Annotated in this window: 57 protein-coding genes (1 of these 57 running past the window's edge); 29 read left to right on the top strand and 28 right to left on the bottom strand. The window is 39.6% G+C overall.

All coding sequences use genetic code 11. The features are described 5' to 3' along the window. Positions 1–976 carry the 3' portion of an NAD(P)/FAD-dependent oxidoreductase gene (locus SKC36_RS00285; RefSeq protein ID WP_459463888.1) on the top strand. The gene continues 218 nt to the left of window position 1, outside the view, so only the last 976 of its 1,194 coding nucleotides appear in the window; the start codon falls outside the window, past its left edge; its stop codon occupies positions 974–976. 50 nt (positions 977–1,026) lie between these two features. On the opposite strand, the gene SKC36_RS00280 is transcribed toward SKC36_RS00285, so the two are convergent. After that, positions 1,027–1,437 (bottom strand): DsrE family protein, encoded by a 411-nt coding sequence (locus SKC36_RS00280; RefSeq protein WP_459454825.1) that lies wholly within the window; start codon positions 1,435–1,437, stop codon positions 1,027–1,029. A 34-nt stretch (positions 1,438–1,471) separates the two neighbouring features. Between SKC36_RS00280 and SKC36_RS00275 the strand changes: the two genes are divergently transcribed. The 4 genes from SKC36_RS00275 (at position 1,472) to SKC36_RS00260 (ending at position 3,661) form a co-directional block, all read left to right on the top strand. Continuing rightward, positions 1,472–2,074 carry a class I SAM-dependent methyltransferase gene (locus SKC36_RS00275; protein ID WP_459463886.1) on the top strand — a complete coding sequence of 201 codons (603 nt, stop codon included), beginning with the start codon at positions 1,472–1,474 and terminating at the stop codon, positions 2,072–2,074. Between the two features lie 79 nt (positions 2,075–2,153). Continuing rightward, complete coding sequence (locus SKC36_RS00270; protein ID WP_459463884.1) at positions 2,154–2,456, top strand: rhodanese-like domain-containing protein; 303 nt, start codon at positions 2,154–2,156, stop codon at positions 2,454–2,456. Between the two features lie 25 nt (positions 2,457–2,481). Beyond that, on the top strand, positions 2,482–2,778 hold the full coding sequence (trxA, locus tag SKC36_RS00265; protein WP_459454822.1) for a thioredoxin: 297 nt from the start codon (positions 2,482–2,484) through the stop codon (positions 2,776–2,778). 178 nt (positions 2,779–2,956) lie between these two features. Then, on the top strand, positions 2,957–3,661 hold the full coding sequence (locus SKC36_RS00260) for a thioredoxin domain-containing protein (RefSeq protein ID WP_459463882.1): 705 nt from the start codon (positions 2,957–2,959) through the stop codon (positions 3,659–3,661). 54 nt (positions 3,662–3,715) lie between these two features. On the opposite strand, the gene msrB is transcribed toward SKC36_RS00260, so the two are convergent. Then, positions 3,716–4,201, bottom strand: coding sequence for a peptide-methionine (R)-S-oxide reductase MsrB (gene msrB, locus SKC36_RS00255; protein WP_459454820.1), 486 nt, complete (start codon positions 4,199–4,201; stop codon positions 3,716–3,718). A gap of 214 nt (positions 4,202–4,415) precedes the next feature. Between msrB and SKC36_RS00250 the strand changes: the two genes are divergently transcribed. The 3 genes from SKC36_RS00250 to SKC36_RS00240 all read left to right on the top strand — a co-directional run bounded on the left by SKC36_RS00250 (position 4,416) and on the right by SKC36_RS00240 (position 6,431). After that, positions 4,416–5,081, top strand: coding sequence for an SOS response-associated peptidase (locus SKC36_RS00250; RefSeq protein WP_459463880.1), 666 nt, complete (start codon positions 4,416–4,418; stop codon positions 5,079–5,081). Positions 5,082–5,168: 87 nt separating this feature from the next. After that, positions 5,169–5,525 (top strand): bleomycin resistance protein, encoded by a 357-nt coding sequence (locus SKC36_RS00245; RefSeq protein ID WP_459463878.1) that lies wholly within the window; start codon positions 5,169–5,171, stop codon positions 5,523–5,525. Between the two features lie 93 nt (positions 5,526–5,618). After that, positions 5,619–6,431, top strand: coding sequence for an SMP-30/gluconolactonase/LRE family protein (locus SKC36_RS00240; protein ID WP_459463876.1), 813 nt, complete (start codon positions 5,619–5,621; stop codon positions 6,429–6,431). 185 nt (positions 6,432–6,616) lie between these two features. On the opposite strand, the gene SKC36_RS00235 is transcribed toward SKC36_RS00240, so the two are convergent. Next, positions 6,617–9,535, bottom strand: a complete 2,919-nt coding sequence (locus SKC36_RS00235; RefSeq protein WP_459463874.1) for a DNA polymerase III subunit alpha — start codon at positions 9,533–9,535, stop codon at positions 6,617–6,619. Then, on the bottom strand, positions 9,535–10,722 hold the full coding sequence (dinB, locus tag SKC36_RS00230) for a DNA polymerase IV (protein ID WP_459454815.1): 1,188 nt from the start codon (positions 10,720–10,722) through the stop codon (positions 9,535–9,537). The genes SKC36_RS00235 and dinB overlap by 1 nt, the downstream gene beginning before the upstream one ends. 108 nt (positions 10,723–10,830) lie before the next feature. On the opposite strand from dinB, the gene SKC36_RS00225 reads away from it, so the two are divergent. Together SKC36_RS00225 and SKC36_RS00220 are read left to right on the top strand one after the other, a co-directional pair. Next, a complete protein-coding gene (locus SKC36_RS00225; protein ID WP_459454814.1) occupies positions 10,831–11,535 on the top strand; it encodes an XRE family transcriptional regulator in 705 nt (234 codons plus the stop codon). A 26-nt stretch (positions 11,536–11,561) separates the two neighbouring features. After that, the gene (locus SKC36_RS00220; RefSeq protein WP_459463872.1) at positions 11,562–13,688 is read left to right on the top strand and encodes a Tex family protein; all 2,127 of its coding nucleotides are present in this window, start codon (positions 11,562–11,564) and stop codon (positions 13,686–13,688) included. A gap of 125 nt (positions 13,689–13,813) precedes the next feature. On the opposite strand, the gene SKC36_RS00215 is transcribed toward SKC36_RS00220, so the two are convergent. From SKC36_RS00215 to SKC36_RS00200, 4 genes are read right to left on the bottom strand one after another with little or no spacing between them, the layout of a single operon-like run. Further along, positions 13,814–14,152 carry a heavy-metal-associated domain-containing protein gene (locus SKC36_RS00215; RefSeq protein ID WP_459454812.1) on the bottom strand — a complete coding sequence of 113 codons (339 nt, stop codon included), beginning with the start codon at positions 14,150–14,152 and terminating at the stop codon, positions 13,814–13,816. Continuing rightward, a complete protein-coding gene (locus SKC36_RS00210; RefSeq protein ID WP_459454811.1) occupies positions 14,152–14,370 on the bottom strand; it encodes a heavy metal-binding domain-containing protein in 219 nt (72 codons plus the stop codon). The genes SKC36_RS00215 and SKC36_RS00210 overlap by 1 nt, the downstream gene beginning before the upstream one ends. Before the next feature lie 11 nt (positions 14,371–14,381). Further along, positions 14,382–16,616 (bottom strand): TonB-dependent receptor, encoded by a 2,235-nt coding sequence (locus SKC36_RS00205; RefSeq protein ID WP_459463870.1) that lies wholly within the window; start codon positions 16,614–16,616, stop codon positions 14,382–14,384. Between the two features lie 50 nt (positions 16,617–16,666). Next, entirely contained in the window at positions 16,667–17,074 is a 408-nt protein-coding gene (locus tag SKC36_RS00200) for a hypothetical protein (protein ID WP_459463868.1), read from the bottom strand. 104 nt (positions 17,075–17,178) lie between these two features. Between SKC36_RS00200 and SKC36_RS00195 the strand changes: the two genes are divergently transcribed. Both SKC36_RS00195 and SKC36_RS00190 read left to right on the top strand, forming a co-directional pair. Then, entirely contained in the window at positions 17,179–18,789 is a 1,611-nt protein-coding gene (locus SKC36_RS00195) for a S8 family serine peptidase (protein ID WP_459463866.1), read from the top strand. A gap of 6 nt (positions 18,790–18,795) precedes the next feature. Then, complete coding sequence (locus SKC36_RS00190) at positions 18,796–19,902, top strand: acyltransferase family protein (protein ID WP_459463864.1); 1,107 nt, start codon at positions 18,796–18,798, stop codon at positions 19,900–19,902. Between the two features lie 72 nt (positions 19,903–19,974). On the opposite strand, the gene SKC36_RS00185 is transcribed toward SKC36_RS00190, so the two are convergent. From SKC36_RS00185 to SKC36_RS00175, 3 genes are read right to left on the bottom strand one after another with little or no spacing between them, the layout of a single operon-like run. Then, the gene (locus SKC36_RS00185) at positions 19,975–20,892 is read right to left on the bottom strand and encodes an ROK family protein (protein ID WP_459454806.1); all 918 of its coding nucleotides are present in this window, start codon (positions 20,890–20,892) and stop codon (positions 19,975–19,977) included. Between the two features lie 12 nt (positions 20,893–20,904). Continuing rightward, the gene (gene rsgA / locus SKC36_RS00180) at positions 20,905–21,843 is read right to left on the bottom strand and encodes a ribosome small subunit-dependent GTPase A (protein ID WP_459454805.1); all 939 of its coding nucleotides are present in this window, start codon (positions 21,841–21,843) and stop codon (positions 20,905–20,907) included. After that, a complete protein-coding gene (locus tag SKC36_RS00175) occupies positions 21,836–23,029 on the bottom strand; it encodes a 3-deoxy-D-manno-octulosonic acid transferase (protein ID WP_459463862.1) in 1,194 nt (397 codons plus the stop codon). The genes rsgA and SKC36_RS00175 overlap by 8 nt, the downstream gene beginning before the upstream one ends. Positions 23,030–23,152: 123 nt before the next feature. Between SKC36_RS00175 and ytxJ the strand changes: the two genes are divergently transcribed. The 5 genes from ytxJ (at position 23,153) to metK (ending at position 27,733) form a co-directional block, all read left to right on the top strand. Next, positions 23,153–23,485, top strand: a complete 333-nt coding sequence (gene ytxJ / locus SKC36_RS00170; protein ID WP_459454803.1) for a bacillithiol system redox-active protein YtxJ — start codon at positions 23,153–23,155, stop codon at positions 23,483–23,485. A gap of 1 nt (position 23,486) precedes the next feature. Then, the gene (locus SKC36_RS00165; protein ID WP_459463860.1) at positions 23,487–24,320 is read left to right on the top strand and encodes a hypothetical protein; all 834 of its coding nucleotides are present in this window, start codon (positions 23,487–23,489) and stop codon (positions 24,318–24,320) included. Positions 24,321–24,326: 6 nt separating this feature from the next. Further along, positions 24,327–25,196: a lipoyl synthase gene (lipA, locus tag SKC36_RS00160; protein WP_459454801.1), complete on the top strand. Its 870-nt coding sequence runs from the start codon at positions 24,327–24,329 to the stop codon at positions 25,194–25,196. Positions 25,197–25,202: 6 nt separating this feature from the next. Next, positions 25,203–26,384 (top strand): lycopene cyclase family protein, encoded by a 1,182-nt coding sequence (locus SKC36_RS00155; RefSeq protein WP_459463858.1) that lies wholly within the window; start codon positions 25,203–25,205, stop codon positions 26,382–26,384. 92 nt (positions 26,385–26,476) lie between these two features. After that, positions 26,477–27,733, top strand: a complete 1,257-nt coding sequence (gene metK, locus SKC36_RS00150) for a methionine adenosyltransferase (RefSeq protein WP_459454799.1) — start codon at positions 26,477–26,479, stop codon at positions 27,731–27,733. 64 nt (positions 27,734–27,797) lie between these two features. Here the strand turns inward: metK and SKC36_RS00145 are convergent, their stop codons facing one another. Next, positions 27,798–28,133: an HPF/RaiA family ribosome-associated protein gene (locus SKC36_RS00145; protein WP_459454798.1), complete on the bottom strand. Its 336-nt coding sequence runs from the start codon at positions 28,131–28,133 to the stop codon at positions 27,798–27,800. Between the two features lie 184 nt (positions 28,134–28,317). Then, positions 28,318–29,994, bottom strand: coding sequence for a VRR-NUC domain-containing protein (locus SKC36_RS00140; protein ID WP_459463856.1), 1,677 nt, complete (start codon positions 29,992–29,994; stop codon positions 28,318–28,320). A 162-nt stretch (positions 29,995–30,156) separates the two neighbouring features. Here SKC36_RS00140 and SKC36_RS00135 point away from each other — a divergent pair, with 162 nt between their 5' ends. From SKC36_RS00135 to SKC36_RS00120, 4 genes are all read left to right on the top strand, one after another. Further along, on the top strand, positions 30,157–31,347 hold the full coding sequence (locus SKC36_RS00135) for a phosphoglycerate kinase (RefSeq protein ID WP_459454796.1): 1,191 nt from the start codon (positions 30,157–30,159) through the stop codon (positions 31,345–31,347). Positions 31,348–31,439: 92 nt separating this feature from the next. Continuing rightward, a complete protein-coding gene (locus tag SKC36_RS00130; RefSeq protein ID WP_459463854.1) occupies positions 31,440–33,896 on the top strand; it encodes a bifunctional UDP-N-acetylmuramoyl-tripeptide:D-alanyl-D-alanine ligase/alanine racemase in 2,457 nt (818 codons plus the stop codon). A 384-nt stretch (positions 33,897–34,280) separates the two neighbouring features. After that, the gene (locus SKC36_RS00125) at positions 34,281–34,643 is read left to right on the top strand and encodes an ArsR/SmtB family transcription factor (protein WP_459454794.1); all 363 of its coding nucleotides are present in this window, start codon (positions 34,281–34,283) and stop codon (positions 34,641–34,643) included. A 21-nt stretch (positions 34,644–34,664) separates the two neighbouring features. Then, positions 34,665–35,000 carry a hypothetical protein gene (locus SKC36_RS00120; RefSeq protein ID WP_459454793.1) on the top strand — a complete coding sequence of 112 codons (336 nt, stop codon included), beginning with the start codon at positions 34,665–34,667 and terminating at the stop codon, positions 34,998–35,000. A gap of 80 nt (positions 35,001–35,080) precedes the next feature. Here the strand turns inward: SKC36_RS00120 and fumC are convergent, their stop codons facing one another. After that, a complete protein-coding gene (gene fumC, locus SKC36_RS00115) occupies positions 35,081–36,484 on the bottom strand; it encodes a class II fumarate hydratase (protein ID WP_459463852.1) in 1,404 nt (467 codons plus the stop codon). An 89-nt stretch (positions 36,485–36,573) separates the two neighbouring features. Between fumC and SKC36_RS00110 the strand changes: the two genes are divergently transcribed. Further along, positions 36,574–36,930: a Spx/MgsR family RNA polymerase-binding regulatory protein gene (locus SKC36_RS00110; RefSeq protein WP_459463850.1), complete on the top strand. Its 357-nt coding sequence runs from the start codon at positions 36,574–36,576 to the stop codon at positions 36,928–36,930. A 22-nt stretch (positions 36,931–36,952) separates the two neighbouring features. On the opposite strand, the gene SKC36_RS00105 is transcribed toward SKC36_RS00110, so the two are convergent. From SKC36_RS00105 to rsfS, 11 genes are all read right to left on the bottom strand, one after another. Beyond that, a complete protein-coding gene (locus tag SKC36_RS00105) occupies positions 36,953–37,582 on the bottom strand; it encodes a trimeric intracellular cation channel family protein (RefSeq protein WP_459463848.1) in 630 nt (209 codons plus the stop codon). Between the two features lie 135 nt (positions 37,583–37,717). Further along, the gene (locus SKC36_RS00100) at positions 37,718–37,990 is read right to left on the bottom strand and encodes a DUF4242 domain-containing protein (RefSeq protein ID WP_459463846.1); all 273 of its coding nucleotides are present in this window, start codon (positions 37,988–37,990) and stop codon (positions 37,718–37,720) included. 352 nt (positions 37,991–38,342) lie between these two features. Then, positions 38,343–39,662 carry an ABC transporter permease gene (locus SKC36_RS00095; RefSeq protein ID WP_459463844.1) on the bottom strand — a complete coding sequence of 440 codons (1,320 nt, stop codon included), beginning with the start codon at positions 39,660–39,662 and terminating at the stop codon, positions 38,343–38,345. 10 nt (positions 39,663–39,672) lie between these two features. Continuing rightward, entirely contained in the window at positions 39,673–40,581 is a 909-nt protein-coding gene (locus tag SKC36_RS00090; RefSeq protein WP_459454787.1) for an ABC transporter ATP-binding protein, read from the bottom strand. 98 nt (positions 40,582–40,679) lie between these two features. Then, positions 40,680–41,093 carry a hypothetical protein gene (locus SKC36_RS00085; protein WP_459463842.1) on the bottom strand — a complete coding sequence of 138 codons (414 nt, stop codon included), beginning with the start codon at positions 41,091–41,093 and terminating at the stop codon, positions 40,680–40,682. A 99-nt stretch (positions 41,094–41,192) separates the two neighbouring features. Further along, positions 41,193–41,729, bottom strand: a complete 537-nt coding sequence (locus SKC36_RS00080; protein WP_459463840.1) for a TrmH family RNA methyltransferase — start codon at positions 41,727–41,729, stop codon at positions 41,193–41,195. A 15-nt stretch (positions 41,730–41,744) separates the two neighbouring features. After that, a complete protein-coding gene (locus SKC36_RS00075) occupies positions 41,745–42,725 on the bottom strand; it encodes an acyl-ACP desaturase (RefSeq protein ID WP_459454784.1) in 981 nt (326 codons plus the stop codon). A gap of 66 nt (positions 42,726–42,791) precedes the next feature. Next, the gene (locus SKC36_RS00070; RefSeq protein WP_459463838.1) at positions 42,792–44,306 is read right to left on the bottom strand and encodes a glycoside hydrolase family 32 protein; all 1,515 of its coding nucleotides are present in this window, start codon (positions 44,304–44,306) and stop codon (positions 42,792–42,794) included. Then, positions 44,272–45,084, bottom strand: a complete 813-nt coding sequence (locus SKC36_RS00065) for a UDP-2,3-diacylglucosamine diphosphatase (RefSeq protein ID WP_459463836.1) — start codon at positions 45,082–45,084, stop codon at positions 44,272–44,274. The genes SKC36_RS00070 and SKC36_RS00065 overlap by 35 nt, the downstream gene beginning before the upstream one ends. A 34-nt stretch (positions 45,085–45,118) precedes the next feature. Then, complete coding sequence (gene ftsH, locus SKC36_RS00060) at positions 45,119–47,254, bottom strand: ATP-dependent zinc metalloprotease FtsH (RefSeq protein WP_459463834.1); 2,136 nt, start codon at positions 47,252–47,254, stop codon at positions 45,119–45,121. 78 nt (positions 47,255–47,332) lie between these two features. Further along, positions 47,333–47,719, bottom strand: a complete 387-nt coding sequence (gene rsfS / locus SKC36_RS00055; RefSeq protein WP_223144308.1) for a ribosome silencing factor — start codon at positions 47,717–47,719, stop codon at positions 47,333–47,335. Between the two features lie 89 nt (positions 47,720–47,808). On the opposite strand from rsfS, the gene SKC36_RS00050 reads away from it, so the two are divergent. The 4 genes from SKC36_RS00050 to SKC36_RS00035 all read left to right on the top strand — a co-directional run bounded on the left by SKC36_RS00050 (position 47,809) and on the right by SKC36_RS00035 (position 52,513). Further along, positions 47,809–48,597, top strand: coding sequence for a biotin--[acetyl-CoA-carboxylase] ligase (locus SKC36_RS00050; protein WP_459454779.1), 789 nt, complete (start codon positions 47,809–47,811; stop codon positions 48,595–48,597). A 21-nt stretch (positions 48,598–48,618) separates the two neighbouring features. Then, a complete protein-coding gene (locus SKC36_RS00045) occupies positions 48,619–50,280 on the top strand; it encodes an AMP-binding protein (protein WP_459454778.1) in 1,662 nt (553 codons plus the stop codon). A gap of 48 nt (positions 50,281–50,328) precedes the next feature. After that, positions 50,329–51,735 (top strand): BamA/TamA family outer membrane protein, encoded by a 1,407-nt coding sequence (locus SKC36_RS00040; protein WP_459463831.1) that lies wholly within the window; start codon positions 50,329–50,331, stop codon positions 51,733–51,735. A 256-nt stretch (positions 51,736–51,991) separates the two neighbouring features. After that, complete coding sequence (locus SKC36_RS00035; protein ID WP_459463829.1) at positions 51,992–52,513, top strand: hypothetical protein; 522 nt, start codon at positions 51,992–51,994, stop codon at positions 52,511–52,513. Here SKC36_RS00035 and SKC36_RS00030 read toward each other — a convergent pair. Further along, positions 52,510–53,565: a branched-chain amino acid aminotransferase gene (locus SKC36_RS00030; RefSeq protein WP_459454775.1), complete on the bottom strand. Its 1,056-nt coding sequence runs from the start codon at positions 53,563–53,565 to the stop codon at positions 52,510–52,512. The two genes, SKC36_RS00035 and SKC36_RS00030, sit on opposite strands and share 4 nt — an antisense overlap. A 15-nt stretch (positions 53,566–53,580) precedes the next feature. After that, entirely contained in the window at positions 53,581–54,135 is a 555-nt protein-coding gene (locus SKC36_RS00025) for a cob(I)yrinic acid a,c-diamide adenosyltransferase (RefSeq protein WP_459454774.1), read from the bottom strand. Between the two features lie 146 nt (positions 54,136–54,281). On the opposite strand from SKC36_RS00025, the gene SKC36_RS00020 reads away from it, so the two are divergent. The 3 genes from SKC36_RS00020 to tyrS are packed head-to-tail and all read left to right on the top strand — an operon-like array spanning position 54,282 to position 57,363. After that, positions 54,282–54,788 carry a hypothetical protein gene (locus SKC36_RS00020; protein WP_459454773.1) on the top strand — a complete coding sequence of 169 codons (507 nt, stop codon included), beginning with the start codon at positions 54,282–54,284 and terminating at the stop codon, positions 54,786–54,788. Next, positions 54,788–56,011, top strand: coding sequence for an S-adenosylmethionine:tRNA ribosyltransferase-isomerase (locus SKC36_RS00015; RefSeq protein WP_459463827.1), 1,224 nt, complete (start codon positions 54,788–54,790; stop codon positions 56,009–56,011). Before SKC36_RS00020 ends, SKC36_RS00015 begins: the two co-directional genes overlap by 1 nt. A 59-nt stretch (positions 56,012–56,070) precedes the next feature. Next, a complete protein-coding gene (gene tyrS, locus SKC36_RS00010) occupies positions 56,071–57,363 on the top strand; it encodes a tyrosine--tRNA ligase (protein WP_459463825.1) in 1,293 nt (430 codons plus the stop codon). A gap of 3 nt (positions 57,364–57,366) precedes the next feature. On the opposite strand, the gene SKC36_RS00005 is transcribed toward tyrS, so the two are convergent. Further along, a partial coding sequence (locus SKC36_RS00005; RefSeq protein WP_459463823.1) for a hypothetical protein occupies positions 57,367–57,671 on the bottom strand: 305 nt, incomplete at its 5' end.

Genomic DNA, 57,671 nt, shown 5'->3' with positions numbered 1-57,671 from the left:
TTGGATAAAAGCCATGGTTAGCGAAGTTCAAGCAGAAAAAAATAAACTAGACTTAAACAATGGGCAATCCATTTATTATGACTACCTCATCGTTTGCCCTGGTATTCAACTCAATTGGTCTGAAATAAAGGGATTGGAAGAAAGCCTAGGAAAAAATGGGGTTTGTTCGAATTATAGTTTTGAAACAGCTCCCTATACCTGGGAATGTGTCCAATCTTTACCCAAAAATGGCAAGGCGGTATTTACCAATCCTCCCACTCCCGTAAAATGTGGAGGAGCACCGCAAAAAGTGATGTATATGTCTTCAGACTATTTCAAAAAACATCATAAAGCTGCTCAAGTATCATTTTGGAGTGGAGGAACACGTATTTTTGGAGTTGAAAAATATGAGAAAACACTTAAAAAAGTCATTCAACGCTACGGTATACAAACCCATTTCTTTGTCAAGTTGGTAGAGATTGATGGATTAGCCAAAAAAGCTAAGTTTGTAGGAATTGGAGATAGTAATAAAGATCAAGAATATTGGGTAGCATATGACATGATCCATGTGACTCCACCGCAATCTGCCCCAGATTTTATTCGAAAAAGCAGCTTGGCAAATGCGGCTGGATGGGTAGAGGTCAACAAACATAGCCTTCAACACCTACGATTCCCCAATGTTTTCTCTTGCGGAGACGTAGCAGGAATCCCAGTTTCCAGAACAGGTGCCGCTATACGTAAACAGGCACCAGTAGTGGTGGCTAATTTACTTTCGCTGATTAAAGGAGAGGATTTGATGGCATTTTACAATGGCTACTCTTCCTGCCCAATTGTCACAGGCTATGGAAAATTAGTCTTGGCCGAATTTGATTACAATAATGTCCCAACGGAGACCTTTCCTTTCGATCAATCCAAAGAAAGGTGGTCGATGTACCAATTAAAAACGAAAATTTTACCTTGGTTATACTGGAATGAGATATTACCTGGAAGAATGTAAAGTAGCTGGAAACCTTGATTGCTTCCAGCTGATAAGAAATGGGAAGAGGATTATGGTTTCAAGTAGGACCAACCTGCTTCTTGCTTTAAAACCACTTCAGCCACGCCAGAAGGCACAAAACCTGATTGAGGAAGTATAGTTGCTTTATCAATTTTATTCATGCGAATGGTATTCTCACAAGCCACAAATGAAACTCCTTTAGCCGCTAATTCTGCAATTTTAGCCTTTTGAGTAGTTTTTGAATCTATTAATAAACCAATACCTGAACCATGAGCAACCACTTCAATGGAAGTATTTGGACCCAAGGCGGTTTGAAGATTACCAATATTACGAACCACACCATGCCAAGCAGTGGTGTCCGAGGTGTTCACCTGAATCACAATTTTGTGAGCAGGCGACTGCGCTAAAGAATGAAAAGTGAATAGTAATGCAAAAACAGAAGTAACAAGGATTTTTTTCATTTTCTAATTTTTTTCGAAAGTAAGCAATCTACACATGAAAACAATATGGAATTCTCGGTATAACTCAAAAGAATACCAATATGGAATTGAACCCAATGATTTTTTAAAAAATCAATTAACCCAATTACCCATAGGCCGCCTACTTGTTCCTGCAGCAGGTGAAGGCCGTGACGCAGTTTTTGCGGCACAATTAGGATGGGAAGTATATGCCTTTGATAGCAGTGATACCGCCCAAGGAAAAGCCATTAGGTTGGCGAGTGAAAAGTCTATTAACCTACATTATGAATGCATTGATGCAAACAATGTTAGATATCCATTAGAGTCATTTGATGCAATCGCCTTGGTTTACTTTCATTTACCGCCTGAAGAGCGTAGAAAATTCCATCAACAATGTATCAAATGGCTAAAACCAGGTGGGAAAATTATCCTAGAAGGGTTTTCTAAAAATCAATTGGGCCTGGATTCTGGCGGACCCAAGGATGTAAACATGTTATTTCACCTAGATGAGTTGAAAGAAGATTTTGCTGGATTAAACATAGAATTTTGCCAAGAAAATGCAAGGGTATTAAACGAAGGTCCATTGCACCAAGGCAAGGCTTTTGTCCTTGATTTTGTTGCCAGCAAATGTTTCGTTTAAGAAAATCCAAAGAGACAATTGTCACGCCAAACAAGTAAAATGGCATGTAGCTTTGTGACATAAATAAACAAACAAAATCATGATCGAATTTCTTAAAAATTTATTGGGTTTAGGCTCCAAAGTAGATGTGGCAGCACTCATTAAATCTGGGGCAAAAATTGTGGATGTTCGAACTGCAGCCGAATACAAGCAAGGGCATGTGAAAGGTTCTATCAATCTACCTTTACAAACCTTGGCCAGCAATTTAAATAAATTAAAAAAAGAAGATGTTATCATCACTTGTTGCGCCTCTGGTATGCGTAGTGGTGCCGCCAAACGCTTATTGAAATCTCATGGGTTCCAAGAAGTTCACAATGGTGGAACTTGGATGTCATTAAGATAGTTTAGTCTATATAAAAGCCATTATTATGAGCAATTTTTCAGAATTACTAAAATCAGAACAGCCAGTGCTGGTCGACTTCTCAGCAGAATGGTGTGGACCATGTAAACAATTAAAGCCTATTTTGGAGCAAGTAAAAGCCAAAATTGGCGATTCCGCAAAAATCATCAAGGTAGATGTGGACAAAAACCGAAAAACTGCGGAAAAATTCCAGATTCGCTCTGTTCCTACCATGATTCTATTCAAAAATGGTAAATCAGTTTGGCGACAATCGGGTGTCATTCCTGCCCATACCTTGGTGGGGATCATTCAACAGTATAGTTAAATCAATGTAGAATGAAGAATATAGAATTATTGCTTATTTTCAGGTCACTTGACTTAAACAAACAACTAACTTTTCTTCATTCTTAATTCTACATTCTTCATTCTTCATTCTTCATTCCATTCTACATTCTACATTCTTCATTCCATTCTACATTCTTAATTCTTCATTCTACATTAATATGAAATCCCTCCTCTTCTCCCTCCTTTTCTCACTTACACTTTTTTCTTGCTCCCAGCCTGCAGGCGAAGGATTACAGGACGTAAGTGCCACCGAATTCCAACAAGCCATCCAAACTGGTGCTTCCAATCAACTGTTGGATGTAAGAACCCCAGAAGAATTTGATGGTGGACACATTGCTGGTGCTATTTCAGCAGATATTAGTTCAGAACTGTTCCAACAAACAGTTGCTACATTAGATAAAAACAAAGCCGTGTATGTCTACTGTTTGTCGGGAGGTCGTTCATCTCAAGCAGCCCAACAATTGATTTCGATGGGCTTCAAGCAGGTATATAATTTAGGTGGAGGTATCTTGGCATGGAATGCTGCTAGTTTGCCTTTATCGACAGAATCTGGTAGCGAAAGCAGGCAAGAAGGGATGAGTTTAGCTGCGTTCGAAACCCAAATTAAAGGCAAGAAAAAGGTAATCATTGATTACAATGCCACTTGGTGCGGCCCATGCAAACAATTAAGCCCCATATTAGAAGCTTATGTTAAGGATCAAAAAGGCGAAGTCGAACTTATTAAAATCGATGTAGATGCCAATCCTGAATTGGCAAAGGCTAAAAATATCGAAGCAATTCCCTACTTGGAGCTATATCTAGATGGAAAATTAACCTGGAAAAACGTTGGATTAATTAGACGTTCTGAATTGGATAAATTATAAAAAAATCCAGGTCGGTTTTGGCGAACTAGCTTAACTGACCAGGATTTTCAAAGACTATTTACTTGGTTCAAAGCTCAAGGAAACTGAATTAACGCAATAGCGTAAACCCGTATCTGTAGGACCATCATCAAATACGTGGCCTAAATGTCCTCCGCATTTTCCACAGGTAATTTCGATACGGCGCATGCCTAAGGAATTGTCAACCGTCTCTTTAATCACGCCTGCTTTGATTTCTTTATCAAAACTAGGCCATCCGCAGTGAGCATCAAATTTGGAATTGGAGGAAAATAAATGAGCCCCACAACCACGGCATGTGTAAATGCCTTTTTCATTGTGCATTAAAAATTTCCCCGTAAATGGTCTTTCTGTCCCTTTTTGACGTAATATATAATATTCATCGGGTGTTAACTTGGCCTTCCATTCGGCCTCTGACTTAGGTAAATCTTTCATAGGTATATTTGCTTGAGCAGCATCCTTGGGTCTTTGACCACAAGCTTGAAAACATAAAAAAACGATGCAAGAAATAAAGAATGATTTCATAAATGCTTTTTTTACAAATAACGAGAAAATAACTCGATTGTTTCAAAGTCTAAGGCAAAATGCTGACAGTTCCATCATGAATGCTAATCAATAAATGATTTGCACGATACGCAAAAGGAGAAATATTAGCCATTAAAAATCACCTCCCCAAAAATCAAAAAAAGGTAGTAATTTGAGAGCGAAATTTACCGCTTATTTTTGATCATTTACCTGCATGTGTTATTATACCGACCAGACTAGTTCTAAAAAAGCCTTAGAAGCAAGGTTCAAAGCGCAGGCAAAATATGATGAATCCCAAGCACCACAAGGGAAAATTTCTGGTTTCACCCGAGCGGCGCTACCTATTATCACCCAAGGAAAACCGGAACTCATACAATTAATTCCTTGGGGCCTAATTCCAGCATGGGCCAACACAGAGCAAGCCCGAGATTTGCCTAAAAACACCCTAAATGCCAAATCAGAAAGTATATTTGAAAAGCCTTCATTTGAGCCTTCCATCTTAAAACAACGCTGTTTAATTCTAATTGATGGCTTTTATGAATGGCAACACCTTGGTAAAGATAAGATTGAATACCACATACATTTGAAAGAAAATGGGTCCTTTGCTTTGGCTGGAGTTTATGCCATTTGGCATAATCCACAAACAAGATCCCTTCAACCCTCCTTTTCCATCATTACCACCCCCGCCAATGAATTGATGGAGGAAATTCACAATACCAAAAAGCGAATGCCTTTAATCCTTGAGGCAGAACAAGAAAGAGATTGGCTAGCAGATTTGTCGAGTGAAGAAATCAAATCCTTTTTCAAACCATTGGATAGTTCTAAAATGCAGGCTCAGCGCGTGAAAAATATTGGAGAACAAACGCTGCTTTTTGGATAAATATCCCTCGTTTCTTTCAAGCGATTTATCCAGAAATAAACCTATTATTCCAATATTAAAAACTATCTTTTGAAAAAATAAAGACTCATGCTCTCCGAAATACATCCCAAATTACCTATGCGAAATAAAGCCCTTACTAGGGATTATTATGTAAACCAACTAGGATTTCAGGAAGTTGGCCAAGCAGACTATGAAGGATATTTGATGTTACAAAAAGATCAAATTCAAATCCATTTTTTTGAATTTAAGGATTTAATTCCCGAGGAAAATTATGGACAGGTTTATATCAGAGCCCGGCAAATAGATGAACTATACCAAAGCTTGGTAAATAATCAAGTAAAAATCCATCCCAATGGTCATCTTCATGTTAAACCTTGGGGACAAAAAGAATTTTCATTACTTGATCCTGATTATAATTTATTGACTTTTGGTGAAACTATCTAAGGCTAGGTATGGCCCATGATTAGCAAGACAATCAAAAATTTGTAAATTAAACATTTGAAAACATATTATTCTAATCCATTTATCTTGTTAACAATGAAAAACTTACTATTTGCTCTGTTTTTAGTACTTTCTTGGACTGCACAAGCCCAACATACACTAGAAAAAGTATGGGAGAGTGATACTACCCTCGCCGTTCCTGAGTCTGTTTTATACCATCAAGGTAGTCTTTATGCAGCATTAATTGATGGACAACCATGGGATGTAGATGGTAAGGGTGAAATTGCCAAACTCGATAAAAATGGCAAAATTTTGAATGCAACATGGGTCACAGGTTTAAATGCGCCCAAAGGTATGGGGATTTGGAAGCAGCAATTATACGTAGCTGATGTATCAGAAGTGGTCGTAATTAATACGAATTCCGGTAAAATAATGACTAAAATTCCTGTTGAAGGAGCTACTGGCTTAAATGATATTACGGTAGACCAGCAAGGTATTGTCTATGTTTCTGACTCTAAATTGGGAAAAGTTCACCGCATAGAAAATGGTAAGGCAGCGCTTTATTTAAGTGACCTTAAGGGAGTTAATGGGCTAAAAGCGGTGGGTGATGCATTGTATATGCTTACTGCCAACGTTATTTTCAAAGCTGGTGCCGATAAGAAACTCGTATCTGTGGCCACTACTGAAGTAGGTGGAGATGGCATAGAGCCTGTAGGAAATGGTGATTTTGTAGTTACTTGCTGGCCTGGTATCATTTATTACCTGGATAAATCTGGTCAATTAACTACCATGCTGGACACGCGCGATAAAAAATACAATTCAGCTGATATTGGCTATAACCCAGATCAGCGCATCGTTTATGTTCCTACGTTTTTCAAAAAATCGGTGGTTGCGTATAAATTGAAATAAAATGAAGAATGAAGAATGTAGAATGTAGAATGGGGAATTTTGGGTTAATATTTACTTTTAACTATTTCATCACTTAAATATCTATGTGAAATTCTACATTCTCCATTCTACATTCTCCATTCTACATTCTCCATTCTACATTCTCCATTCTACATTCTCCATTCTACATTCTCCATTCTACATTCCTAAAACCTCGGGTCGGCTTTCCAGCCTAATTTTTTCATCTGCAAAACCCGTAAAGAGCGATGACAAAATTCTTCCATGACTTGTCCTTGCATCCAATAAACGCCTCCACCCTTGAAGGTATATTTCTTTAAATCTGAGGGGAAATGTACCGTATCAAAAAAGGCACCTTGTGCATCCAAAAAATAGCCAAAATACATCCGCTCACCCTTCTTCGTCCAAGTAGGCTTTAAGGTCACTAAATAACCTAAAATATCGCCTCGGTCTGCTGATAAGCGGGCATCTAAACTCGTCACAGGCCATTCGTCCAATAAATCAAAAGGAGAACAAAGGGGAAAACCGAGTATTTCCCACTCATCAAAAGCATCTTCCAAAGGCTCATGCACCAGCGTAGGTAAAACCCCTATCTCCGTGCTATCCTCAAACATTTCCATAGCTACTACCTCGGATACTTTCCCTTGGAAACGAGCATAAGCCTCCCACATCAAATTCTTTTTCCCTGTTCCCAAGCGTCTAAAAGCCCCCACTCGAATCAGAATAATGGCTTGCTCCAAACCTATACTCACCCTTCGAGCAAAATCTTCCCAAGATAGAAAAGGGCCCTGGGTTCTAGCCTCCAATAGCTCTCGAATCAATCCTTTCTCCAAACCTTTGACATGTACCCAACCCAAATACACAACCCGGCCGTCCAAACGAGTCAAATAATTACTTTCATTGATTTCGGGTGCCTCCACCAGTCCTCCTGCCCTACGAGCCTCATGTACGTAAAACTCCGTTCGATAAAAACCTCCAAAATTATTAATCACCGCCACCATGAACTCCAAAGGAAAATAGGCCTTCAAATACAAGCTTTGATAGCTCTCCACCGCAAAACTGGCCGAATGCGCCTTACTAAAAGAATAACCACTAAAACTCTCCATTTGTCGCCAAACCTCCTTGGCCACCGCCTCCTCATAGCCCTTTTGGGCACAATTAAGAAAAAACTGCTCCCTAATACGTTCAAACTCCCCCCTAGAACGGTATTTACCTGACATCCCCCGACGTAAGACATCGGCCTCCGCCAAGCTCAAACCTGCAAAATAATGTGCCACCTTAATCACATCTTCTTGATACACCATCACTCCATACGTCTCCTGCATCAATTCCCCCATCAAAGGATGAACGGGCTGATAGGAATGAGGAGCATGGTGTCTTTCAATATAGGCCTTCATCATGCCTGAACTTGCCACTCCTGGCCGAATGATGGAGCTAGCCGCCACCAAGGTTAAGTAATCCGAACAATGTAACTTCTTGATTAACTGTTGCATCGCAGGAGATTCAACATAAAAACAGCCCATCGTTTCGTGGCTCTCCAACTGCATTTTGATGCGCTCATCTTGCTTAAAATCAGACACTCGATGTATATCAATGTCAATCCCTCGATTTTGACGAATAATCTCCACCGCCTCTTTGATATGCCCTAAACCTCTTTGCGACAAAATATCAAACTTGGCAAAACCAATTTCCTCGGCAACATACATATCAAATTGGCAGATAGGAAAACCCTTGGGCATAGGCTCTAGGGCAGTATATTCCGACAAAGGTTTATCCGAAATCAATATTCCCCCAGCATGTATACTCAGGTAATTGGGGAAATCAATCAACAAATTACCATACTTGATAATCCATTGATGAATCTGGGAATTCGACTGCCTCAATTCTGCCGTTGGGGCTATCCAGGCATCAATCTCCGCTTTGGGCAAACCAAAAACCTTCGCCAATTCCCGGTAAATAGAACGATCCCGAAAAGTAACATAAGTGGCTAATAGACAGACGTATTGCGCACCATAGCGTTTGAAAATATAATCAATGATTTCATCCCGTTCATCCCAAGAAAAATCAATATCAAAATCAGGCGGACTGGTACGATGAGGATTAATAAAACGTTCAAAATACAAATCCAGCTCAATAGGGTCCACATCCGTAATACCCAAGCAATAAGCCACAATGGAGTTAGCTCCACTTCCTCTACCCACGTGAAAATAGCCCCTAGAACGAGCATAACGAATAATGTCCCAAGTAATGAGAAAATAGGACTCAAAAGCAAGGTCATGAATCACTTGAAGCTCTTTTTTAATCCGCTCTTTGGCCTCTTTAGAACGATGCGGATAACGGTAAAGCATTCCCTCGTAGGCTAGTTTTGCCAATAATGCTTGATCATCCTCAACACTAGCGCTGAATAGCTTTCGGTTTTTCGTTAGCTTAAATTCAAAGTGAAATTCACAACTATCCAAAATCTTAGCCGCCCCTTCTAACAAACTAGGATAATCAGCACAAAAATCGGCTAAAGCTTCTGGACTATACAAACGCTCATCTTCAGCTGCTTGTGCCTCCTGCGGCAGCTTACTCAATAGCACATTATGATCGATAGCCCGCAATAAGCGGTGCATCGAATAAGCTCGCTTATCCAAAAAAGTAAAAGGATGACACCAAACCAGCGAAGAGAAATCCTGCTCCTTCCACAACTTATTTCGGTCGCTCGCTCTCACTCCCCAACGCTCCTGCGGACCTAAGCTTTTCAATTGTTCTCGACGTGCCAAAGGAAAGATGGTCCAGACATCCGGTGAACTAGGGGGCCTGATTGGCCAAGGCTTAGCTGATAATAGATATTGACTCGCAAAAGCATTGATTTGAGCCAATCCTGTAGCATTTTTAGCTAAACAGATGTAATAACAAGCATCTCCCTGCCGAAACTCCATCCCCACGACAGGCTTGATATGGGCTAGCCGACAAGCCTGAAAAAAATCATAAATACCTGATACTCGATGTATGTCAGTTAATGCCAAAGCCTTGATACCCAATGCCGCAGCCGCCTCCACCAAAGCCTCTGGAGATAGCGTTCCATAACGCAAACTATAATATGAATGGCAGTTGAGGTACATTACTGATCTGATTTAGGCAAAATATTACGGCGTTCATGGCGACCCATCAAACCACTCGCTCGTATAATAGAAAACTCGCCAAAGCGATTCTTTAGGCCATCCATGGCATGGTAAAGAGGTGCCAAACGAGCGCCATCATCAAATAGATTCAACTGCTCCTGCCCTTGCAATAACTTCGAGAAACGAACCCCTATCAAACGTATCAGCAAACGGCGATCATAGAGCTTCTCAAACAATTCCACTACTGCGGGAATCAAGCGGTGGTCACTGGCGGTAGCAGGTAAGGTGATTTGTCGCGTATGTGTATCAAAATTGGAATAACGCAACTTCACTGTTACGCAGGAAGTACACTGCCCCAAAGTCCGTAAATCATAGGCCAGCTGCTCTGTCAAGGAAACAAGTATACGATTCAACAAAACCACATCGGTACTATCTTGGTCGAAAGTCATTTCCTTCGACAAAGACTTCTGCTCTGAATATGGCACCACCGGCCGTAGATCGATGCCATTAGCTCGTTCCCAGAGCATAACGCCCGACTTGCCAAAACTACGCTCTAAGACTTTCAAAGGCATTTGACTCAATGTTCCTACGTGAACAATGCCCATATTCCGTAGCGTTTGAGCCGTTACCGACCCAATCATGGGAATTTTACTCACAGGCATGGGGGCCAAAAAAGCCTTTTCTTCCCCAGCCAAGACCTGGTACTGACCCGCAGGTTTCACATGGTTAGTAGCTACTTTAGAGACCGTTTTATTGACAGACAAACCAAAGGAAATCTGCAAGCCTGTTTGTTTTTGAATACGTTCCCGTAAATCAGTAGCAAAACGATAAGATCCAAAAAAGCGCTCCATCCCAGTCATGTCCAAATAAAACTCATCAATGGAAGCTTTCTCTACCAAAGGAGCCCGCTCCATAATCAAGGATGTCACCGCTTCCGAATACTGAGTATAGGCTTCCAAATCACCACGTAATACAATCGCATCCGGACAAAGCCGCGTAGCCATACGCATGGGCATGGCAGAACGAACGCCAAAAGCCCGTGTTTCATAACTGCAAGCCGCCACCACACCACGGTCAGATAAGCCCCCGACAATCACAGGCTTACCCACTAAGCTACTGTCGCGTAGTCTTTCGACAGAGACAAAGAAACTGTCCAAATCCATGTGAACAATGGCGCGGTCTTGCATAAAATTGATAGATATTTGGGTATTCTGAATACCTTTTGTAATTTCGATACAAATGATATCCGAAATTGGATACGAATTTTATTCATTTTACATTAATAAGCAATATACATGAGCACTTTTTTTAGCCAGAATTTACGATTCTTACGCAGCAAAATGACAGAGAAAACTTCTCAAGAAAAACTGGCTGAAATTTTACAAATAAAAAAACCGACTTTGGGCTCTTATGAGTCCGGAAGAGCAGAACCCAAATATGCTGATTTAATCCTTTTAGCTAATTTTTTCGAAGTTGAAGTAGATGAATTACTCAAGGAGGATTTGTCGAAACGCATCCCAGGCATATCCAATAAACCGAAGCTACGTATTTTAGCCACCACGGTAAACGACGATAATGAGGAGAACATCGAAATGGTACCTGTAAAAGCTTTGGCAGGGTATACAACTTCCTATGACGACCTAGAATTCATCAAAGAACTACCAACCTTTCAGGTGCCTTTTTTGAGTAAAGACCGTAAATACCGTGTATTCCCAATCAAAGGAGATTCCATGCTACCCCTACAATCTGGCTCTTTGGTATTTGCTGAATACGTAGAAGACTGGAAAGACATCAAAGATGGTACCATCTGCATTGTGGTGACGCGCGAAGATGGGGTGGTTTTGAAAAAAGTCATCAACCACCTGCAAGAAAAAAATGTATTGATTTTAAAGTCGACCAACAAACTATACGACCCTTACCCGATTCTTGGTACAGAAATCCAAGAAATCTGGAAATTCGCTGGCTATTTCTACAATGAATTCCCTGAAACCAACGAATAAAGTAAGACCCGTTTCCCTTTTCTTTTATGTCCATTCCTTTTCAAAAAATTGCCGCTAGCTTACAGCTGAGCGAAAATGCCGTTCGCAAAACCATTGCCCTCTTGGAAGAAGGCGCCACGATCCCCTTCATTGCTCGTTATCGAAAAGAGATGACAGGAAGTTTGGACGAGGTTCAAATACGCGATATCCGTGACGCCATGGAGCTGTCCATAGAACTAGAAAAACGCCGAGAAGCGATTTTAAAATCTTTGAAAGAACTGGACAAACTAAGTCCCGAGCTGGAAAGGGCTGTTCGTGCAGCAGAAACCTTAGCTAAATTGGAAGACCTATACCTTCCTTATAAACCAAAGCGTAAGACCCGTGCCATGGCCGCTCGAGAAAAGGGATTACAAGAATTAGCCAATGTCCTATTTCAACAAAGGAACCTTTCGCCAGAAGATTTAGCTGAAAAGTTTTTGGATGAAGAAAAAGGAGTACTCTCCGTGGATATCGCTTTAGCCGGTGCGAGGGATATTATGGCAGAAGAAATGATGGAAAAAGCAGAAGCGAGAGAAGATGCGCGTCAGCTTTTTGCACGAAAAACCCAAGTGAAATCGAAAGTCAGCAAAGGCAAGCAAGAAGCTGGCATGAAATACAAAGATTATTTTGATTGGGCTGAGTCATTAGCCCAAGCACCCTCCCACCGGGTTTTAGCCCTATTTAGAGGCGAAAATGAAGGTGTTTTAACGCTGTCCTTAGAAGGCCCCGACGATGACGTATTAGACCGATTGGAACGTCGATTCCTAACAGGTCGAAATGCCTGCGCTGACCAAGTGGAATTGGCGATACAAGATGGTTACAAAAGGCTTTTACAACCAGCCATGGAGACCGAAATGCGGGCAGAGGCGAAAAAACGAGCAGATGAAGAAGCGATTCGAGTATTTGCCGAGAATGTACGCCAACTACTATTGGCAGCTCCTCTTGGACAAAAACGTATTCTTTCACTTGATCCAGGCTTTAGAACCGGATGTAAATTGGTTTACTTGGATGAACAGGGCAACTTGATGGAAAATACGACCATTTACCCACATACTGGGCCGGGTCAAGCACAGGAAGCCGAGCAAATTCTACGTTCTTGGGTAAAGAAATACCAAATTCAGGCCATTGCAATAGGTAATGGCACAGCAGGAAGGGAAAGTGAAAGCTTTGTGAAAAATCTCCATTTGGAAGGCATTAGCATTATAATGGTGAATGAAAGTGGAGCATCCATCTACTCTGCCTCAGAAGTAGCGCGCGAGGAGTTCCCAGATAAAGACATCACCGTTCGTGGTGCGGTTTCCATCGGTCGCCGACTTATGGATCCATTGGCTGAATTAGTGAAGATTGACCCCAAGTCGATTGGCGTAGGTCAATACCAACATGATGTAGACCAAAAGAAATTACAGGCTTCTTTGGATGACACCGTTATTTCTTGCGTAAACTCAGTGGGAGTGGAATTGAACACCGCCTCTAAGCAAATTCTATCCTATATTTCAGGTTTAGGACCTCAATTGGCCCAAAATATCATTGATTATCGACAAAAAAATGGTCCTTTCCTGCGTAGGTCTGACTTAAAGAAAGTACCGCGTTTAGGGGAAAAAGCCTTTGAGCAGGCCGCTGCATTTTTACGTATTCGCAAAGCGAGTAATCCTTTGGATGCCAGTGCGGTTCATCCAGAACGTTATCCTATTGTAGAACAAATGGCTAAAGATTTACAATGCAAGGTAGCCGACCTCCTACAAAATGAAGCCCTTCGAAAACAAATACAGATCAGTCGCTATGTCAGTGCCGAAGTAGGTATTCCAACATTAACGGACATCGTTCAGGAATTAGCTAAACCAGGACGTGACCCAAGAGAGCAATTTGAGGCATTTGAATTTACCGAAGGGGTTAATTCCATCAAAGACTTGCGAGTAGGCATGAAGCTAGCAGGTATTGTGACCAACATCACCAATTTTGGTGCTTTTGTGGATATTGGGGTGCACCAAGATGGTTTAGTGCATGTAAGTCAGCTGGCCGATAAATTCGTCAAAGATCCCAATGAGGTGGTGAAAGTCCAGCAAAAAGTACAAGTGACCGTCACGGAAGTAGATGAAGCTCGCAAACGTATTGCCTTGAGCATGAAGGCCCGTTAACTTTCTTTATCAGGTTATTGGACAACAAAATTGTATTGAAAAACGTTACAACGCTCAACGCTGTCAAGGTTTGGAACCTTGCCAGCGTTAGAAAATAGCGTTGATTTTTTCTTTTTTTGTTCTAATTAATGAGCTGAAGCCGCCGCACCTTTCTTGCAACAAGATGGCAATTTTTCGTAACTCTTGCCATCTGCCACCACCTCATCAGCATCATATCCTACTTCTGCAATGGCCCGCTTTATAGCTGCCACATCAGTCTTTTTAGGATTGTATTCTACTAAAATGGTTTTGTCTTTCAGGTCTAAATCCGACTTAGAAATACCCTTACTCAAGGCCAAATTCTTCTCAATACGCTCTTTGCACATCTCGCAAATAGCCGAAGTCTTAATCTTAATCGTTTGTTTCGGTCCTGCCAAGCTAACAAATGGCAAAGCCAATAAGGCTGCTAAAATTAGTTTTTTCATTAGGCTGATTTTTTAACTGCTTTTAATTCCATGGTACATGCCGGGCATTTACCTTTTTTAGCATATGTCTTATTTCCCTCACATTTCATCGGACATTGATATACTTCTTTTTTATCCGCACCCGCTTTGCTGGTGTCGTGCTTATGCTCTTGCTTTTCTTGTGCCATCAAGCCATATGTTCCCAACATAAGACCTGCCATCATGATTACATTTTTCATTGTTTTTCTATTTATTGAATTTTATAACGCATTCCTGTATAAATCATCCGACCTACGATAGGTCCCCAAACCATGGTTGCATCAAAGCCCCGACTAAACGGGTCTTTAGCAGACATAATTGGATTTGCTTGAGTAAAATTAAAAAGATTTTCTGCACCAAGGTACATTTCCCACTTTTTGAATTGTCGAGTTACCTGGGCATAAACCGTAGAAAATGCCGGTGCTGTTATCAAGGGGCTAGCTCCATCATGCACATGAGATAAGCTTCCATTTGGTATTCTTCGACTTCCATTCCATTGCCAAGTAAGATCATACTTCCACTTTTCATAGGGGGTAGCATAGGCCAAATTGACTAATAATCGCTCCTTATTCAAATAGGCTTTGGGTAAACGACTTAAGGTTCCTTTGGCGGTCCAATAATCCGCTTGAACATCTTGGTAGCGGTATGCCGCCTTCAGTTCAAAACGCTTTACAGGGCTATAATTTATTTCTGCCTGCCAACTATTGGCAAAGGATACTCCTGGATTACTATACATTCTAATCTCCCCTCCATTCTCCATATCCACCATCCACTGCTTTTCAAAATCCGTTCTAAAAGCATCTAAAACCAAACTCCCCTTTCTTGTTCCAATTTGAAAATTCTTAGTCAAGGTGGCCCCAAAATTCCAAGCTTTCTCCATAGGGTTCAAATCTCCCATAAGCACCAATCTGCGTCCATTAGCCAAGAAACCCATATTTTCTGCCAAAGGATTCACTCGGCGCCACCCTTTTCCCGCTGATAAACGGACAATCCAGTCTTCTGCTGCGTCCCATTTTAAATGCCACCTAGGAACCCATTGCGTTCCCAATTGATTATGCCAATCGATTCGATTGCCCACTACCATGGTTACATGATTGGGAATCGTCCAGGTGTATTCAAAAAATGCCCCGGGAACTAATTCAGTCCGAGCAAAAGTAGAATCTATATAGCGCTCTTGATAGGAATCATATAAAAAACTGGCCCCCGCCTTCCAGCTATGGTTGGTATTATCAAAAATTGATTGATAGATCAAATTAGCATACATACTTTGCTCCCTTCCCACATAATTTTTGAAAGCAAAATATGAGTCATTTTGGTGCTGCGCCGTATTTAATATCAATCCTAAGCCTTGGTAAGGTTTATCAGGAAACAAGCGAGCTATTTTAGCAAAGGTTTCAAAACGAGAGGTCTTACTACCAAATCCATAAATTAAATAACGGTTAGATCTATTTTCATCAAAGGTATTTTGACCTGCCAAACGATTCTCCATTAAATACGAGGCGCCCCATTGAAGCATCCAACGGTCCGTAGCATATTTCCAGCGATTTAATACATTCCACAAATCAAATAAGGGTAAGTCCATAAATCCATCTTTATTCCCATCTAAGCGTGCTGTTTGCTTTGAGTAATGGGTAAAAAGCCCCGTAGACAATTTTGAATTAAATCGATGAGCACCTTGCTGGTTAATCTCGAATCGACCTTGGGAATTGGCATAAACATTCAAAAAATATTTTTCAGAAGTATCTGGTTTGGCCAATTCTACGTTGATTCCACCCGTCATGGACTCATATCCGTTGACTACGGAACTCTGTCCTTTGGCTAAATCAATGGACTTAATCCATGTTCCTGGTAAATAATTTAAGCCATATGTGGTTTTCAAGCCCCTTATGGATGGAACATTTTCCACATTGGTCTGTACATAAGTACCCGATAAGCCTAGTAATTGTATCTGCTTAGCTCCCGTAACGGCATCAGCAAAACTCACTGATACCGATGCATTGGTCTCAAAGCTTTCCGACAAATTACAACAAGCTGCTTTAGCCAAAGTCTTCATGGTCAGTATTTCCGTATGCAGCGTAGCCACATTATCCTGATTTCCTGGAGTAGCCGTGACGCGTACTTCGTCCAGCTCTTTGTTGGCCGGCTTTAAATGAACGTGTAAAAATTCATTTTTATCCACAAAAATAGAATCACTGATAAAACCACTGGAACTGAAAAGCATCCATCCCGTTTTACCTTGTACATCCAAAGAAAATGCACCTTTGGCATCCGTTAATGTTCCTTTTTTTGTGGGCCTAAAATAGACAGAAGCTCCTAATAGGTCTTCCATGGTTCCTTGAGCATCCAAGCTCATTACGCGGCCTTGTACGATTTGTCCAAAGCTCTGGGGCATTTCTACCGTGAAGGTAAAAAGCAATCCCAAGCATATAATTCGGTAAATTGACATAAGATTACAATAAGATATGAGAAAAAAATTCAAAGCGAATTTGATTCAAATCATATATTGTAACGCTGCATGAAAGCTAATTGCTCAGGCAATGGCCTGCAATAAGTACATTCGATGATCGGTTGATCTCTTTCTGAAAAAGTATAAGCAACTGATGTAGATGGAGGATAATCCAATAAGGCTAAAGGCTGCGCCTCTAGAACATATTTTAGATTTTTTTTGACCTGCTGATCAAACGTAAATTTTACTTGAACTTGGGCATATTGATAGCAAGCTGCCCGAGAAATACGCGTTTCTTTCGATGTTGAGGAGGATGGTGATGCTGCCGGAGCAGCCCAAGTAAGCTCCTTCTTGCCAGTCACTAAGCAATTTGATATTTGGTAAGCAAAGCCCACATGACCTAATAAAAGCCATGCCGACAAAAACACCAAGAAAAAACGTTGAATCGCGCTTTTCATCAAATTCTATTAGAAACAATCAAATTTACACATTAATTAAATATATTAGCTTAATGACATGCATTAAACCCATTATTTTCCTCATTTTCAGCAGTCTACTGTTCATGGGAAGTCCAATCTCGGCTCAAAATGACAGCTATCGTTACCTCATTTTATTTAAAGATAAAGCCAAGTCTCCCTTCTCACTTTCACAACCCGAGAAGTTTCTGAGTCCACGTGCTATTGAACGAAGAAAAAAACATCAAGTTGCCCTTACAGAACAAGATTTACCAGTAAACCCAGAATACCTCTTACAGGTTCAAAATTCGGGAGCAAAAATAGTATTTCCATTGAAATGGATCAATGGGGCGCTTATTCAACAGAAGCCTAAAGATTTAGCTAAAACCCTAAATCAAACTGGGGTCAAAGGCCTGTATTATACCTATCCAATTGATTCTAGTGCTAGTTTTCAAGTTTTAAATAAAAAAGTAAAACTCCAAGATGTACCTCAGGCCAATATCATCCTGGCTGATAGTCTCAACTACGGAAATTCGAGTGTACAAATCAGTCAACTAGGGGTCAATAACATGCATCTCAAAGGCTTTCGGGGAGAAGGAATATTAATCACGGTATTGGATGAAGGTTTTTTAAATGCCAATAATACCCCTCATCTGGCCAATGCCTTTTCAGAAAAAAGAATCCTCGCAACCTTGGCCACCACCCCAGGATTGAGTGACGTTTACAGTCGGGGTTCACATGGTACCCATGTTTTGAGTACCATAGCCGCTTTTAGCCCAGGTAAACTCATTGGTACAGCCTACCAAGCCCAATTTGCCCTAGCTCAAACAGAAGAAGGAAGCACCGAAAAAATTGTGGAAGAGGTAAATTGGCTAAGAGGAGCTGAGTGGGCAGATAGTTTGGGGACGGACATTATCAATTCTTCATTAGGATATACTGTTTTTGACCTTAAACTCAGTAATCATTCCTATGCAGACATGAATGGTAAAACCGCATTAAGTAGTAAAGCCGCAACTTGGGCAGCGCAAAGAGGCATTATTTGTACCATTTCGGCAGGTAATGAAGGAGCTGCGAGTTGGAAATACATTGCTTCTCCTGCCGATGCAGACTCCATTTTAGCAGTTGGCGCAGTGGACAAATCCTTGCTAAGAGCAAACTTTAGTTCTTGGGGACCAAGTTCAGATGGCCGCATAAAGCCAGATGTGGCTGCTATGGGCCAATCGACCGTCATTGGCACTTATTTAGGCACCTTTACTACCTCCAATGGGACTTCTTTTGCCGCACCTTTATTAGCTGGTTTAGTTGCAGGAACCATTCAAGCCAACCCAAAGAAAACTCCTTGGCAAATAATGAATGCCGTCAGACAATCTGGCCATCAAAGCTCTAATCCCGATAATTCCTTAGGATATGGCGTGCCTAATTTTACCCGCATCGACAAATTATTGAACCCTATTTTAAGTACCTTGGCACCAGAAAATCCTAAGATTGCACTTTACCCCAATGTCGTGCATTTGGGAGAAGCCATCCATATGGAAAAGGAACTTAACTCAGAACTTAAAGTAGAGTTAATAAGTGCCTGGGGAGCCATTATTCATGAATTTTGGTGGACAAATGGAGCACAAGATTTTTTTCCTCCTCCCCTCGTTTCTGGCAAATATTATTTTAGATTTACGGATAAAATCACGCAACATGTGATCCCTTTTTATTTTTCAAACTAAACCTACATGAAAACACGCTTTCTTTCCTTAGACATATTTCGAGGTATAACCCTAGCCATGATGATTTTGGTGAATACCTCTGGAAATGGAGAATACACCTATGCCCCATTAAAGCATGCTAGTTGGCATGGTTTTACCCCAACAGATCTTGTCTTTCCTTCATTCTTATTTATGGTGGGTGTGGCCATGCGATTTGCTTTTAAATCATTCCAATTTCAGTTAAGCCCTGCATTAAGAAACAAGATTATCAAAAGAACCCTTCTTCTGTTTCTGATCAATTATTTGATTTTCTATTTTCCCTTCCTTGATTTTTCATTGGAGAATATGCGCTTCCTAAATGTGCTACCTAGAATCGCCTTGTCCTACTGTGCCGTTTCGTTTATTGTACTCCTCGTAAAAGAGAATTGGCTTACTGGAGTTAACATTGCCATATTATTACTTTATTGGGTATTAATGCTCGTATTTGGCGACCATGGTGCCGACTTTGATTTAGGTACAAACGCCGTTCGGAAACTCGATTTATTCTTGTTTGGTCCTACTCATTTATACCATGGTGACGGTATTCCATTTGACCCAGAAGGACTTTTAAGCACATTGCCAGCCTTTTCTACCTGTCTATTTGGATATCAAGTGAGTCTTTTTTTAGAAAAAAGGAAGCAAGATGGCAAGGAGGTTACCTTTCCTTTGGTGAGTGCAGGAATTGTCCTTATCGTCTTGGCATTAATTTGGCACTTAGCTTTTCCTATCAATAAAAAATTATGGTCTAGCTCATTTGTGTTGCTTTGTGCAGGTATCGACTTTATCTTAATTGCATTAATCTATTGGTGGATTGAAATCAAAGAAAGAAAATTTGCCAATACTTTTTTCTTAGTTTTTGGTACCAATTCCATCCTAGCTTATGGTATATCCGAACTCTTGGCCATACAATTAAACAAATGGCAAATTGCCGAAGGAGATGGGACTACCTCAGCCAGTAATTGGATGTATTGGCATCTGTTTGAACCAGTATTGGGCAAATACAATGGTTCCTTAGCTTATGCAATTAGTTTCGTATTAGTATGCTGGCTAATCTGCTATGTATTTTATCGCAAAAAATGGTTTTTAAAAGTTTAGTATTTCAATAAATTTAAAACAAAAAAGCTCATTAGGTTCGCCTAATGAGCTTTTTTATGAACTAATCTAAGCCTAACTGTATAACATGGCCGCTCCAAACACCCCCGCACTGTCGCCCAATTTAGGTTTAACCACCGGCGTATGCACCTCTCTCGAATTGAAAATATACTTTTTAATCCGCTCATAGCCTTCAGAATACAATAAATCTACATTGCCAACACCTCCACCAATCACAATCACATCGGGATCTAGCACATTGATTAAGGTAGAAATAGCCCTTCCAAAATAATCCACCATGCGTTCAACTGTTGCTTCAGCCGCCGCATCTGATTGATCTTTTGCTGCTAGTAAAATATCTTTCAATTTCATTTTTTTTCCGGAGTGCTTTTCATAGTATTTCTCTAAAGCAGGACCCGAAATAACCGTTTCTACACATCCAGATTTACCACAATAACAAGCATCGCCGTCATCCTCCAAAATATTATGTCCCCATTCACCACCAATTCCATGCAATCCATTGATGATTTTACCATGAACGACTAAGCCTCCACCGACACCCGTACCCATAATAACACCAAAAGCCACTTCAGCATGAGGATTTACATCCTGAACCGCGCCCAACAAGGTTTCAGCTAGAGCAAAACAATTCGCATCGTTTGCCAATTTCACTTCACATCCTAAGGTAGTAGCCAAATCGGTGGCTAGGGCTTGACCATTTAAACATACTGTATTGCAGTTTTTCATGGTATTGGTCAATGGATTCAACACTCCCGGAGTAGCAAATCCAATGGCCTTAGGTTTCTCGCCTATTATTCCTGACACCCGGTCCACTAAGACCTTTATTTGAGCAATGATGTGATCATAGCCTTTGGCCGATTCAGTATCAATTCTTTCCCTAACTACCACCTGGCTTGGATTCAATTTATCCAATACAGCACACTCAATTTTCGTCCCCCCCAGATCAATCCCCCATAATAATTCCTTGTTCATTGTTTTTTAGGTTTAGCGTCTATTATCATTATTTTCAAGCATACTCAAATAACTAAAATACCGAGACTCGGCTATTTCCCCTTCTTCCAAAGCTTCTCGCACAACGCAGCCCGGTTCCGACAAATGCATACAATTATTGAACTTACATTTGCCTAAAAGTTCGCGCATTTCCGGAAAATAATGCGCTAATTCTTCTTTTTCAATTTCTAAAATCCCTAATTCTTTGATTCCCGGACTATCAATTAAATAGGTGTCTTTACCCAATTCCCACATGGTGGCATAGGTTGTAGTATGAACTCCTTTTTGGGCAAAATCAGATACTTCCTTGGTTTTAATATGTAAATCAGGAGCAACCATGTTCATTAAGCTAGATTTACCCACACCCGAATGGCCTGACATGAGCGACACTTTTCCTTGAAACATTTCCTTAAACTCGTCAATCCCTTGATTATTAGGTATGGAGGTAAACAAAATACCGTAACCTAAAGATTGGTACAATCCAGCCCATTCAAAAACCTGATCCTGCTCTTCCTCATTGAGCAAATCCATTTTATTAAAAACGATTTGGACAGGAATACGAAATGCCTCTGCTGTTACTAAAAAACGATCCATAAAACCCAAGGAAGTCTTAGGCATTTTATAGGTCATGATGAAAATCGCTTGATCTATGTTAGCTGCCAGCAATTGGCCTTGACCTGTTTTATGGACAGATTTACGGATTAAATAGTTTTGTCGGGGTAAAATCTCTACAATCAAAACTGTTTGATGAACCTCATCCTCCATTTCATACATCACCCAATCACCTACTGCTATGGGATTGGAGGTTTGCGGACCTTTCAGTTTAAACTTTCCTTTTAAACGCCCAGCATAGACCTTCCCTTCCTCTGAGCGGATCTCATACCATGAGCCAGTGGAACGAACTATCAAACCTTTTTTCTTTGGCTCAGTCATGTTGATGGTTTATTAAAACGTGCATAATGGCATCTGTCGCCCCCCTATTCTTAGCAATAAATGCCTCAGATTGTGTTTTTATTTTAGCTCTTTGGCTAGAATTATTCCATAAGTCCAACCAATATTTTTCTAAATCTTCTGTACTAGATATCGTTTGAGCAATTCCTTCTTCAATTAATGCGCAGGCCTCTCTGAATTTCAGGTAGTTCAAATCACCAAAAGCCATTACAGGACCAAAAACCGCTGCTTCCAGCGTATTATGTAATCCGGCACCATAAGCCCCTCCAATGAAGGCAAAATCTGCACCTTGGTAAATGGAAGATAAGCGTCCCACTTCATTGACGAATAAAACATCGTAAGTAGACCAATCCTCTTCAGTACTTCCATAGGAATAAACGGAAGGTAATTGAATGGCATTTTTCCATTTTTCTAATTCCGCCTCATGTATTTCATGTGGAACAATAATCCATTTAATGGGTAAGGTTCTTTTATTAATCAAGGGGATGATCCTATCCATGTCAGCTTGCCAAACAGAACCCAAAACGGCAAATTTTTGCCCATTCAAAAACTCATCTAGTAAAGGCCAAGCATTTACTTGTTTGGATTGCGCGTAAACTCGGTCAAATCGTGTATCACCAGCTACTTGTACCTGCTGAATACCTATATCCTCTAATAATTTTTTGGATGCTAAATCTTGTACAAATAAATGGCTAAACTGCTTTAGTAGATTTCTGTAAAAACCTCCATACCAGGTAAAAAAGATTTGTTTAGGTCTAAATATGGCTGAAACCAATAATAAAGTTACATGTCGACTAGCTAAGCCTGTTAAATAAAAGTGCCAAAACTCATATTTGACAAAAATGGCAATTTGTGGCTTTACCAAGTCCAAAAATCGAGCACTGGATTGGGCTCCATCGAAGGGTAAATAGGAAACATAATCGACACCTCCAAAATTCTTACGAATCTCATAACCAGAAGGCGAAAAAAAGGTTACTAGTATAAAATGGGATGGAAATTGCTTTTTGTAGGCTTCAATGATGGGCCTGCCTTGTTCAAACTCACCCAATGAAGCCGTATGAAACCAAGCTACAGGCTTATGCTGATGTGTGAACGCCTTTTCTAATCCTTGCCAGACTTCATTTTGACCTTGGTTCCAAAGTTTAGCCTTGGAATGGAACTTTGCCAAAACCCTGAGGGTTTGACGATACAAAAACAAGGCAAAAGAATAAAGCCAAACTCTCAAGTTTTTCTTAAATTTGAAGGTGAATCTTTAAAATTACGAAATAAGCAGAAAACCTGCATCATTCTTATGAACTGGAATACCCTAAACGAAGCTCAACAAATTGATCAAATCTTAGAAGATTCTCAAAAACAAGCCATTGTCATTTTCAAACACAGCACCCGTTGTTCCATCTCGGCTACTTCCTTAAATCGATTAGAAAGAGCCTGGGATCAAGAAAATACACCGGCATATTTATTAGATTTAATTGCTTTTCGCCCTATTTCTAATCAAATTGCTGAAACTTTTCAAGTGGAACATCAATCTCCACAACTTTTGGTGATTGATGGAGGTAAGTGTACTTATCATGCCTCTCATTGGGACATATCCAATGAGGATTTGAAACCATATATTAGCCGTTAACATGAAGCAGGCTTTACCTAAGTATGTATTAGCGCTTTTATTGATGCCCAATCTATTGTGGGCACAACGAAGCGGCAGTGCTAGTTCAACGACTAGTCCCAATTCAACCCCGAGTAAAGCCATAAATTCCAATACAACAGCCAACAAAAATGGGAGCCAAAGTTCTCTGACTGAAAGAGGAACCTGGGCTATTGGATTAACAACTACTACCAATTCCGGCATTTTTGGTGGACTGAATTTGCGAAAATCTTGGAATAGAAATCCGAATCGACAACCTATAATCGGTTTAGATATTGTGAATTTGAAAGATTACCGTGAATTCACCTCCCCTTTTTCCTACAATGGGCGAAACTACATTGAAGGTAAATTAAACAACCTTTTGATTGTAAGACCTGAATTTGGCATGCAATGGATGTTATTTAAAAAATCCAGTGAAGGGGGGGCAGCCCTGAAGGGCATTTTGGCTACCGGACCTAGTCTTGGTATGCAAATCCCATATTATGTGGATGTATCCTTTCTAGATCCCAATACCGGAAGGACCATCATTAAATCCATTCCCTATACTCAGACGCTAAGCAATACTACAGGAAGGTCCGTAATCATTGGCGAAGGAGGCTATTTTGCAGGAAGCAGAGATGCTAAAATGGTCCCAGGTTGGCATTTAAAATCAGGTTTTGATATTGAACTAAATACCATAAAACATAATTATTTAAGTTTGGAAGTAGGCTTTATTGTGGATGTATTTCAAAATCCAGTGGAAATTCTTAACCAAACTAACCAAAGATCAGTTTACACAACTGGTTACTTAACTTTCTTCTTTGGAAGAACATATTGACATAAGATGATTGAATTACCGCAAATAAATCCAGCAGCTAACACAAGAAAACCAGATTGGCTTCGTGTAAAACTTCCAATTGGTGAAAAGTACACCAACGTCAGGAAGATTGTGGATGAATATAAATTACATACGATTTGTCAATCGGGAAATTGCCCTAATATGGGGGAATGTTGGGGTGAGGGTACCGCTACTTTCATGATTTTGGGAAATGTATGTACTCGGTCTTGTACTTTTTGTGCCGTAGCAACTGGTAGACCCCCAGAATATGACGAGGATGAGCCAAGGCGTGTAGCTGAGGCCATTCGATTGATGAAAGTAAAACATGCTGTTATTACCTCGGTCAATCGAGATGAACTGAAAGATAAGGGTGCCGAAATCTGGTATCAAACGGTACGAGCGGTCAAAGAAAGTACCCCACAGACAACGATTGAAACCTTAATACCTGATACCAAAGGAAATTGGGATGCCTTAATTCGTATGATTGAAGCGGGTCAGGAAGTAGTTTCCCACAACATGGAAACCGTTGCTAGCCTTTATCGTTATGTACGTCCTCAGGCTAAATATGAACGAAGCTTGGAACAAATCCGTCGCACCAAAGATTTTGGTAAACGAACAAAATCAGGCATCATGTTGGGATTAGGGGAAAGCAAAGAAGAAGTTTTTAAGGCCATGGATGATTTAGTGGCGCATGGTTTGGATGTTTTAACCCTAGGGCAATATTTACAACCTACTAAAATGCACCATGAGGTGATTGAATGGATACATCCGGATACCTTTGCCATGTATAAAGAAGAAGGACTGAAAAGAGGATTAGCCTATGTAGAATCTGGAGCATTGGTTCGTTCTAGTTATCATGCGGAACGCCATATTTAATGCCTCATGAGTGTTGCTCCACTTTCCAGTAAGTCGTATCGATACATTTTCGCTGGAGGTGGCATGTCTGCCTTATCCTTAGTTTATTACCTAAGCCAAAGCTCCAGAGCCCAGGAGCCAATGCTAATCATTGACCCTTCCTTAAAATTAGTCAACGATAAAACCTGGTGTTATTGGTCCGATCAGTCAGAAGAGTTTGATGGAATAGCCCAAAAAAGTTGGAAAAACTTATGGTTTCATGGTCCAAAAGGAAATAGTATCGCATTGGATATTGCTCCCTTTGAGTACCATAAAATTCGAAGTATAGATTGGTATCGATTTATCAAAAAACGATTAAGTCAATTCCCAAACATTGAATTTTTAGAAGCAGAGGTAACAGAAATCGTTCCAGAAAAAAAGGGTACACGCGTATGTTGTACCCAAGGCGAATTTATCGCCACAGATAAAGTATTTGATTCCATTTCCCCTTATCCTTGTGAAATCAATAATCCCAATCACCTAAAACAGCATTTTTTAGGATGGGAGATAGAATGCCATTTCCCTATTTTTAAACCAGAGGCAATTAATTTATTTGATTTCCGAGTAGCCCAAGGCACTGAATGTGAATTTATGTACGTGCTTCCTACCAGTAAAAAAAATGCCCTATTTGAATACACTTTTTTCTCCTCTCAGGTAAGAGAAGCTGGCTTTTACCAAGATAAAATCAAATCCTATTTACAAGCCTATTATAATTTAAGTGAGGAAGACTATCAAATTAAAGAAGAGGAAAAAGGGATTATTCCAATGTGTTTGGACACAAGAGTAAGTCAAAAAGTAGCCGAACCCATCATCCGAATTGGCACCTCGGGGGGCTTTGTGAAGGCATCCACAGGATATAGCTTTTTACGCACCCAACGAATTAACCAAGCTTTGGTTAAAGAATTGGAAAAAGCTAATTCTAGCCGCCTAGTTTTACCTAACAATCCATTCAAAACCTGGCTAGATAAAATCTTCATACAAGTACTCTTAGAACAATCCGTAGCGGGAAGCGAGGTTTTTGAGGCCTTATTTCAAAAAAACAAAGGAAGTAAAATGCTCCGTTTTTTGGATGAAAAAACTAGTTTTTGGGAGGATATTAGCCTGATGGCAACTGTTCCAACGCTACCTTTTATCCGAGCTGTATACCATTTAATAAGTCACTCAAAATAAGTATTCAAAAGCACAAATTGCATTTGTGGCTTCGTAAGATAAATTGTATTTTTGTCAGAATTTTAACATCAAACATATAAACTGTTTCGCCAATGGCATACTTATTCACGTCGGAATCGGTATCTGAAGGACATCCGGACAAGGTGGCCGATCAAATCTCAGATGCACTCATAGATCATTTCATGGCTTTTGATCCTACTTCCAAAGTAGCTTGTGAAACACTTGTAACAACAGGGCAGGTCATTTTAGCTGGTGAAGTCAAAACAAATACCTACTTAGACGTACAAGCTATTGCGCGTGAGGTGATTCGTAAAATTGGATATACCAAATCAGAATACATGTTTGAAGCTAACTCATGTGGTATTTTATCTGCTATCCATGAACAATCGGCTGACATTAACCAAGGTGTAGAACGTGCTAAGCCTGAAGAGCAAGGTGCTGGAGACCAAGGAATGATGTTTGGTTTTGCTACCAAGGAAACAGATAATTACATGCCTTTGGCATTGGATTTAGCTCATAAAATACTTCAAGAATTATCTTTCATACGAAATAATGAGCCAGGTTTAATTGGCTATTTACGTCCAGACGCTAAATCACAAGTTACCATTGAATATTCAGATGATCATGTACCACAGCGCATAGACACTATCGTTGTTTCAACACAGCATGATGATTTCGCCGCTGAACCAGAAATGTTAGCTAAAATCAAAAAAGATATCGTTGAAATAGTGATACCTCGTGTGAAAGCTAGCTTAAAGCCTGAATTGCAGGCCTTGTTTAACGATGCAATCACCTACCACATTAACCCAACAGGTAAATTTGTAATCGGTGGTCCACACGGAGATACAGGTCTTACAGGCCGCAAGATTATCGTAGATACCTACGGAGGAAAAGGAGCTCACGGTGGTGGCGCATTTTCAGGAAAAGATCCATCTAAAGTAGACCGTTCGGCAGCCTATGCTACGCGTCACATCGCCAAGAACTTAGTGGCAGCTGGTTTATGTGATCAGGTATTAGTTCAAGTCTCTTATGCGATTGGTGTTGCTAAGCCTTGCGGTTTATTCATCGATACCTATGGTACTGCCAAAGTAAACATGACAGATGGTGAAATCGCTAAAAAAGTAGAGGAGATTTTTGATATGCGTCCTTATTTCATCGAACAACGATTGAAATTAAGAAACCCGATGTATTCAGAAACAGCTGCTTATGGCCACATGGGACGTAAAAACGAAGTTGTTAATAAATCCTTCGTGGGTCCTAACGGAGTAACCATCAATAAAGAAGTTGAATTATTTACTTGGGAAAAATTAGATTATGTGGATGCGGTAAAAACGGCCTTCCAGATTTAATTTAACTCATGTTATGCATAAAAAAAGGGGACCATAAGTCCCCTTTTTACATTTCATATTCAGACTATTCTGATATATCAATAGCCGTTTTGGCTGCTTTCACTTGGGTTATTTTTGCCTTAAATCGTTTAATCTGCTCCGCAATGGCATTTAACGCTAAATCCAAGGCTTCTTCAAAAGACCTAGCTTTCTCTTTCACAAACAAGATGGCTCCAGGTACAGCAATTTTAATTTCAAGTAACTTTTCTTTGACTTTCCCCTCCCCTTGTTCTAATTTAAGAAATACCTCTCCGCTGGTTATTCGATCATAAAAGGTTTCTAATTTGTTCAACTTAGCTTGGATACTCTCGACTAATTTACGATCCGCTGTAAAGTGGATGGCATGAACTTGCACTTTCATAAGCTTGAAATTTAAAGGTGAAATAATGCTTTGGGAATCCGACAAAGCCTACAACATAAAGAACGTTCTAGATTCATGTGAAATGTAGAATATTTTCAAAACGATGTCAAGCATTTCATCAATAATTTTACAAATATGCCCTAGACCAAGAAAAAATAGTGCTAAATTCCAAAATCTGGCCATTTTAAACCCATTCCACCCGTATGACTCGGATGGAAATAGCATGCTGACGGAAGAAATCATGCCAAAAATATTGAATAGCCGATAGGTGATCATTGGGAGATTTCACCTCCACCAATGCGTATTCCTCTCCTTTTTGGATAAATAAATCAGGAAAGCCTTTGGCGTGCGTCGCTAAATTCCGCCATAAATAATTCACAACTTCCAGTAAAGCAGGGCGAGGAATCACCCCAACCAAGCGCTGAATTAATTCAAAATCTAAATTTTGCCAATCCACTAAAGGATTCATTTTTCCTTGATTTCGCGCTGCATTTTGCTGTAAAAAGCTTAGCCATTGTTCGGTATCATCCAAAAGTGGCAATAAACTTTGAAATTCCTCCTGTAAATCCAAAGCAAAATTTTCCCGAGCATAATGACTGGGGGCATATTGAAATGGATGATGAAAACCTGTTTTATTTTGATGAAAAATCAAATCCCAAAACCAAAGTCCTATCAAATTTTTCCAAACACGATTCTCGGTAAAAGCGGCATAATAACCTTGATTCCTAAAATAATCGGCAACTCCCTCCTCTACCCGATCTTTCCAATCTATTGAAATCATTAATTTCTCTGCTTCCTTCAAACTAGCTGTCACTTGCTTTACCTGTTTTTTTGATTCTTGCTTCCAAAGAAAATCTTCAAAAAAATGTCTTTCCCTTGGATTAGTAATCAATTCCAAGCCTGTTCTAGCCCACATTTTAGCCTCATCCAAACGTTTTAGTTTGACCAATAAACGCACACGCCTTTCCAAGGATGCGCCAGCTAAACTCTCCTCATATAAGGATAGGGCTAATTCTAATTCCCCTTGTCGCTCCAGCCATCGAGCCACATGAAACAGAGTACGCTCAAAACTGCCTATGCACAATTCCAATAGTTCTGGCACCAAGGGCCACATATTCAACTGCCAACTGGCCATCACTTCTTCGATAGCATGATCCTCCTTTGACTTCTCAAAAAACCATTCACGCCAAATACTGATGCGCCACTTCTGAATAGCTTCCTCTCGATTTGAAAAATAAGGCACTAAATCGGCCTCATCAATCTCGATGAATTGTCGATGCCCTAAATCACGAACCACAAAGTCAGTTAAATCATGATTTCGGCTACCAAAAAACAAAAACTGAATGAAATGAAAAAAGGTAGTCTGTAATGGCCTAATTAGGCTAATTTGCAAGTCTTCAAGGCGTGATAATACATCCTCTTCACTTAAATTGTCAAGGATAAATTGAACCAAATGTGGCTTAGAGACTGATTTAGGCAGAGGACTTTTTTCTCCGGGCACCTGTAACAGTTGAAAACAAATGGTTTTATTTAAATTGCTTAGGCAAGCGTATACCGACTGATCTTCGCTCTGACCTATTCGTTCCAATAAATTCATATGAAACAATGCTGTCATTGCCTCTTCCAAATCAGGAATTTCAGGATAATGGATCAAATCTTCCTGAAACCAAAGGGTTCTTCTAGAAGCCAATCGTAAATACAAACATTGAGCCGAAAAGGAAGAACTCTCAAAAGTCTGAATGAAAGCTTGCTCTCGCTCGTCTAAAAGTAAGGCATAATGATTTGCTACATAGCGTAGTACATATTGAAAATATTCCCAATAATAAGTAGGAGACAAATTGGGTGTGGGACTATTATCCATGTGCTGAGAAACTTCCAAAGGGTAAAAATTGTACTATTCGACTATTAATTTCGAGATTTTCAACAGAAAATTAGATTTTTTCAACAATTAACAAAACTTGGGTATATTTGCCTGCCTTATCTGAGGCATACGTATCCACTTACAATTTGAAACAAAAATAGTATGCAAACAGTCGCCAATTTCAATTTTTCTGGTAAAAAAGCCTTAGTTCGTGTTGATTTTAATGTCCCTTTAAACGAAAGGTACGAAATCACCGACGATACGCGTATAAAAGCCACGATCCCTACCATTCAGAAAATTCTGAAAGATGGAGGGTCGGTAATTTTGATGTCACACTTAGGTAGACCGAAAGATGGTCCAACAGAAAAGTATTCGTTGAAACACTTGGTGACACCTTTGTCTATTGTTTTTGGTATCAAAGTAAAATTTGCTCCGGATTGTATCGGTGAAGAGGCTGCTCAATTAGCCAGTGAACTTCAGGCAGGAGAAATTCTTTTATTAGAAAACCTTCGTTTTTACAAGGAGGAAGAAAAAGGTGATGAGGAATTTGCTAAGAAACTAGCCTCTTTAGGTAATGTTTGGGTAAATGATGCCTTTGGTACGGCCCACCGTGCTCATGCTTCTACGGCTGTCATGGGTAAATTCTTGCAGGACCGAGTTAGTGGATATGTGATGCAAGCCGAAATTGATAACGCTAAAAAAATCTTAGAATTTGCCGATAGACCTTTTACCGCTATCATGGGTGGTTCTAAAATTTCAGATAAAATCTTGATCATTGAACAGTTACTAGATAAAGTTGACAATTTGATCATTGGTGGAGGTATGACCTATACCTTCTCTTTAGCACAAGGAGGAAAAATTGGAAAATCGATTTCTGAACCAGATAAAGTAGATTTGGCCAAAAGTTTATTAGAAAAAGCAAAAGCAAAAGGTGTGAATTTATACATGCCAGTAGATAATGTCGTGGCAGATGATTTTAGTAATTCCGCCAACAGACAGACTGTTAATCGTGGAGAAATTCCTGATGGTTGGGAAGGCTTAGACATTGGACCAAAGTCCATCGAACTATTCCAACAAGTGATTGCTGAATCAAAAACAATCTTATGGAATGGACCTATGGGAGTATTTGAATTCCCTAATTTTGCCAAAGGAACCAATGCCATTGCTGATGCAGTAGTAAAAGCCACTGAAGAAAATGGTGCATTTTCTTTGATTGGCGGTGGGGATTCCGCTTCTGCTATTAATAACGCAGGATATGGCGACCGCGTTAGTTACGTTTCTACAGGTGGAGGAGCCTTATTAGAGTACATGGAAGGTAAAGTTTTACCTGGTGTAGCAGCCTTAGAAGCTTAAGCCTCATATAAAATTTGAAAATAGCTGGAAAGGCGAGGGATGTATTCCTCGCCTTTTTGTATTTTAGCTAATTGTCAATTTGACTTGCATACATGATTCATTTTTCTTCACCTACCCAATTAAAATCAAGCATCTTAAGTCTTGATAGCCGCCAGATATATTTACCCCAACAAACGGCATTTTTTGCCGTCAGAGGAGTGCATCATGATGGACATCAATACATTGAACCTTTATACCATTTAGGTATCCGAGAATTCATTGTTGAACGTGATGCCTGGTCTGGATTATTGGCTGAAAAAGCCAAAAAATGGACACAGGCTGATTTTTGGATAGTCGAAAGTAGTATCAATTGCCTTCAGGAAATTGCCAGTATTCATCGGAAGAGCTTTTCTATTCCGGTTATTGGCATTACGGGTTCCAATGGTAAAACAACTTGCAAAGAATGGTTAGCTACTTTGTTACAAAGTAAATTTTCTGTGGTGAAGAGTCCCAAAAGTTTTAATTCCCAAATTGGCGTTCCATTGTCGGTCTGGGGTTTGAAAGCTCAACACCAGATAGCCATTTTTGAAGCAGGTATTTCCCGAGTGGGAGAAATGGAACGTATAGAAAAAATCATTCAACCTACTTGGGGGATATTCACGCATTTTGGGGAAGCCCATGGGCAAAATTTTGAATCAGAACATCAAAAACTTCAGGAAAAGATTAAGCTTTTTTCAGGGGTTGAAAAATTAGTATACCGATGCAAAAACAAAGAAAATGATGCGATAAAGGCAGAAATGCAATCCATAAATCCTCAGGCAGAGCTCATTGCTTGGAGTACAGAAGATATAGCTAATTGCTTGTTTGTCTATTGGAAAATTGGGGCCAAGGAAACACATATTCGAATAAAAAAACCGGCACAAAGTGAGGCTTTCTTAGACGTAAAAACAGAGTTGACCGATGAAGCATATTTAGAAAACCTGTGCCACTGCCTCATCATGGCACATGTGGCTGGTCTAAGCGCAGAAGAAATCCAAGCTAGAACCAAATGGATTCGCCCTATTTCCATGCGCTTAGAAATCAAAGAAGGACTAAGGAATAATCAAATTATCGACGATTCATATAATAACGATCTGGATGGCTTACAATTAGCCCTCCCGCTGCTCAAAAAATATGAACATAAAAAGCGGGTACTGATCATCAGTGACTTCATCGAAGCTGGAATTCCGGCACAGGAACTATATCCCAAAATTGCTACCTTACTTCAATCTCAAAAAATTGATCAATTAATAGGTGTAGGCGATCAATTGATTAAGTATCAAGAATCATTTCAAGAAATTGAGGTTTTTTATAATACAGAAGACCTAATTACTAGCGGAATTCTGCATCAAATTAGTGATGCTGTCATTCTATTAAAAGGAGCAAGAAAATTCAACTTTGAGCAAATAACCCAATTACTCGAAACTAAAACGCATTGCACGAAACTAGAAGTCAATTTAGATGCTCTACAAAACAACCTGACCTATTTTAAGGAAACCATAGGACCAGATACTAAATTGATGGTCATGGTTAAGGCTTTTGCCTATGGTGCGGGTGCCATTGAAATAGCACAAGTATTGCAGCAACAAGGCATTGATTACTTAGCCGTTGCATATACGGACGAAGGAGTACAACTACGAAAAAATGGAATATACTGCCCTATTATGGTCATGAATCCACAAATCGGTGAACTAGATAGTCTAAGTAATTACGCGCTTGAACCGGAAGTATATTCCATGACCATGTTAGAAGCTATCGATGAATATAGCCATGCCCATAACAAAAGCATAAAAATTCATCTTAAATTAGATACGGGCATGAAACGACTGGGCTTTAGTCCAGATCAATGCAAAGAATTAACGAAAAAAATAGCCAGTATGCCTCAAGTATGGGTAGCTAGTATACTTAGTCATTTAGTGGCATCAGAGTCACAAAAACATCAAAAATTCACTGAAAAACAAGTCGAATTGTTTGATAAAATGACGCAAAAAATCATTCAAACACTGGGCTATACCCCTTTAAGACATATTGCTAATTCTGCGGCCATTAAAAACTACCCTCAGGCTCGCTATGAAATGGTTCGTTTAGGCATCAGTTTGTACGGAATTTCGGAAAATAAAATTGAAAAGAAATCTTTGGAAAATGTATTAACCTTAAAAACCTACATATCACAGATCAAAGAGATTAAGAAAAATGAAACCATTGGTTACGGAAGAAAAGGAAAATTAAAGTCGAATGGCCGCATTGCAACGCTGGCCTTAGGCTATGCAGATGGCTATGCTAGAAGCCTAGGAATGGGCAAAGGATTATTCGAAATCAATGGATATTTATGTCCAACGGTTGGCTCTATTTGCATGGATATGTGCATGGTAGATATTAGCCATTTACCCCTGGTAAAGGAAGGAGATGAAGCCATAGCCTTTGGCGGAAAAATACAATTAACCGATTTGGCACATCAAGCGAAAACGATTCCTTATGAGTTAATGACAAACATCAGTGAACGGGTAAAAAGAGTCTACGTTAAAAATTAAAAAATAAAGAAAGATCCGAAACTTATAGGGTACTAAGCCAAGCTTTGAACACCAATACCTCAGAAAAAATTCTGGGGTATTTTTTTGTTCCAAAGAAGCTCATTAAAGAAAAAAAAATAGCTATGATTTAACAATGCTGCCCAAATGAAAATTGATAAAGATTTCACCAATCAAAAATCAAGCATTGTAGACTCAAAACATTATTTAGCATTAAAACTAATTAATATCATCGATTCTACTAATTAATTAGCAAAACAAGTAAATATAATTATCTATTTCGCTAATTAATTAGTTGGTAAGCTAAACATTCTAGCTACACCTTAATTAGAAGCCTATTTTGGATAATAACTTGGAATGTACTAAATTAGCTAAATAGATAATTTTATGATGCAAGTAGAGGCTATAGCCAAAGCTTTGGGTGATGAATCAAGGCGTAAGATTATAGAGCTTTTAAAAGATGGAGAGCTGCCTGCCAGTACCATTTTTGAACAGTTTAGCTACGCTGCCCCTACTATTTCTAGGCACCTGTCTGTCTTGAAAGAGGCGGGATTAGTGAGCACTCGTCGGAATGGAGTATTCATATATTATTCCTTAGAAAAGGAAGCCTTACAAATGATTCAAAACTGGTTAACCACCCTCCTAGGGACTCCTGTGGAGAAAGTAAAATCAAGCCCTAAGGAGCGGATCCAAAAACCAAAAATTAAAACAGAAAGCAATCCCTTTGAAAAATTTCAAAGCGAATTTTAATCTTAGAATAATACTAATTTAATGAAACGATTTGTCATCATCATTCGGGGGCCAGTAGCCGGAATTTCAGGAGAAAATTCCCTAGCCAAAGAGGAGGAATTGGAGCAAATTAGAACGTGGCTGAAAGGATTAAAATCCACCTATGAAGACATGTTGTATCAGAAATTTTCAGGCCAACAATTGCACTTGTCGGCAAGCGGAACATTGGAATCCAAATGGATCAATCAAATTGACGGCGGAGAAATTTCACAGATAGTGACCTTGATTTTATCCGACTGGGAAGAAGCTCAGCGAATTGCCGCAAGTTTTCCCTTTGTTAATCCTTTTTACAGCATTGAACTACGAGAAATGGCTTAAAGCATAAAAAAAATGCCCCATACTTCGCGTATGGGGCATTTTTCATATAAATCGCTGAGAATCGCGTATTTAAGAGCTAATTACAGATTAATTTCTCCTACCATATTCTCAGGGCGAACCCACTCATCAAACTCCTCAGCACTTAAATAACCTAGGGAAATCGCTGTTTCCTTTAAGGTAGAGCCATTTTTATGGGCCGTTTGGGCAATTTCAGCGGCTTTGTAATAACCAATCTTCGTATTCAATGCAGTAACAAGCATCAAGGAATTATTTACGTGCTTTTGAATGTTCTCTTTCAATGGTTCGATACCCACGGCACACTTATCATTGAAAGCCACACATACATCTCCTATCAATCGAGCCGAGTGCAAGAAATTATAAATCATGACTGGCTTAAATACATTGAGTTCAAAATGACCGGAAGCTCCCCCGATATTAATAGCTACATCATTACCTAAAACTTGTGCGGCCACCATGGTCATTGCCTCACACTGCGTAGGATTTACTTTACCCGGCATGATGGATGAACCTGGTTCATTATCTGGAATATAAATCTCACCAATCCCTGAACGCGGACCAGAGGATAACATACGCACATCGTTACCAATTTTCATTAAACTAACAGCAACGGTCTTTAAGGCTCCGTGAGCTTCTACAATTGCATCATGAGCAGCTAAGGCCTCAAACTTATTTTCAGCCGTTCTAAATGGCAATCCTGTTAGTGTAGCAATGTGTTTGGCAACATTTTCTGAATAACCTGCCGGTGTATTGATACCTGTTCCTACCGCGGTACCACCTAGGGCTAATTCGCTCAGGTGGTCTAAAGTATTTTGAATGGCCTTTAAACCGTGGTTTAATTGGGAAACATAGCCTGAAAACTCCTGACCTAAGGTCAATGGAGTAGCATCCATGAAGTGCGTACGACCAATCTTCACCACATCCTTAAATGCTTTAGCTTTAGCAGCCAAAGTATCACGTAATTTAGTAATGCCTGGAATGGTTGTTTCCATCAAAATTTGATAGGCTGCAATGTGCATGGCCGTCGGGAAGGTATCATTCGATGACTGGGATTTATTCACGTCATCATTGGGATGAACCACCTTCTTCTCATCCATCAAATTTCCACCTTGTAACACATGGGCACGGTAGGCAATAACCTCATTGCAATTCATATTAGATTGCGTACCTGAACCTGTCTGCCATACCACCAATGGGAATTGATCTGCCCATTGACCCGCCAAAATTTCATCACATACTTGGGCAATTAAGTCTTTTTTTGTCCCATCCAAAACACCAGCTTCAAAATTCGTGATGGCTGCTGCTTTTTTCAAGTAGGCAAAGGCACGAATAATCTCTTTAGGCATTTTATTAATGTCTTGAGCAATGGGAAAATTCTCAATGGAACGCTGGGTTTGTGCACCCCAATACACGTGTGCAGGCACTTTCACCTGACCCATAGTATCTTTTTCTATTCTATACTCCATAAGGTAGCTTTGTGTTAAATTTGTAAGGAAAAAACAAAAATACCACCAAATCAAACAAGTCGCACACCTTTTTAAAATAAATAGCTATTATGATCACCATTTACGGAATTCCCGCTTGCAATACCATGAAAAAGGCCTTTGAATATTTAAAAAACCAAGGTGTTCCTTATGAATTTCATGATTACAAAAAGAAAGGAATCAGCCCAGAAACCTTGATGCTCTTTTTAGAAAAACTGGGCCCTGCTACGGTATTGAATAAAAATGGAAGTACCTACAAGCAATTGGATGATACCACCAAAAAAAATCTAGAAAACCCTGATGCCCTTTTTGAATTTCTGCAACAAAAAACCTCTGCCATCAAAAGACCTATTATAGTAGATGGCCAAAAAATCATAGCTGGTTTTGATGAGATAAAACTGGCGGCCTGGTTGAACTTAGAAGCTTAAAAAAGCCTAATAGTCAAAACATTTATTTCCCCTTTTGGGATTGTATAGAAGGTAAAACAGGTAAATGCAAATGCAAGCGAAAGGCTAAAATCCTTACCGTAATGACTACCGATGCGGCCACCATTTCAGTTAAAGGGACCGAAAGCTCGAAGTATTGGCAAGTAAAATAGACCAATCCTCCTGCAACACATGCCAAAGCGTAAATATCTTTACGTAATAAAAGAGGGACTTCGTTTAACAATACATCCCTCAATAAACCTCCCACAGAACCTGTGATGGTTCCCATGACGATACAAACCCAAAATGGCAATTGGGCGTCGATCGACTTACTAATTCCAACGATAGTGACTAAACCTAAACCTATCGCATCAAATAAAAATAGGGTATTCCACCACTTAACCAATTGATCTTTCAATAAAAGCATGGCAATGAAAGCCAGGGCTGTAATCAAGAAATATCGACTATCTAACATCCAAAAGGGCCGAATACCCAACAGTAAATCTCGTACCGTTCCACCTCCAATCGCCGTAACTAAGCCTATGATATAGGCTCCAAACCAATCAATTTGCTTTCCTGATGCCAATCGTATTCCACTGACAGCAAAAGCAAAGGTTCCGATGAAATCAATTAAAATGGTGAAATAGTTTTCCAAGGAATAATAATGGTTTTTGAGCGAAATGTTGGCTCAAATTACGCAGTAATTAGGCATAAATCCACGGAATTGATCAATAAAATGATACCAAGCACCCTTTCAAGCCCTGGTATCATTAAGGCAAATTTGACGAAACTAATCGGCGGTAGCAGGGTCTATGATGGTAAATACTTCACTCACCAAATTGGCAGGAAAACCACCTAGACGCGCATGTTCCATGATCATTTCAGGATTAGGAGCCTTGTATACACAATAAATTTTATCCCCTGTCACATAACTTTGAAGCCATTGGATATCAGGACCTAATTCTTTCAGAACACTGCAGGAGGTTTGCGAAATTGATTTTAATTGATCGTTGGTGAGATTTCCTGCTCCAGGAATTTCTCTTTCAATAAGGTAAGTTGCCATGATTAATTATTATAGAACATATTGCGCCTACTCGAAACGGTTTTCAGCATTCCCGGAAAGCACCTGCAGAAATCAACTAACAAAATAAATAATCTATCTTGCTCAAATACAGGCATTTACAAACAAAAGATAGGATACTTTAAGAAATTTAGCAAGTGTTCTAATACACAAAAGCATATTAAATCATTTTTTCAAGCAAAAATGCTATTCAAATGCATTAATCATTTATTAAAAGGTATGCCGTTGGATAAATATCCAATTCTTGAATAACAAAAAAGAGCTAAGGTATACCAAAGCTCTTTTTAACCACTGAGTCAAATATGTATTAATGAGTTTACTTCGATTTAATTCATTAAGCCTTATAAAACACCCATTTACTGATTTCTTTCCAAGTCATTTTCTTACCATACATCAATATTCCTACCCGATATATTCGAGAAGATAACCAACTGCATGCTAAGAAACCTGCGACCAATAGCACCATAGAAAGCACGATCTCCCATGCGGGTACTCCATAGGGCAAACGAACCATCATATTGATTGGTGAGGTAAATGGTATAATCGAGGCCCAAAATGCCACATTACTATCTGGATCTTGCATAGTAAATTGTGCCAAAATAAAGGCTAAAATAATTGGAATCATCACCGGGAAGGTGAATTGCTGGGCTTCTGATGCGCTTTCTACCGCCGAACCAATAGCTGCAAATAAAGAGCTGTATAACAAATAACCAAACAGAAAATAAAAGAAGAATGAGCCTAAAAGCAGGGGAATATTGGTGCTTTCAATCAACTTATTTACTTCTGCCATTGGCTGGGAACTAGATTCTGCTTTGGCAACACTTTTCTTTAACTCTTCTGAATTTGTGGTATTTGCAACCGTTGCCATTCTTGATGGGGCATTATACAGTTTACTCGTAGCCGTAGACAAGCCTATGGTCAATACAATCCAAAGTAAAAACTGGGTTAATCCCACCAGACCTACACCCAATATCTTACCCAACATGAGTTGATAGGGCTTAATGGATGAAATAATTACTTCAATAATTCTATTACTTTTCTCTTCAATAACGCCATTCATGACTTGAGAGCCATAAAGTAATAAGGTCAAATAGAGCAAAAACCCTAGGAAAGCCGCCAAAATCATCGCACCTCCAGAACTGGAGGTAGTCTCCTCTCCTTGCTTGGAAACAGTTATGGTATCACTGGAAATATCCACTTGGGTTTCTTTGTATTTTACCGTGGAAATACCCGCATTTCGAAGTAAAATCTCCCTTACTTTATTCTGCACCATGCGTTCGATATCATTCTTCAATGACAAGCTTAAATTCTTTTCAGAGTAAATTTTAAGACCTTCTGGATTCTTTAAAATATCTGTCGGAATAGCTGCAAATGCATCAAATCCTTGTTTATCAAAGGATTTCTTAATTTGATTGACTTCCCCTTTTAATAACTTAAAAGCAATCTCTTTATCAGCTAAATCCTTTTGCTCAAATAATCCACTTCCATCCCAAATGGCGACCTGCTTTACTTCTTTATCACGTGTTGCCAACCAGATGGGAACGGCATAAATAGCCGTTAATAACAATGGTGCCACTAGAGATGCTATCCAAAAGGATTTCTTGCTCACTCGAGTCAAATACTCCCTTTTTATTACTAATAATATCTTGTTCATGTTGTTGCGATTAATTGGTTTCTTTAACTACTTGGATAAAAATATCATTGAAGGAAGGAATCAATTCTTGGAATTTTTGAACCTGAACCTGATGGATCAATTGGCCCAAAAGTTGATTAGGACTTGTACCTTCTTGTAACTTAAAAATACCTTTCTTGGAATTTGCATCCCCTGACATTTCTAAACTCACCAGGTCCACACCGGTAAAATCTTGTGTTAAATCTCCCTCAAACAAGACCTCAAACTGATGTGCCTTAAATCTATTCCTAACTTCATTTTTTTCACCTCTTAAAACCACTTTGGAGTGATTAATCAAGGCAATGGAATCGCATAGTTCTTCCACCGATTCCATCCGGTGAGTAGAAAACAAAATACTGGTACCACGTTCTTTTAATGCCAAAATCTCATCCTTCAATAGGTTGGCATTGATGGGGTCAAAACCCGAGAATGGCTCATCTAGAATCAATAATTTGGGTTCATGCACCACCGTAGAAATAAACTGAGTCTTCTGCTGCATTCCTTTTGATAAATCATCTACCTGCTTATCCCACCAATCTTTTATGTCCAAACGAATAAACCAATCCTTCAATCGAGCAATGGACTCTTGTCGGGAAAGTCCTTTTAATTGCGCCAAATAAATCAACTGCTCTCCTACTTTCATCTTCTTGTACAAACCTCGTTCCTCGGGAAGATAACCGATTTGTTCCACATGCTTGGAGGACAACTTTTCTCCATCAAAGAGAATTTGTCCTTCGTCAGGAGCTGTAATTTGCGTGATGATGCGAATCAATGACGTTTTTCCTGCACCGTTGGGTCCTAATAATCCAAAGATTTTGCCTTTGGGTATCTCAAGACTTACCTGGTCTAAGGCCACATGGCTGGAATAACGTTTTACAACGTCTTGAATAGATAATATCATGTTAGGGTATGTTAAATTTCAACTAAAATAAAAAATGCGTTCATCCCATTTTTGAAAAAACGGATGAACGCAAAATTATCGGGATAAATGAGATAGCTTTATTTCGCTACCACAGTTCTTTTCTTTTTAGCTGGAGCAGCAGCTACCTTAGATTTAACTGGTGCTTTTTTGGAAGTACTCGAAACAGGAGCTGCTGTTTCAATACTGATTACTTTATTACCACGAGTCAATAAGGCAATTTGTTTGTCTTTAGCAGCTTTTTTAGCTATTTTCTCTTTCTTTTTTGCCTCCTTTTCAATTTGTTTCTTGGCTTTTTTGGCTTCCTTTTCCTTCAGTACCGCCAAGGCTTTCACCTGTTGGTCCTTCAATTTTTGAAATTTCTTAACAATGATGGCTATAGCCTTATCGGCAGTATTGACCATTTTCTTAGCATTCTTATCATTTAAGCCATTTAATTTAGGCAAAATAGATAAGGCTAGTTGTTCCATTAATGATTTATCAGCTTTGCTCATATATTTTAATTACTAAAGGCCTAAATCTAGAAAAGAATTACAGTAATAAAAATTTATTTGTGTTAAGTTTTTCAACAAAAAGATAAATAAGAATGAATCTTATTTAAACTGTGTTTTTGAGACAAAATCCCAAACCACAATTCCTAGGCTGACGGATACATTCAGGGAATGTTTGGTGCCAAATTGAGGAATCTCTAAACAGATTTCACTAGCAGAAATCCATTCATCCTGCACTCCGAAAACTTCATTTCCAAACACAAAGGCATATTTAGCCCCTTTTTCTGGTACAAATTCTTGAAGAGATTGTGAAGATGCCACCTGCTCCACTGATATAATCTTATACCCTTGGGATTGTAATCTCGAAATACAATCGGAAGCTGTGGCGCAATACTCCCAATCCACCGATTCATCGGCTCCCAAGGCCGTCTTCGTAATCTCCCTATGTGGTGGCTGAGCACTGATACCGCAAAGGTAAATTTTCTCACAACAAAAAGCATCGGCTGTCCTGAAGGCAGAACCTATATTATTCATGCTTCGAATATCATCCATGACAAGCACATAAGGGAATTTTTCCAATGCTTTAAAGGCTGGAACATCGAGCCGATTGAGCTCGTCCATGGATAACTTCTTCGACATATTTTTTTGAATTAATTAAGCAATCCAAGTAAATGGATAAGCTAATTCAGGTATTTTGATGCGGTCAGCTAAGCGCTCTAAACGAGCTGGCAAAGCGGCTACATAATCTCTCGCCTTTTCTGCGGCATCATTTAAGCCTGTGATTTTCTCCACATTCCAATCTTCAATCAGACCTTGCATAATAGTCACATAGTCTTGGGTTGTATAAACACCTATGCGCTGAGCGGCATCTGAAAAATGCTCAAATAATGAACTTTTCTGTCCATTAATCTCCCGTAAAAAATGTGCCGGCATAACGATCTTCTTTTTCATCATGTCTGCAAAAGCCAACATCATTTCTGAAGGATCTAACTTAAAGATTTCCGTTACAAATCGACGATACGCCTTGGCATGACGTAGTTCATCCGCAGCAATTTGAGCACACATACGAGACAATTGAGGATTACCATGCTGCTTGGCTAAAGAGGCTGTTCTACGGTGAGAAATATTGGTTGCCATCTCTTGAAAAGAGGTATAAACGAAATTTCGATAAGGATCAGAGGATGTACCAATATCAAAACCATCTGAAATTAAATACTGGGTAGAAACAGCCATAGCCCGCATGTCTACTTTACCAGAAAGGTATAAATAAGTACTTAATAAATTTCCATGGCGGTTTTCTTCGGCTGTCCAGCTACGAATCCACTGAACCCATCCTTGTCCTTGATCCTCTACCTGATTCACCGAATCCATTGCCATTAACCAAGACTCATACGTAGGCAAAGCTTCCTCGGTAATGGTATCTCCAATCAATACTGCCCAATAATCATAGGGTAACTCCTGTGCCGCTTCCTGAAGTAATTTAACTTCACTCAAAAAGTTTTCTTTCGTAGAATCAGGTAACATATCAGAAGGCTGCCAATTGGATTCAATTGGATTCAAATACTCTTGGACATAAGCGTCCATATTTTTGGCAAGTTCAGACATGACCTCCACACGATTAGCAAATTGAGACATGGGATTTTGTTGGGTTTGAATTGTTAAATTAAACGAAGATACAAAATTAATATGGGCTAATTGTCCTTATTTGACCTCCCAAATTGTAATTTGTTTTAAGTCTAATTTACCATTCTCAGAGAAGATGGCCAGATTTTCCTTACTAGATAGCGGAAATCGAAGGGAGGAAATCGCCACGGTTCCATCTTGTGCCAAAAGCTCTAACATGGAATGATCCACCAAGACTTTCAAGTGTTTAGGCTTGCCCTCCACCAAATTAGCCGCATCTACTTTGAAAAATCCAGGACTCAATATTTTTCCAGAATGGGAACGATCAATACTCCATTGTTTTTTAATTTCATCAAAAACAAGCAAGGTGTATTCCTGTGGATTATCCAAAGATTGCCACCTTAAGCCCCATCGATCTCCCCTACTTTCTTCCACTTCCAAATCAATTAGGTAAGATTTCCCTTGCAAAAGTTTTATTCCACTTAAGATTTTAGGCTTTGAAATAGACAGGTCTTTGGCTTGAAAACTTGGTTCTACTAAATTAAAATCAGGTTGAAATTCCTGTTTTAATCGTAAGCCTTCTTGCGTGTCAATTAAGCTTAATTTCCTAAGCGAGGACATTTGGCCCTTCCAGGGATAAGTGGGTTGTTCTTTGGCATATTGCCAACTTAATGCCCAACCTAACCATAATACATCCTTGGTAGCAGTTTGATAAAAGGGAATAGCTGCATAAAAATCTTTGCCAAAATCTACGTACAATTTAGTCTCCCTTGGATTTTCATTGATGAAGGTCTTACCATTAAATTCTCCCACAAAATATTGCATCCCCACAAAACCCTTTTGTACACCTTGAGAAGAATTAAATAAGACCCATTTGCTTTCTTGTTCTTTACCTACAATGGGTAATTCCACCAAAGATGGGCATTCCCAAATCATGTCCAATTCCCCTTGATTACTGAATTCACTCAACAGTTCCCAATTCAATAAATTCTTGGATCCGTAAAACTGCACTGATCGCTCTAAAGGCTTCGCAACTGACATAACAAATTGCTTGGAAGCTTGATGCCAAATGATATTGGGATCCCGAAAATTCAAGAGTTGTATATCTAAAATGGGATTTTTTGCATATTTCTTCCAAGTTAAACCCTCATCATTGGAATAAGCTAAATGTTGCTCCTGCTTTTTATTGGGGTAATCGGCCGTATAAATGGCCACCAATAGGTCCTTATTAGGGTCTCCTAAGCCAGAAACATGCTCTTTATCCCAAACCACACAACCTGAAAAAATATATTCATCTCCATGGGGAATAGCGATAGGCAGTTCTTCCCAATGTAGCATATCCTTACTTCGGGCATGTCCCCAACTCATATTTCCCCAATCATTCCCTTTCGGGTTATGTTGAAAAAACAGGTGATAGTAACCTTTGAAAAATATCAAACCATTAGGGTCATTTGTCCAATTCATTTTAGGAGAAAAATGAATGGAAGGGCGCCATTGTTCGGTTGGACTTTGACCTAAAATAGTCAAAGAAATGAGCAGCAAAATGCTGGAAAATAAACTACGAAGCTGAATACTTTTGGAAAGAATTTTCATGAGCGTCAATACGTAAAAAGTAAGCATTACATAATGCTGGACTAAACCAATCCCCTAAGTTATAATAAGTAGCATCACTTCCTAGTTCCCAGGCAATCGGATGATGCCGATGGCCAAAAATATACGCGGATGAAACTTGTTGTTGACTTAGGTCTTTTTGATATTGCTCTTGAACATATTGAAGAATATAATCCGTCTCCGGATGAAAGGGCACTTCTCCTTGGCTTATCGCCTGGGTTTTTCGCGTATTTGACCAAGCATGGGCTAAACGAATCCCCAAATCTGGATGCAACCAACGAAATAAAAACTGAGCCAATTTATTCGTGAATACCTGTTTCAATGCCTTATATCCGTAATCTCCCGGCCCCAATCCATCACCATGCCCTATGAATATCGATTTTACTGAAGCGTCGCTAAATGCTAAATGAAAGCGCTCAGGTTGTCGATAAATCTTGGCCGATAGTTCATCTTGCAAATAATCATACATCCACAAATCATGATTACCCACAAAAATATGAAGTTCAATACCCGCATCAGATAAATCGGCGAGTTTACCTAAAAATCGAACAAAGCCTTTGGGAACAGCTTTGCGGTATTCAAACCAAAAATCAAACAAATCACCCAATAAAAACACAGCTTGGGCATCTTGTTTGATTCGATTTAGCCAATCCAATAAATAAGCTTCTCGCGCTCGGCTTTCTTTTTCATTCGGAAAACCCAAATGAAAATCAGAGGCGAAATAGACTTTTTTACCAGCAGCTACTTGAATATGTTTCATAAAAAAAGGGGTGGCCAAGCCACCCCAAAATTAGTTAAACGGCCGATTCGCTGGAAGCGTCATCGGAAGTTGGTATCTCTTCCTTTTTTTCCGCTTTCGCTCTTGGCTTTCTAATCGTTTTCTTAACTTCTGCTGCCTGAGGTGCCGATTCTGCTTTTTCAGCTAAATCTCGTTCATCCTTGGCTTCCTTGCGCTTCTTTTCTGTTTCGCCTTTGATATACTCCTGATAAGAAGTTAATTGCTCAAACGGACGAGGCCCCACCAAAGCTTCTAAATCACTTTGGAATAAGACTTCTTTTTTCAACAATTGTTCCGCTAAAATAATCAGCTTATCCTTTTTTGAACGCAGTAAAGCTAAGGTTCTCTTGTAAGCTTCAGCTATAATCTTACGCACCTCTTCATCGATTTCACGCGCTGTAGTCTCCGAATATGGCTTATTGAATTGGTATTCTGTTCCTTTGGAATCATAATAGGAGATGTTACCCAATTTATCATTCATACCATAGACGGTCACCATGGAATAAGCCAACTTGGTAATACGCTCCAAGTCATTTTGAGCCCCCGTAGAAACCTTTCCAAAAATGATTTCCTCAGCAGCACGTCCCCCTAGGGTAACACACATCTCATCCATCAATTGTTCAGTACGATAAAGGAACTGCTCTTTAGGTAAGTATTGAGCATAACCCAATGCCGCCACTCCACGAGGTACAATGGACACTTTTACCAAGGGATTGGCATGTTCTAAAAACCAACCTGCAATGGCATGACCTGCCTCATGGTGAGCAACAATATTTTTCTCCTCAGGGGAAATCAATTTGTTTTTCTTTTCCAATCCACCAATCACACGGTCCATAGCTTCCTGGAAATCAGTCATTTCCACCGCTACTTTATTTCTTCTAGCAGCAATTAAGGCTGCTTCATTACATACGTTGGCAATTTCCGCTCCGGCAAATCCAGGTGTTTGTGCGGCTAATTCCTTTACATCTACGCCATTCGCCAATTTAAGGGGCTTAATATGCACTTTAAAAATAGCTTCACGACCAATGATATCGGGTTTATCAATGCTAATGGTACGGTCAAAACGACCCGGACGCAATAAGGCAGAATCCAAAACATCTGGACGGTTTGTAGCCGCCATGATGATAATTCCTGAATCCGTGGCAAAACCGTCCATCTCCACCAAAAGAGAGTTTAAAGTGTTTTCACGTTCATCGTTGGCTCCAGGCATAGAACCACGTCCACGTGAACGGCCAACCGCATCAATCTCATCAATAAAGATGATACAAGGCGCTTTTTCTTTGGCCTGCTTGAATAAATCACGCACACGGGCAGCACCTACACCCACAAACATTTCCACAAAATCAGAACCTGAAAGAGAGAAAAATGGAACACCGGCCTCACCCGCCACGGCTTTCGCCAATAAGGTTTTACCTGTACCTGGAGGGCCTACTAACAAAGCACCCTTGGGTATTTTACCACCTAAGTCTGTAAATTTCTTTGGGAATTTTAAAAACTCCACAATCTCCTGTATCTCTTCCTTCGCCTCATCCAAACCAGCTACATCATTGAAGGTAACCCGTACTTTCGACTCCCCTTCGATCAGCGTAGCCTTACTACGACCAATATTGAAGATTTGTCCACCGGCACCACCACCTCCGCCCATGCGGAAGAAAAGGAAATAAAAACTTAGGCCCATTAGAATAAAGAAGCCCCAAGTACCCAACCAATCCAAAGGTCCCGTACGAGTTTCTGGCTTCGCCATGATCTGCTCATTGCGCGGAAAAGCCTTTTGTCTATCTTCTAAAAAACGCTCAAAACCTTCTTTTGAAATAATTTGAAATTCAAAATGTGGGCCTTGTTTCACTGAAATAAGCCCTTGAGGAGAGTTTTTAAAATACTTGGCAACGAAATTGGGCTTTAGATTCACCTCCACCAATTTATCATTCACAATCGTCACACCTTCCACTTCTTTTTGAATCAACATCGACTCAAACTGCTTCTGAGAAATTTCTTGAAGGGTACGCTGTTTGGTAAAAAAGAACATACTTACCACGGCGATCATCAAACCAATGACCATCCAGCTTTGCATGCCTCCAACCGGTTTTTTAGGTAATCGAGGAGGAATTCCTGACCTCTTAGTATTCTTTGAATTGTTTACTTGTTTTGCCATTGGTTATCTATTTGGGCTTGTAACAATGTAGCGGAGTGAATAAGTTTCTTTTCTAGGAAAATTTCTGAATTTTCCAGATTATAATTCTGGAATGATGGTGAATTTAGCATCTCCCCAAAGTTCTTCCAACTTGAAAAAGGAGCGTTTTTCTTTCAAAAATACATGCACAATGACATCGTAATAATCCATCAATATCCACTCACGATTTGCTTTTCCTTCAATGGAATGTGCATGTAATTTACCCGCCTCCCAAATTTCTTTGTCGACCGAATCAGCAATCGCATCAATTTGGGTATCAGAAGTACCAGAACAAATCACAAAGAAATCCGTGAATGCATTTTGTACACCGCGTAAGTCCAATACCATGATTTCCTGTGCCTTCTTTTCTTGCATCCCCTTGACTACCCAATTCACAATTTCTTCCGAGATATCTTCTTTGGGGGACTTAATGGAACTTTTACGCATATATTGTTTTGATCTAAATGTTTATAGAGAACTTTCTTAACGATTAAAGATTTAAATTTGTTCTACCAAGCTTAAAATTACAAATAAATTTGAACAATTACCACGCAACAACCCGGTTCGTAGGCAAATTGGCGAAATACATTCCCAGCTGCCCCTCTACCAATTCCATGGCATTTCAGGAGTCTTTGGAAGGGAACCTTCCCGAAGGTTTTGCTTGGGTAGCCGGACATCAAAGTGCAGGAAGAGGCCAAAGAGGAAATACTTGGCATGCCGAGCCAGATCAAAATTTATTACTATCCTACCTGCTTAAGCCACCACATTCCTTGATGGAAAACCAATTTTACCTGAGTAAAGCGGTGGCCATTGGCATTGTGCATGGCATTCAAACCTGGGCTGTCGAAAATTATGGTGAAAAATTACCCTTAAGCATCAAATGGCCCAACGATATCTATTTGGATGGAAGAAAATTAGGCGGCATTTTGATTGAAAACAATTTCCAATCTGGCCAATGGACCTTTGCCATTGTAGGAATTGGCCTCAACATCAACCAAACTAATTTCGCAGATTTACGAGCGTGCTCCCTAAAATCTTGGATGAAATCGCCCCAATCCTTCGACTTGCACGACATCTACAAGCATATTTCCGCTGGAATTGAACAAGAATATTTACATTTTTTAGCGCAAAAGTTTTATTTGCTAGATGAAAGCTACCACCAAAAACTATTTAGATTCCAAGAGTGGCACCCATACCAAGACAACCAACATGATTTTGTTGGTAAAATTCTAAGAGTCAACGCGCAAGGCCTTTTAATCATGGAAAAACCTGGGGGTGAACAAGCCTATGAAATAAAAGAATTAAGTTTTATTTTTAAGGACTAACCTTAGAAATAAAGCCAATCCATGATTGACCACTACCACAGCAACCTAGAGAATTTTCTTTATTGGGCAGAACATCAGCCTGAAGCCGTTTATCTAAAACAGCCTGTAGGACCCAATTACCTAGATTACACCTATGGAGAAGTGGCTTTACAAATCAGTAAAATTGCCCATTACCTGCAACAAAAATTAGACCCCAATCGTCCGAAGCACATTGGAATATTATCCAAAAACTGTGCTCATTGGATCATGGCAGATTTAGCTATTTCGGCTGCTGGAGGCGTTTCTGTTCCATTTTACCCCACGCTAAGCGCTGAGCAGTTAAACCAAGTTTTGGTGCATTCCGACTGCCAAATTCTTTTTATTGGAAAATTAGATCAATGGGAAAGTATTCGAGCAGGAATACCATCGCACATCACTTTGATATTCACACCAGAACATCAGAGCCCTTTGTCAGAATCACATTGGACCAGTATAGAAGCTCAAACAAAACCCTTGGATGCCATGTATCAGGCTGATGGAGATGAATTGTGCACCATCGTTTATACTTCGGGTACAACAGGCTCTCCCAAAGGTGTCATGCTCAAGCATAAGGGAATCATGCAAGCCATCAATCTTGCCAAGGAAGCGGCCTTTTTGCAAGAACCCAATAATCGATTTATCTCTTACCTACCCTTGTGTCATATCGCCGAGCGGAATTTTGTGGAATTTGCCGCCACGGCCTCTGGAGGTACAATCTATTTTGTGGAAACCCTAGATAGTTTTAAAGAAAACCTAGCGGCTTGTCGGCCGACCCACTTTTTAGCCGTTCCACGCATTTGGGCAAAATTCCGGGAGGGGATTTTACAGAAAATCGGGGGACAAAAACGCTTGGATATATTGTTATCCATACCCATTATTCGACAGCTCATTCAAAAGAAAATCAAATCCGGTTTAGGTTTAGATCAAACCAAAATGAATGTGACTGGGGCGGCTCCCATGCCTACGGAACTATTGATATGGTTTCAAAAGTTAGGAATACGCATCCAGGAAGCCTATGGAATGACCGAAAACATGGGTTTCAATTCCTTAATGCCTCGAGATCAAATTCGATTAGGGACTGTTGGAAAACCATGGCCTACCTGTGAAGTCAAATTAGACCCAGAGACGCATGAGCTACTCATGAAGGCACCCTATAACACCACCGGATATTATAAAGAACCCACCTTAAGCCAAGAACTATTTGATGGCCCTTGGCTAAAAACAGGCGACATGGCCGAATTGGATTCCGAAGGATTTATTTCCATTATTGGTCGAGTGAAAGATAATTTCAAGACGAGTAAGGGGCAATATGTGGCACCAGCACCCATTGAAAATATGATTTTGTCTCATGAATGGATTGAGCAAGCTTGCGTGGTTGGCACCAATTTACCGCAACCCATCGCCTTAATTATTTTAAATTCAGAAGGCAAGAAGGCCGACAAAACGGCGATTGAAATGGCCTTAGATGGTATAAAAACAAGCATAAAACCTCATTTTAAAAATTACGAACATTTATCTAAAATGGTTGTTTTGAAAGAGGATTGGACCATCGAAAACAACTGCATCACCCCTACTTTAAAAATTCGAAGACAAGCCATTGAGAAAAAATTCCAAGATAAAATGGAAGCTTGGAACCAGCATCCGGCAAGCATCCTTTTTGAATAATTCATCCAGGGGTAAAATAATAGCTGTGCTTTTGACTAATTTAGAGGCATGAGACGTTTTTTACCGCCTAATGTTTTCATTTTCAGTGTTTTCATTTTCCTTGGACTAGGTTTGTCGAACCTTGCTTGGGGGCAAATGGTAACGGTTGATAGCATACATTTCAAAGGTAATGAGCGGAGCAAAAGAAGTATACTACGAAGGGAATTAGATTTTAAGGAAGGCGACCAGCTGGATTTAAATGAAATTGACCAAAAATTGGAATTCAGCAGACGAAAACTCATGAATACCAATTTGTTTATTTGGGTTCGTTCTGAGTACCACCTAAGCAGCCAAGGCAAATTAATCATCAATTTTGACATGCTAGAACAGTGGTATTTTCTAGCATATCCCGTTTTCCAATTAGCCGACCGTAATTTAAACGAGTGGTGGGCAAGAGGTCATCCATTTGATAGAGCGGTTTATGGAATACATTTATTGCATACCAATTTTAGGGGAAGGGCAGAAAGATTGATGCTAAAAGCTGAAACTGGCTTTTCGCAACGTGTAGAATTTTCCTACAATAACCCCTACGTGGACCGTAAAAAGACCTTGGGAATTGGCTTTAATTTGGACTATTTAACGAGTAAAAACATCGCTTATAAAACCCAAGCTGACACCTTAGTTTTTTTAGGTTCTGACAATATTTTAAGAGAAAAATGGAGTGGTGGGATAAGCTTTAGAAAGCGTTTTCGGTTCTATGATTTCCAGACATTAGAAATCAAGTATAGCCATAATCTAGTTTCTGACACCATCACCCAATTAAATCCCCGCTATTTTCAAGGTAAATCCAATGAGCAAAATTTCATGCAATTGGGCTATACCTTCTCCTATGATTTCAGGGATTTCGTGGTGTATCCTTTGGTGGGCAAAAAAATTGATATCAGTTTTCAGAAATATGGCGTATTAGCCCAAGATGAAATAAATTTTTGGGAATTTAATGCTGGACTTTCCTATTATTTCGATTTGGGTAAAAAGTTTTATTTCAGTAGTCAATTTAAGGGAAAAATCACGCAAGAAGGAGCGACGGTCCCTTATGCCAACCAAAGAGGCCTGGGGTATCGGAATGAAGTGGTGCGCGGCTTTGAATTAAAGGTAGTGGATGGGACAGATTATTTCTTGTCCAAAAACACCTTGAAATACCAACTGTATAAACAAATTATCCCATTATCCTTTATTCCCTACAAGCAATTCAATCAGATGCCATTGTCCATTTTTCCGACAGCATTCTTTGATTTGGCTTATGTGAATCAAGAGAATCGGGAAGAAACAAAAAGTGTTTATGCCAATAAATGGTTATACGGTTATGGCGTAGGACTCGATATCGTGACCTATTACAACTTCGTTTTGAAGATGGCTTTACCGTTTAATAATGGAGGAAAATATGGCTTTGTGGTGGGATTGGGACGTGAATTCTAAAAAAAAAGCCAGTCAAAGACCGGCTCCTTTTTAAAATACCTAACCACTAATAATCTTAAATATTGTTAGTTTGAAACATCAAACGTAAAAATCGCTGAACAAAAATAACACTATTTTTCTAAAAACAGAATATATCAAATTTGAAATTTTTTAAATTTAGCTATTCGATAACATCACTTTGTTGATTAACAAGCAAATGAACCCTAAAATAAGCCTAATACGAAACATTCTTGCATCTTCCTTCATTATCAGTTTCTTGATAATTACATATGCATGTCAAACTACCAGCGATAAACAGGAAGCCAATCAGGAAAATGTGGACTCCAAAAAACAAGCTAAGCAAAAAGCTTGGGACGCGAGTACTCCCCTACTGCAGCGAATTACCTTGGGATCAGAAGGAATCATTAGAAATGTATCTTGGGGCCAAGATATGTCGACCATTGCAGAAAAAGTGGAATTATCTGAAACCCAACCGAGCCTAGGAAAATCGTATACCCAATTCTTCGATGATACGGATTTAAACTTTGTAGATATCACTTATTTACCCGATGAAAACAACCGAGTAAAAGGCATCATATTAAATATCTTTTTGGAAGAGCAAGATGAGGTCTTGGACTTAACTGCCAATTTCAAAGAATACCTAGGAAGCATTTACGGAAATGGGCGAGGAAATGCCAAAAAGATTGTTTGGAAAAATGAAAATACCCAGGTCATTTTGGAAGATGTTGGTACATCCAAAGACCCGGGTATTCAAGTAGTATTTTCTAAAATAAATTAGACTTTCCAAACCCAATGGCGAGTGTCTGCTACCTCACCTAAACGAATGTGGTTGATTTCATGAAATACTTTAGATGAGAAATCGCTCTCTTTTCTAGCTGGCAATTCATAGTCCTTACCTTCAAAAGCAATCACCTGGATAGGAGCAATCACTGCGGCAGTACCGGCTCCAAAAGCTTCTGTTACGGCACCTGATTGTATTCCTTCGATTAATTCCTTAACCGAAAGCGGTCTTTCTTCCACTTTCATTCCCCAGTCTTTGGCGATTTGTAAGACTGACTTTCTAGTAACGCCATCTAAAATGGTATCCCCCGTAGGAGCGGTTACTAGAGCCCCATTCACCACGAACATCAAATTCATTGTACCCGCTTCTTCTACATATTGATGTGTTGCTGCATCGGTCCAAATAATCTGATCATATCCTGCTTTGTTAGCTTCTTGAGTAGGGAACAAAGAACCTCCATAATTTCCTGCATTCTTGGAGAAACCTACGCCACCTTTAGCCGCACGAATGTATTGTGTTTCCACACGAACGCGCAAAGGCTTGGCATAATAGGAACCCACCGGACAAAGGAAAATGATAAACTTATAGGTATTCGAAGGAGACACGCCTACATATTCATCCGTTGAAAACATGAAAGGACGAATGTATAATGAACAACCTTCCTTGGCTGGAACCCAAGCTTTATCCAATTGTAATAATTGCCTCAAACCACCCATGAAAATCTCTTCTGGGACCTCTGGCATGCACATACGCACAGCCGATTTATTGAAACGTTTGAAATTTTCTTCTGGACGAAAAACCAAGATTTCATCTTGTTTGGAACGATAGGCCTTCATTCCTTCAAAAATGGCTTGTCCATAATGCAAGGACATCATGGCTGGCTGGTAGCTTAGGGGACCATAAGGCTGAATACTTACTTGTTGCCAAGCTCCATCCGCATAATCCGCTACTAACATGTGGTCAGCAAAACTGCGACCAAAAACTAAGTGATCAAAATCAACCTCATTGATTCGAGATTGGGCTATGGGTTTTATTTCTATTTGCATCATATTAAATCGTAAAGGCTACCTGCCAGAGTTCCATGGAATCTCAGGGATTCCCAAGGAATGATGTAGATAGCGGCACATCATGAATAAATAATCCGATAATCTATTTAAATAAGCGATGGATATTTGAAAAGCTTCTTCTTTTTCTTCCGCTTGAACCCATCTAATAAGGCTGCGTTCTGCACGGCGGCAAACAGTGCGGCAAACTTGCGCCAAGGCAATTGTCTCATGACCACCGGGCAGAATAAAGACTCGCATGGGGGTTAATACTTCATCCATTTCATCTATTAATCCTTCCAATGCCACAATATCATGAAGCTCAATGAGTTTCATGTTTCCTAAAAAATCGGATGAATCACTAGCCACATGTGCGCCTAGTACAAACAAACTAGTTTGAATTCCCAAAACTTTGGCATTCAACTTGTCAGAAAGCTTGGTATTCAATAAACCCAAATAGGAGTTCAACTCATCAATATCACCTATGGCATCAATTCTTAAATTTGATTTCGGTATGCCAATGCCATCAGCAAGACGAGTGAAACCCTTATCTCCGTATTTCGTGTAGATTGCCATGGCTATTTTATATAAGGTACAAATCTACTTTTTTCAAGCTTGAATTACAAGAATGAGGTATAATTATCATTTTCCTAATGTAAAGAATACAAAGATTAGGTCAGTTAGATTTTCAGACCTAATTTTGTGGACATTTTAATCAACGTATGTCGATCGATCATTTCTTTTCTCGAGTATGGCGCATTATTTCCATCATTGGATTTGGCGTTTCTCTCCTATTTATTTACCGTGGACTGCCTGACCCTACGGCGGTGCATTTTGGTGAAACGGGTCGTGGAGATGGATTTCTACCCAAAGAAGAAATTTTCTACCTAACGGCAGGAATCATGACCTTGATTAATATGTTAGCCTTATTATTGATTAAGAATATTCAGAAAATACCTGATAATCAATTCACTAGCTTATTTTCAACCTTCAAGAAAAAAGGAGGTAGCAAGATCAAAGAAACCTTGGTTAATTGGCTACACATGCTACCTGCTTTGGTCAATACCTTTATGATTTTGGTATTAAGAGCCTTGTTATTATTGAATGACGAAAGAACATACAATCAAGACTTTTCATATTATCCATTAGCAGGAATCATCATCTTGTTTATTTGGATTGCCTATTTCCCTCTTCGTTTAATGTCATATTCGGATTATTTGGAAGAATAATGAAGCTTGCCATAGCCCCTTTATCCATTCAGGCATTTGATTACCACTTACCTGAAGCACGCATTGCCTTACATCCTAGTCCAGCCAGAGATGCTTCACGTTTATTGGTTTCTAGAAATGGCCAAATCACCCACCATCATTTTTACCAAATTCTAGATTTATTACCGACAAATAGTTTACTTGTTTTTAATAATACACGGGTTATACCAGCTAGAATCCATCTCAAAAAGTCAACGGGAGCCACCATTGAGCTATTTTTATTAAAGCCCTTGGCTTCTCAAGTAGCAACCCAACTAACCATGGAATCCAAGCACCAGGTAGAATGGGAATGCTTGATTGGAAATAAAAAACGTTGGAAAGCAGGTGAAAGCCTAAAACAAAGCATTCAAATAGAGGGAGAAGAAATCCATTTGGCCTTAGAATGGATTGACCGCGATCAAAATTGGGTGAGAATAACGTGGAATAGCGCCCATTTATTTGCAGAAATATTGAATGCTTTAGGTCAAATTCCCCTCCCACCCTATTTAGGAAGAGATTTAGATCAAGAAGATCAGGAAAGATATCAAACCATTTTTTCCAAAGAATTAGGCGCAGTGGCTGCACCCACGGCCAGCCTTCATTTTACGCAGGAATTATTGGATCAAATTCCTAGCAAAGGACATCAAAGTACTTTCATCACCTTACATGTAGGAGCAGGCACCTTTCTTCCTGTCAAAGAGGAAAATGTAGCCAACCATCCCATGCACCGGGAACAGCTGATTTTTTCTATTCCCATGATGGAAGCCATTTTAAAACATAAAGGACCCATTGTTCCCGTAGGAACTACCGCTTTAAGAGCATTAGAGAGCTTGTATTGGTCAGGCGTATATTTAATAGAAGGAGGAAAAATCCCGAAAGAAGGCTTTGTTTTGCCGAAAGAATTTGCCTATCAAGCTAGAGAAAAAACCTACAGCGTTAGCGAGTCTTTGGAAAAAGTAATCCAGTTTTTACAAGAAAATCAGCAGGAACAATGGATAGCAGAAACTGAACTGCTGATTATGCCGGGTTATACCCTACACCTTTGTGATGCCTTAATGACCAATTTTCATCAACCTAAATCGACCCTATTGGTATTGATAGCTGCCTTAATTGGTGAGCATTGGAAAGATGTATATACCAAGGCGCTACAAGAGGGCTATCGCTTTTTAAGTTATGGAGATACGTCTTTGTTATTCAAACAGTAGACGAATTCAAGCAAATATGCTTATTTTTGCGACCATTTTATTTAATACACCCCTAGAAAATGCAAGGTAATTTTATCGAGGAATTGAGATGGAGAGGCATGTTACACGACATGATTCCCGGCTTAGAAGAGCAATTAGCGAAAGAAATGACAACAGCCTACATTGGCTTTGACCCTACGGCACCTAGTTTGCACATAGGGAATTTAGCCGCCATTATGTTGTTAAAACATTTCCAATTAGCTGGCCATAAGCCCATTGCCTTGGTGGGAGGAGCTACGGGTATGATTGGAGACCCTTCAGGCAAGAATGCTGAAAGAGAGTTTTTATCGGAAGATACCTTGCGTGAAAATCAAATTGGGATTCAAAAGCAATTGGAGAAGTTTCTTGATTTTCATGGAGGAGCAAATTCGGCAGAGGTAGTCAATAATTACGATTGGTTCAAAGAATTTAGTTTTTTAGGATTTTTACGGGAAGCGGGTAAGTTTTTAACGGTGAATTACATGATGTCTAAAGATTCGGTGAAAAACCGATTGGAAACGGGCTTATCATTTACAGAATTTTCCTATCAACTCTTACAGGGTTATGACTTCTACCATTTGTACAAAACAAAGAATGTTCGTTTACAAATGGGAGGTTCTGATCAATGGGGTAATATCACCACAGGTACAGAAATCATTCGTCGGAAAGAAGGAAGCGGAGAAGATGAGGCAGATCGTGCTTTTGCCCTTACGACACCTTTGGTAACAAAAGCCGATGGCACCAAGTTTGGCAAATCGGAATCAGGTAATGTATGGTTAGATCCTGCCAAAACGAGTCCTTATGAGTTTTATCAATTTTGGTTGAATACGGCAGATGCGGATGTCCCTAGGTTATTACGGGTATTTACGCTGTTTACCCAATCGGAAATAGAAAATATGGAGGCACAGCATGCGGAGGCGCCTCATTTACGCATTTTACAAAAGGCTTTAGGTCAAGAAGTAACAACACGCGTTCATGGAACAAATATCTGTGAAGAAGTGATCGAGGCTTCGGGTATCTTATTTGCTAAAGATGCCATTGAGCAGTTGGAGGCGGCCTCGGAAAGTGTATTCCAGCAATTACCCATTTATCAAGTAAGTCCTGAGGCATTGGCAGAATGCCAAAATCTAACCGATTTAATCAGTGTGGGATGTAATCATTTAATCTGCAGTTCCAAAGGAGAAGCACGCAAAGCGATCCAGGGAAATGCGATTAGTGTGAATAAAGTAAAAGTGAATAATCCACAAGCAAATATTGATTTTCCGTTATTGCGAAATAAATACTTATTAATCGGAAATGGAAAACAAAAAAATTACATTCTGGCTATCAGGTAGTTGCTAACATATTGGTGAATAAATTAAAAAATTATTAAAAAATTTATTCACCAATAGTTGCACAAAATAAATAAACCGTGCATCTTTGCACTCCCAATCGCTAGCTAAACGAGCAAGCGCAATAAACGAAGCGAGTACATGAACCAAGTTTTGACGAAGTTCAAAATGCAAAGCCAGTTTAAAAGAGTTCTTTGACGTGTTGATAAAAGGAAAAAGTTCATAACTATTTAAAGTGGTTATGAAGAGAAAAATAGCATTCAAGACAAGGATAATGACAATTCTTATTTTAATAGTAAGAGCAAAGTCAA

Source organism: Aquirufa sp. OSTEICH-129A (assembly GCF_054558355.1).
This window is presented reverse-complemented; position numbering and strand designations above follow the sequence as displayed.

Excerpts from the sequence above, each read along its gene's own strand:
- SKC36_RS00280 (WP_459454825.1), bottom strand. The coding sequence starts at position 1,437 with ATGAAAAAAATCCTTGTTACTTCTGTTTTTGCATTACTATTCACTTTT.
- SKC36_RS00275 (WP_459463886.1), top strand. The coding sequence starts at position 1,472 with ATGAAAACAATATGGAATTCTCGGTATAACTCAAAAGAATACCAATAT.
- SKC36_RS00270 (WP_459463884.1), top strand. The coding sequence starts at position 2,154 with ATGATCGAATTTCTTAAAAATTTATTGGGTTTAGGCTCCAAAGTAGAT.
- trxA (WP_459454822.1), top strand. The coding sequence starts at position 2,482 with ATGAGCAATTTTTCAGAATTACTAAAATCAGAACAGCCAGTGCTGGTC.
- SKC36_RS00260 (WP_459463882.1), top strand. The coding sequence starts at position 2,957 with ATGAAATCCCTCCTCTTCTCCCTCCTTTTCTCACTTACACTTTTTTCT.
- msrB (WP_459454820.1), bottom strand. The coding sequence starts at position 4,201 with ATGAAATCATTCTTTATTTCTTGCATCGTTTTTTTATGTTTTCAAGCT.
- SKC36_RS00250 (WP_459463880.1), top strand. The coding sequence starts at position 4,416 with ATGTGTTATTATACCGACCAGACTAGTTCTAAAAAAGCCTTAGAAGCA.
- SKC36_RS00245 (WP_459463878.1), top strand. The coding sequence starts at position 5,169 with ATGCTCTCCGAAATACATCCCAAATTACCTATGCGAAATAAAGCCCTT.
- SKC36_RS00240 (WP_459463876.1), top strand. The coding sequence starts at position 5,619 with ATGAAAAACTTACTATTTGCTCTGTTTTTAGTACTTTCTTGGACTGCA.
- SKC36_RS00235 (WP_459463874.1), bottom strand. The coding sequence starts at position 9,535 with ATGTACCTCAACTGCCATTCATATTATAGTTTGCGTTATGGAACGCTA.
- dinB (WP_459454815.1), bottom strand. The coding sequence starts at position 10,722 with ATGCAAGACCGCGCCATTGTTCACATGGATTTGGACAGTTTCTTTGTC.
- SKC36_RS00225 (WP_459454814.1), top strand. The coding sequence starts at position 10,831 with ATGAGCACTTTTTTTAGCCAGAATTTACGATTCTTACGCAGCAAAATG.
- SKC36_RS00220 (WP_459463872.1), top strand. The coding sequence starts at position 11,562 with ATGTCCATTCCTTTTCAAAAAATTGCCGCTAGCTTACAGCTGAGCGAA.
- SKC36_RS00215 (WP_459454812.1), bottom strand. The coding sequence starts at position 14,152 with ATGAAAAAACTAATTTTAGCAGCCTTATTGGCTTTGCCATTTGTTAGC.
- SKC36_RS00210 (WP_459454811.1), bottom strand. The coding sequence starts at position 14,370 with ATGAAAAATGTAATCATGATGGCAGGTCTTATGTTGGGAACATATGGC.
- SKC36_RS00205 (WP_459463870.1), bottom strand. The coding sequence starts at position 16,616 with ATGTCAATTTACCGAATTATATGCTTGGGATTGCTTTTTACCTTCACG.
- SKC36_RS00200 (WP_459463868.1), bottom strand. The coding sequence starts at position 17,074 with ATGAAAAGCGCGATTCAACGTTTTTTCTTGGTGTTTTTGTCGGCATGG.
- SKC36_RS00195 (WP_459463866.1), top strand. The coding sequence starts at position 17,179 with ATGGGAAGTCCAATCTCGGCTCAAAATGACAGCTATCGTTACCTCATT.
- SKC36_RS00190 (WP_459463864.1), top strand. The coding sequence starts at position 18,796 with ATGAAAACACGCTTTCTTTCCTTAGACATATTTCGAGGTATAACCCTA.
- SKC36_RS00185 (WP_459454806.1), bottom strand. The coding sequence starts at position 20,892 with ATGAACAAGGAATTATTATGGGGGATTGATCTGGGGGGGACGAAAATT.
- rsgA (WP_459454805.1), bottom strand. The coding sequence starts at position 21,843 with ATGACTGAGCCAAAGAAAAAAGGTTTGATAGTTCGTTCCACTGGCTCA.
- ytxJ (WP_459454803.1), top strand. The coding sequence starts at position 23,153 with ATGAACTGGAATACCCTAAACGAAGCTCAACAAATTGATCAAATCTTA.
- SKC36_RS00165 (WP_459463860.1), top strand. The coding sequence starts at position 23,487 with ATGAAGCAGGCTTTACCTAAGTATGTATTAGCGCTTTTATTGATGCCC.
- lipA (WP_459454801.1), top strand. The coding sequence starts at position 24,327 with ATGATTGAATTACCGCAAATAAATCCAGCAGCTAACACAAGAAAACCA.
- SKC36_RS00155 (WP_459463858.1), top strand. The coding sequence starts at position 25,203 with ATGAGTGTTGCTCCACTTTCCAGTAAGTCGTATCGATACATTTTCGCT.
- metK (WP_459454799.1), top strand. The coding sequence starts at position 26,477 with ATGGCATACTTATTCACGTCGGAATCGGTATCTGAAGGACATCCGGAC.
- SKC36_RS00145 (WP_459454798.1), bottom strand. The coding sequence starts at position 28,133 with ATGAAAGTGCAAGTTCATGCCATCCACTTTACAGCGGATCGTAAATTA.
- SKC36_RS00140 (WP_459463856.1), bottom strand. The coding sequence starts at position 29,994 with ATGGATAATAGTCCCACACCCAATTTGTCTCCTACTTATTATTGGGAA.
- SKC36_RS00135 (WP_459454796.1), top strand. The coding sequence starts at position 30,157 with ATGCAAACAGTCGCCAATTTCAATTTTTCTGGTAAAAAAGCCTTAGTT.
- SKC36_RS00130 (WP_459463854.1), top strand. The coding sequence starts at position 31,440 with ATGATTCATTTTTCTTCACCTACCCAATTAAAATCAAGCATCTTAAGT.
- SKC36_RS00125 (WP_459454794.1), top strand. The coding sequence starts at position 34,281 with ATGATGCAAGTAGAGGCTATAGCCAAAGCTTTGGGTGATGAATCAAGG.
- SKC36_RS00120 (WP_459454793.1), top strand. The coding sequence starts at position 34,665 with ATGAAACGATTTGTCATCATCATTCGGGGGCCAGTAGCCGGAATTTCA.
- fumC (WP_459463852.1), bottom strand. The coding sequence starts at position 36,484 with ATGGAGTATAGAATAGAAAAAGATACTATGGGTCAGGTGAAAGTGCCT.
- SKC36_RS00110 (WP_459463850.1), top strand. The coding sequence starts at position 36,574 with ATGATCACCATTTACGGAATTCCCGCTTGCAATACCATGAAAAAGGCC.
- SKC36_RS00100 (WP_459463846.1), bottom strand. The coding sequence starts at position 37,990 with ATGGCAACTTACCTTATTGAAAGAGAAATTCCTGGAGCAGGAAATCTC.
- SKC36_RS00095 (WP_459463844.1), bottom strand. The coding sequence starts at position 39,662 with ATGAACAAGATATTATTAGTAATAAAAAGGGAGTATTTGACTCGAGTG.
- SKC36_RS00090 (WP_459454787.1), bottom strand. The coding sequence starts at position 40,581 with ATGATATTATCTATTCAAGACGTTGTAAAACGTTATTCCAGCCATGTG.
- SKC36_RS00085 (WP_459463842.1), bottom strand. The coding sequence starts at position 41,093 with ATGAGCAAAGCTGATAAATCATTAATGGAACAACTAGCCTTATCTATT.
- SKC36_RS00080 (WP_459463840.1), bottom strand. The coding sequence starts at position 41,729 with ATGTCGAAGAAGTTATCCATGGACGAGCTCAATCGGCTCGATGTTCCA.
- SKC36_RS00075 (WP_459454784.1), bottom strand. The coding sequence starts at position 42,725 with ATGTCTCAATTTGCTAATCGTGTGGAGGTCATGTCTGAACTTGCCAAA.
- SKC36_RS00070 (WP_459463838.1), bottom strand. The coding sequence starts at position 44,306 with ATGAAAATTCTTTCCAAAAGTATTCAGCTTCGTAGTTTATTTTCCAGC.
- SKC36_RS00065 (WP_459463836.1), bottom strand. The coding sequence starts at position 45,084 with ATGAAACATATTCAAGTAGCTGCTGGTAAAAAAGTCTATTTCGCCTCT.
- ftsH (WP_459463834.1), bottom strand. The coding sequence starts at position 47,254 with ATGGCAAAACAAGTAAACAATTCAAAGAATACTAAGAGGTCAGGAATT.
- rsfS (WP_223144308.1), bottom strand. The coding sequence starts at position 47,719 with ATGCGTAAAAGTTCCATTAAGTCCCCCAAAGAAGATATCTCGGAAGAA.
- SKC36_RS00045 (WP_459454778.1), top strand. The coding sequence starts at position 48,619 with ATGATTGACCACTACCACAGCAACCTAGAGAATTTTCTTTATTGGGCA.
- SKC36_RS00040 (WP_459463831.1), top strand. The coding sequence starts at position 50,329 with ATGAGACGTTTTTTACCGCCTAATGTTTTCATTTTCAGTGTTTTCATT.
- SKC36_RS00030 (WP_459454775.1), bottom strand. The coding sequence starts at position 53,565 with ATGATGCAAATAGAAATAAAACCCATAGCCCAATCTCGAATCAATGAG.
- SKC36_RS00025 (WP_459454774.1), bottom strand. The coding sequence starts at position 54,135 with ATGGCAATCTACACGAAATACGGAGATAAGGGTTTCACTCGTCTTGCT.
- SKC36_RS00020 (WP_459454773.1), top strand. The coding sequence starts at position 54,282 with ATGTCGATCGATCATTTCTTTTCTCGAGTATGGCGCATTATTTCCATC.
- SKC36_RS00015 (WP_459463827.1), top strand. The coding sequence starts at position 54,788 with ATGAAGCTTGCCATAGCCCCTTTATCCATTCAGGCATTTGATTACCAC.
- tyrS (WP_459463825.1), top strand. The coding sequence starts at position 56,071 with ATGCAAGGTAATTTTATCGAGGAATTGAGATGGAGAGGCATGTTACAC.